Here is a 50,907-nt window from a genome sequence, read left to right on the forward strand (position 1 = left end):
GATGCTAAAGTTTGTTGAATTTGCTCTTCTCCTGCTTTTCCTTTTAACGTCAATGATCGTAAGCCTTCAAGGAAATAGCCATATTGTTCAAAAAGCGAAAGCAGTGCGTCATATAAAGACATCCCTTTTTTCTTATAAAAAGCAGCTGCTTCTGCGGCAAGAATTGCGGCCTGTACGGCATCTTTATCACGGGCAAAATCGCCAATTAGATAACCGTAGCTTTCTTCATAGCCAAATATATATGTATATTTCCCTGTTGCTTCATATTCCTTCATTTTTTCAGCAATAAACTTAAAACCAGTTAATACGTCCACCGTCTCAACATTATAGGAGGAAGCAATCTTTTTCCCTAACTCTGAAGTAACAATTGTTTTTAAGACAACGCCATTTTTCGGAAGTAAATTCTTTTCTTTTTTCTGCGACAAAATATAATGGAGGAGTAATGCGCCTGTCTGGTTCCCAGTTAAAAGAACATATTCCCCCACCTGATTTTTAACGGCGATACCTAACCGGTCCGCATCAGGATCTGTTGCTATTAACAGGTCTGCATTCGTCTCTTCCCCAACTTTAATGGCCATTTCAAAGGCAGACTTTTCCTCAGGATTTGGGCTTTTCACCGTCGAAAACTCTGGGTCAGGAAGCTCCTGCTCCTTAACCACCTGAACATGTTTATAATTTAATGCTTTTAAGGCATCCCTAACCGGCTTGTTTGCCGTCCCATGTAAAGGGGTAAAAACAATATTTAGATCAACCTCAGTACTTAAGGTCGGATTCTCTGAAATCGTAATCAGGTTTTCTAAATACTTCCTATCGATTTCTTCTCCGATCATTTTGATTAATCCTTGCGATTTTAGTGCCTCCTCATCGATTACATCAATCAAAAGCTCATTTTCGATCTCATTCACTTTTGCGATAACGATGTCGGCACTTTCCGGTGGAAGCTGTCCCCCATCCGAACCATAAACTTTATAGCCATTATACTCAGGCGGATTATGGCTTGCCGTGATTACAATCCCGGAAAAAGCGTTTAAATAACGCACAGCAAATGACAATTCCGGTGTTGGTCTTAATTCCTTGAATACATAAGTCTGAATCCCTCTTGTTGCCAGCGTTTTTGCTGCCTCCATGGCGAATTCCGGCGACATATGGCGGGAATCATAGGCAATAACAACTCCTCGTTTCTTTGCATCCAATTCATTTGCTTCTATGTATGCGGCTAGTCCAGCAGATGCTTTTCGTACGGTGTATATATTCATTCGATTTGTACCAGCACCTAATACGCCACGCATCCCACCAGTACCAAATTCTAAATCCTTGTAAAATGCATCTTCAAGGCTTTTCTCATCCTTTTGTAAACTTTGCAGCTCTTCTAACAATTCACTATTCAAATTTTCCTGCTGAATCCATCGCTCAGCTTTTGTTTTCCATACCATGTTTATCCCTCCCAACGAAGTCAAAGTCAACATTAAATGAATTCGGGATAAAAAGAAATACTCCTTTATGAAACGTACGTGTTATTATGACAAAAATCCCCTTTATTCTAAATACTCTAGTTCCTATGCATCTAGTGTAACATTTGAAATTTTGCATCTGATTACTTAAGATATGATTTGTGGAAGTTATGAATAGATGTCTAAATGATGACGAACATTGGAACAAACAATGATATTATGACAAAAATAATTTACAAAGCAGAGTAAGTAGTCCTATAATTTTCAACGTAATTACCCTTTGAAGGAGAATCATATGCAGAAAAAAAATAAGGATCCTCGGGAGACATTGCTTTTTGTTTCATGGGCCGCATCAGTCGTCGCAATGTTTGGCAGCCTGTATTTTTCAGAGATTCGCCAGTATGAGCCATGTCTGCTTTGTTGGTATCAACGAATATTAATGTACCCTTTTGTTATCATTTTAGGAATAGCCGTTGTCCGGAAGGATTATCGAATCGGAATTTATTCGATGGCTTTATCTGCGATCGGCGCTTGTATTTCTCTATACCATTACGCGATCCAAAAGGTGGCTTTTTTCGCTGACTATGCAGCATCTTGTGGGAGAGTCCCTTGTACGGGTCAATATATTAATTGGCTTGGTTTTATCACCATTCCATTTTTAGCGTTAATCGCTTTTCTTATCATTTTTATTTGCAGTTATTTTTTATGGAAAAAATCGAAGGAGGAAGCATAAAATGAAGAAAGTCGTTATATTTCTTGTCGTCATTATAGCACTATTTGCAGCTGTCGGATTTTTGACGAAAATGCAAAATGAAAAGAAGGTTTCTGAAGAAAATCCATACGGAAAAAATACACTTCATCCGGAAACAATTGCACAGCTTGATGATCCTAACTATCAGAATTTAATCCTGCCGGAGCAATTAGAAAAAAAACTGAATGATAAAGAAGATGTCACTGTCTATTTTTACAGCCCAACATGCTCTCACTGTCAGAGAACAACTCCTGTGGTAGCTCCACTTGCGATGGATATGAATATCGATCTCGTTAAATTTAACTTGCTTGAATTTGATAAAGGGTGGGATACATATCGAATTACGGAAACACCAACGATCGTACAATATAAGAATGGGAAAGAAGTTCAGCGTATAACCGGTTATCGCGACAAGGAAGTATTTAAACAATGGTTTAATGAAAATACAAAATAATTTAATCGTGATATGAAAATAAAATTCGCCTTGGCGATTTGCTTAACTTTATTCAGCCGAGGTTTGTTCCCCTACTAAATTGGATACCTGTTTGTATTCATCTCTCCACTTAAATCGTTTAGAGACTTCAGCTGAATAAAGTTAAATACCAAAACGCCTGCATTCCAGCAGGCGTTTTCTACTTAAATTAGCAATTCATTCGCAGCTTTTGTATAGATACTCAGAATTTCGCTTTTGAACATTTTCCCGCCATAAAAGTGGCTAAATTCAAATGGAAAAGATAATCCTAATTCTTGTAACATACGAACGTTTTTATCAAAAATAGCTTCATACCTTGCTACAATATTTCTCGATTCCAGAATCGCTATAATTGTTTGCAGACTAACGATCACTTGGTATGCTTCCTTTAAAGTGCCAAAATACTCAAAATGCCTCGTTGTCGTATGTAAAACTTTTAGTGATTCGAATTCCTTAATATCGTCATCAAGAAAATAAAGCGGAAACACATTCGAGTAGACATTTTGTATAAGTTCTTTGATTTTCTGTTCTTGATCAGGAGTTGATGCAAATACAACTTTCACCTATAACCCACCTCAATTATCCCTGTAACTAGTTCGTCATATTCGTCATATGAAATTAGAATATCATATTCACTGTATATTTTAGGGTGGTAATTAAATCCATGGTTTCAAGAGTTGATAGGTGAGTAAAAGATTAAAGAAAATCTGTGAATTAGCCGATTTCTAATGACAACTTGTACCTTAAGTAGAATATTTTTAGTAGAATTAGTTTTATAAAAACACGCTTTATAAAGGAGAAGAAATGATACATACTAGAAGGTTTGGCGAATGGTTTGAATTAACCCTTCCGCATGATTGGGAGGGATTTTCAGTTGATTATATCCTGCGCGATTTATGGAAAGCGCCTAAAAAGCAGATTCATTTCATGCGAATGGAAAAACATATTAAAATTAATGGGAATCCACTGATCGATTGGAATCATTCTCTGAAGGCTGGGGATCGATTGCAATTAAAACTATTTAGGGAAGAGGATTTTGGCGTGCAGCCTGCCTATCGTGAGGTTGAGGTCTTGTACGAGGATGATCATATGATTGTTTTTAATAAGCCGGCAAATATGGACACTCATCCAAACACACCAGATCAAACAAATACACTTGCCAATGCTGCCGCATTCCTTTTACAAGCACAAGGTGAACATCGGAAAATCAAACATGTGCACCGCCTAGACCGCGATACAACTGGTGCTGTGCTTTTCGCCAAACATCCTTTGGCAGGGGCAATCTTGGACTCAATGCTTGAAGAAAGATTAATTAAGAGGACCTATCTTGCTCTCGTTCATGGCAGGATGAAAGCAAAGAAAGGAACGATTCGCGAACCGATTGGCCGTGATCGGCATCACGCGACAAGAAGGCGGGTTTCTCCAAAGGGACAACCTGCTATCACCCATTTCGAATTAATTGAAACCTATCCTAAACAAAATTTATCCCTTATTAAATGCCAGCTTGATACGGGGAGAACCCATCAAATTCGCGTTCATTTAAGCCACCTCGGCCACCCGCTTGCAGGGGACCTATTATATGGCGGTAAACCTATTTTTGATCATCAAGCATTACACGCTGAAAAACTTGAAATTCCGCATCCCTTTACGAAAGAAAAAATAACATGCATCGCTAACAGTGCCAGGCACCACCCGTGGACACTTTATAGATAGTACCTTCCTTTCGTATCAGGCACGTGGCTGTGTTATTAGGCTTCGTTCATGAAAAAATAGTGGTTAGTGTCTTTCTTTGGTGTCAGGCACCGAAAAAGAGAAGAGCCTCCCGAATTGGAAGGCTCTTCCCCATATTTAATCGTTCGTTTTTCTAAAAGCTCTCATGACGAAGCTTAAGAGGAATACAAGTACAACTGCACCGATGATGGCCGGAATAATAGCAAAATTAGCAACGATAGGGCCCCAATTACCTAACACCATCGTACCTAACCAGGCTCCAACAAAGCCGGCAATAATATTACCAATAACGCCGCCCGGAACATCTCTTCCTGCAACCATACCTGCAATCCATCCGATAATACCGCCAATGATTAATACCCATAAAAAATGAAACATCATATCACTCCTTGCTGTTTTATGATAGTTTTTTCCGTTTTCATGCATTTCATACAAATTATTTCAAAGGATTTAAAAAGTATCTTCCCCATCATTATCTGCAGAGCAAAGTAAAATATACTTCCTATGAAGAAGCAATTTTATAAAAAAAACAAAAAAAACTGGCCCAATGAGCCAGCTCAAAAAATTTATTAATTTCTTCAGGCTGTTTTCTAAATGATTGTTGTTTTTAAATAGGTTTTATATGAAGTTGATTGGAACGGAAGGTGCGAGACTCCTACGGGAGCAGCGGGACAGGTGAGACCCCACAGGCGCAGAGCGCCGAGGAGGCTCACCGCCGGCCCCGCGGAAAGCGAGCATCCTGAAGCGGAAATCAACTACACCTCTATTTGAATAAATAGCAACAAAGTTTACTTAAAACTCAAACGAATCCGGATCTGGTCCAAAACGTTCATTAATATTCAATTCATTTATTTGCGTCATGTCATCAGGCATTAATTCAAAAGCAAAGATATCTGCATTTTCTTTTAATCTCTGCGGATTGACGGACTTCGGAATTATAATGACATCGTTTTGGAGATGCCATCTTAAAATAATTTGGGCTGGTGTTTTTCCATACTTTTCAGCAATTTGTTTGATTGTCGGCTCATCTAAAAGCCTTCCTCTCCCAATTGGAGACCATGCTTCAACTTTAATATTATTTTCTTTACAAAAGGCTCTTAGTTCAACCTGTGATAAACGAGGATGCAGCTCGATTTGGTTGACGACCGGTTTTTCAGAGGAATTCTCCATTAAATCCTTTAAATGATGAATTTGAAAATTACTGACCCCAATTGCTCTTACCTTTCCATCATGATAAAGCTTTTCAAGGGCCTTCCAAGTTTCCAAATACTTTTCCTTCACAGGCCAATGAATCAAATAAAGGTCGAGATAGTCTAAACCTAACTTTTGCATGCTTTTGTCAAAAGCCGCTAATGTTTCGTCATAACCTTGATCCGTGTTCCACACCTTTGTCGTAATAAAAATGTCTTCCCGCGGGATCCCGCTTTCTTTTATCGCCCTGCCTACGCCTTCTTCATTATCATAAAAGGCTGCTGTATCAATTAACCGATAACCAATTTCTAGCGCAAGTTTAACCGTTTCCCCTACCTGCTGCCCCTCCTCAACTTTATACACACCTAAGCCGAATTGCGGCATATTTACACCGTTATGTAAAGAAATCGTATCCTGATTGAGTTTCATCCTTTTCCCTCCAGCACATGATATTTCCATTATAACATCAGTTGGATTCATTTCACTATTCTAAAAATTCTATTATTTATCTCTTTTCAAACTTGATCAGCAATTGTAGTGAGTTTTAAAGGCTTCTATCTGCACAAACAAGATCAATTAGTAAAAGCATTCATAGAAAAAGAAAGAACGGCTACCAATTTAAGATAGCTGTTCTTTTGGACGCATTAATTTTTCCATTAAGGAATCGCTGAGTCAAGTTTCACCTACTGTTTATATTGAAAACATATTTCTCCAAAATTCTCACATACTAAGATGAAATCGCTTTCTTTTGTCTAACTAAAAATTTTTTAAACTTTTTTCGGCATAAAACTATCTAATTCGCGCATTTTCGTATAAAATATGATCGTTTGGATGATATTTTTTCCTATGGGGGTTAAAAAAAAATGGTTTTCAAGAAGAAGGACAAGTTCAATACTTTGTTAAGCAATATTGCACTAAATGTCAAAGAAGGCGCAAATTACTTCGCGGACTATAAACTGAAAAATGTTAGTGATTTAAAAATTTTCTCAGAAACGATGAAGGAATATGAGCATAAAGGCGATTCCTATGTTCACGAAGTTATAAAGGAATTAAATAATGCCTTTATCACGCCAATTGAGCGGGAAGATATTCTCCACCTGGCGATGAGCATGGATGATGTGATTGACGGAATCGAACATTGTGCAGCCCTTTTCGAAATGTATTCCATCACCCAAGCAGATGATTTTATGCTCAAGTTTGTAGATGCCATTAAAAATTGTGCTTACGAAATTGAAAAGTCAGTTGAACTTCTTTCAACAAAAAAATTGCTGAAAATCCGCGATCACGCGATAAAAATTAAAGATTATGAATCAAAATGTGACGGTGTGCTACGCCAATCCATTAAGCATCTCTTCACTGTAGAAAAAGATCCAATTAGAATCATTCAGTTTAAAGAAATTTACGAAAATATGGAAGATATTGCCGATAGCTGCCAAAGTGTAGCCAATACTTTGGAAACCATTATTATGAAAAATGCATAAGGAGCCGTAACGAATGGATGGATTACTTATTTTAACAATCTTTATTGTCATCTGTGCCCTATCATTTGACTTCATTAACGGTTTCCATGATACTGCCAATGCAATTGCGACCTCTGTTTCAACGAAAGCACTTAAGCCTAGACATGCAATCATTTTGGCATCTGTGATGAACTTCGTCGGTGCAATGACCTTCACAGGTGTTGCCAAGACGATTACAAAAGATATCGTTGACCCGTTTACATTGCAAAATGGTTCATTGGTTATCCTTGCAGCACTCATTGCTGCAATTTTTTGGAACTTGTTAACATGGTATTATGGAATTCCGAGCAGCTCTTCACATGCACTCATTGGTTCGATTGCCGGTGCTGCCATCGCTGCTTCAGGGTTTGCAGCCCTTAATTACCAGGGCTTTCTTAAAATATTAGAAGCGCTTATTTTTTCGCCTCTAATAGCTTTTGTAGTCGGTTTTATCGTTTACAGTATTTTTAAGTTCGTGTTTAGAAATAACAATTTAACTAAAACCAATCGAAATTTCCGCCTGTTTCAAATTTTTACAGCTGCATTACAATCCTATACACACGGTACAAATGATGCGCAAAAAGCGATGGGAATCATTACAATGGCCTTGATTGCCAATAATTATGTAACGACTACAGACATCCCTTTCTGGGTTCAGTTTTCCTGTGCTGCTGCAATGGGACTAGGAACTTCTGTCGGCGGTTGGAAGATCATTAAAACAGTCGGCGGAAAAATCATGAAGATTCGGCCCGTCAACGGTGTAGCTGCTGACCTAACTGGGGCAATGATTATATTCGGAGCAACATTTATTCATCTGCCAGTCAGTACAACACATGTTATCTCGTCTTCTATTTTAGGAGTTGGTTCTGCCCACCGTATTAAAGGAGTTAAATGGGGGACTGCTCAGCGGATGCTGATTACATGGGTGATTACTTTACCGATCTCAGCAACAATTGCTGGTCTTGTTTATCTGCTTTTAAATGCTATCTTTTAATCGAAAAGGAGCTAGTTCATATTGAACAAGCTTCTTTTTTCTATTTTAATTTGGCTGTGTTAAAGCTCAATGTTGTTAATTGCATTAATATAAAAATCAAACCCATCGAAAACCACACCGACCATGATGACCGAAAACACTTCGAAATGGGAAAGACGGTCACCTTCAGTTATTTAATAAATCTCCTTCTTCATAAAAGATCACTTTCCTGTAAAATAGAAGTAACGATTAAATGTCTGGAGGCAAATCACAATGCCAGATTGGTCTTATCATCCCCTCTTTAAACCTTGGCTGGCGCGGCTTCCCGGTACCGCAGGCAGAGAGTTTATTCACCGTGGAATGAATGTAATTGCAAACCTCCCTGGAGGAAAACAATTAATTGAATTTTTTGGCCATATGGAGCCATCAGCCAGATTAAACAAAAACCTATTCGATTGTAATATCCAATACCCAGTCGGATTAAGCGGAAAAATAGACCCTTTCTTATCCGGTACAAAAGCCTTCTCCCATCTTGGATTCGGATTTATTGAAGTAGGGCCGGTTACACTTATGCCGAATCAATCCGGAGATGCAGCTAAGTTCATCATGAATAAAGAATCCGTCTTATTCCCAGATCCACTAGAATCCATCGGTTTAGAAAAAACGCTGCAAAGACTAGAAAAGCATAAACTTAAAATCCCTTTATTCATTCGTTTAAGCGCAAATCATATCGCACCGGAAAACATTTCAGAAGAATTAATCAAACTAGCTAAACCCCTTCAGTCCTTTGCTAGTGCATTTATTATTGAGTACGACCAACTAAATTTCATTAAGGAACAAAGATTTATAGATGATTTCGTTCGTCCGATTATCATTTCTATCCCACACTCAAGGGTAGAAAAGGAGCTTCCACAAATAAGGCTTCTTCTACATACTCAAGCAATAAAAGGAATCATGATTGAGGAAATAAAAGATGGTGATCGAACCGCTGAGTTAGCCACATCTTTAAAATTATTGAACGAAAATGGACTTGCTAATATTCCAACCGTTATCTCAGGTGGTGTTTATGAACCGGAAGATGCCTTAACATTATATTCCCTTGGGGCTGATCTCATCTTACTTTCTGAAGGATATGTTGTTTCGGGACCCGGCTTGCCGAAAAGAATAAATGAGGCGCTTTCAGATGTGATGAATCAAGAAAATGCCGAAATTGAACTAGCTGGCTGGAAGTGGTATTGGCTGTTTGGCTGTATTATTTTATGTGGAGGGCTTCTTGCTTTATTTTTCAGCATGACAAGGGTGATCCTTCCATATGATGAAAACTTCCTACAAATTTCGAGAGCTGAATTGATCGCTTTAAATCCGAACCTGATCAAATTTATGGCTCACGATCGAATGACGCTGGCCGGAACGATGATCTCTGGGGCTATTCTATATATTCAACTTGCGAAGAATGGCGTTCGTTACGGATTGCATTGGACTAGAAAAGCGATCAATATCGCTGCCATTTCTGGTTTTTTAGGGATACTCCTTTTTATTGGATACGGATATTTTGACTGGCTTCATGGGTTATTCTGGCTAATCCTTCTTCCTTTTTTTATATGGGCAGTTTATTCAACAAGGGGGGCTATCCAGACGCCTATCTCTAAAAACCGAAAAAATACGTCTGCATGGAAAAAGGCACTTTTGGGACAGCTTTGCTTTGTCATCCTTGGTTTTTCATTTGTTATTGGCGGAGTAGTAATTTCTACAATTGGAGTAACAAATGTTTTCGTACCCACAGACTTAGGGTTTATTTGCATTCCTGCTGAACTGCTCAATAATATTAACAGCAGACTTATCCCTGTCATTGCTCACGACCGAGCCGGTTTTGGCAGTGCATTATTGAGTGTCGGCCTTCTTGTATTAATGATGGCGTTATGGGGTTTTCAGCAAGGAGCAGAATGGGTTTGGAATTCATTCCTGTATGGGGGCATTCCAGCATTCTCTGCAGGAATTCTGACTCATTTCGTGATCGGATACACAACATTCATACACCTTCTTCCTGCCTATTTTGCCTTCATTATGTATGTTTTCGGCTTAATTTTATCGAGAGACTTTTTAATAAACAAAACCTGAATCAAAGGTTATTAACAATGAAAAAGGCTAATCTCTTCTTCTGCGGCTGAGGGGTTAGCTTTTTTTTTCAATAAATCAGATCTTAAATCCCCCTTTGAAATGCCCTTTCATTGTTTCTGATAAAAAAATTCGGAAGTAAGCTCTTGTTTTTTCTCCTAATAACGAATAATATAGTAAATGAGTTTTAAAACGTTCGTATTCGGAGGACTTTTCATGTTTAAACTAAAAGAAAATCAAACAACTGCTAAGACAGAGGTTCTTGCAGGAATTACGACCTTTTTAACGATGGTCTATATAGTGATTGTGAACCCGATTATTTTATCGGATGCCGGTGTACCTTTTGAACAAGTATTTACCGCTACTATCATTGCAGCTGTTGCTGGGACACTTTGGATGGCACTATTCGCTAATTATCCAATTGCAATCGCACCAGGAATGGGAATGAACGCTTATTTCGCCTATTCTGTCGTTGGCACCCACGGCAATATTGATTATAAAACAGCTTTTGCTGCCGTATTTGTTGCAGGGCTTATTTTCGTTATCTTATCGCTTACCCCTTTTCGAAATAAATTAATTGAAGCCATCCCTGATAATTTAAAACACGGCATTACCGCGGGAATTGGGTTGTTTATTGCCTTTATCGGGCTACGCCTTACCGGTATCATTACTAGTCATCCCGCAAACCTAGTGGCTCTTGGAGATCTTCATTCACCTTCTGCACTCCTAGCATTAGCAGGGTTGGCAATCACATTAATTTTAATGACTTTACGCGTGAACGGTGCTTTGTTTTTCGGAATGATTATTACCGGGGGCATTGCATTCTTTACAGGCCAACTTTCTTTTGAACAAGGATTTGTATCAATGCCTTCCCTTCCGGATGGAGTGATTATTTTCAACCCATTTGAAGCGGTTGGAGATGTGATTCAGCATAGTTTATATGCAGTCGTCTTTTCCTTCCTGCTAGTAACGATTTTCGATACAACAGGGACGATGATCGGTGTTGCGCAGCAGGCTGGTTTAATGAAAGGTAAGACAATGCCAAGAGCAAGGGAAGCATTGCTTTCTGATTCAGTTGCCACAACAATCGGTGCGATGTTCGGAACGAGCCCGACTTCAGCTTATATTGAATCCTCAGCTGGTGTGGCTGCAGGCGGAAGAACAGGATTAACGACATTAACAGTTGCTGGATTATTTATTGTCTCTGCTTTCTTTGGTCCTTTAGTAAGTGCTGTTTCCGGAATTTCGGCCATCACTGCTCCGGCTCTAATTATTGTAGGTAGCTTGATGATGAGCAGTATCTCTCATATTAAATGGGGAGAAATCGATGAAGCATTCCCAGCATTCCTAATTGTTTTAAGCATGCCATTGACTTCCAGCATTGCCACTGGGATTGCACTTGGTTTCATTTCCTATCCGTTAATGAAAGTAGTTAAAGGAAAATGGCGTGAAGTTCATCCCCTCGTCTACTTATTTGCCGTATTATTCTTTTACCAATTAGCTTATTTGCCACACTAAAGAAAAACCGACAGGTGCCTGGCACCTGTCGGTTTTTCTTTACGCTTCCGCTTCGATTTTTTCATTCATATCATTGTATGTGTTACTGTCAATTTCACCTGTAATCCGGCTTGTTAAGATTCCTGAAGTCATAGAGCCACTGACGTTTACTGCTGTACGGCCCATGTCTATGAGCGGTTCAACAGAAATCAATAAACCTGCTAAAGCGACAGGAAGGTTTAAAGCTGAAAGAACTAATAATGCTGCAAATGTCGCTCCGCCTCCAACACCAGCAACACCAAAGGAACTTATCGCGACAATTGCTATCACTGTGACGATGAAAGATGGTGACAAAGGATTGATCCCCACAGTCGGTGCAATCATGACTGCAAGCATCGCAGGATAAATCCCCGCACAGCCATTTTGCCCAATCGAAAGACCAAATGAGCCTGAGAAGTTCGCAATTCCATCCGGAACACCGAGAGATTTCTGTGTCTTAATATTTAATGGCAATGCCCCTGCACTTGTACGTGATGTAAAGGCAAAAGTTAGCACCGGAAATGCCTTTTTCAAGTATGTCACTGGATTAAGCCCAGCAAAAGTAAGCAACAATAAATGAATCAAGAACATAATGATCAATGCGACATACGATGCGCCAACGAATTTACCGAGCTTCAAAATGGAATCGACATCACTCATCGCAACTGTTTTCGTCATAATCGCAAGAACACCATATGGCGTCATTCGAAGGATGAGTGTGACAACACGCATAATAATTGTGTAGAATGCATCAACAATCTTCGCAAATAGCTCAGCCTGTTCTGGGGATTTCCTTCTAACCCCTAAATAGGCAATTCCTAAAAATGCAGCAAAAATGACGACTGAAATCGTTGATGTCGGTCGTGCGCCAGTAAAATCAAGAAACGGATTGGCCGGCAGCAAATCGAGAATTTGCTGAGGCATCGTTCTTCCATCAATCTCTTGAAATTTCTGTTCAAGCAGTTCTCCCCGGGCAACTTCGGCGTCTCCTTGTGTAATTTGCACTGCTTCAAGATTAAATCCTACAGCGGTTGCAATTCCTACCGCTGCTGCCACAGCCGTAGTACCCACAAGCAAGCCAAGAATAAGAGTACTTATCTTTCCAATATTATTGCTTAATTTCAATTTCGTAAAAGCCGTTAAAATTGAAATAAATACTAGTGGCATAACAATCATTTGCAGAAATTTCACGTATCCTCCGCCAACTAGATTAATCCATCCTGCAGATTCAGATACAACCTCAGATGTCGGTCCATAAATAAACTGCAGGGCAAAACCAAATACAATCCCCAAACCTAAAGCAGTGAAAACACGTTTAGAAAAGGAGACATGTTTCTTTTGCATATAAAACAGGCCAACTATAAGCAGTAACATAATAGCAATATTCAAAATGACTAGTCCTATTGTCACCATAATCCCTCCAAAAATATAAAACTCCAATTATAAATTACTATAAATCATGTATTCCTATGAGTCAAGTAGGAATTAAACCGGAATGTTTTATCTCTATAATATTTCTGTTGGGATTTCCATTAATATCCTATTATATTTTTTTTGCAAACAGAAGTTTCAATAATCTTTATTTGATAATAATTTTGTTTTTTCCACACAACTCTCCATTGCTGTGAGGACAGCTGTACGAAAACCATTTTTCTCAAGTTCTGCAACAGCTTCAATCGTTGCTCCCCCAGGTGTACATACCTGGTCTTTTAACTCCCCAGGATGCTTTCCTGTTTCAAGAACCATTTTCGCAGCACCCAAGACTGCCTGAGCTGCTAATTTATAGGATTGTTCTCTTGTTAACCCGCCTTTTACTCCCCCATCGGCCAATGCCTCAATGAACATATAAACATAAGCCGGTGATGAGCCACTAATCGCAGGGATAGAATCCATTAAGGACTCTTCTATAACCTCCACCTTCCCAAAGCTTGAAAAGATCTGAAGGACCGCTTGCAAATCTGCTTCGTTCATTAATCTATTCGCACAAATAGCACTCATTCCTTCTCCTACCAAAGAAGGTGTATTTGGCATGGAGCGTACCGCTTTAATCTCCCTGCCGAACGATTCTTCAAGAAATCGCAAACTAATACCGGCAGCCATTGTGATAATAATGGCACCTGATTTTATTGATTGTCTTATATCTTCGATGATAGATGAATGAAGATCAGGCTTAACCGCTAAAAATAGTAGGTCTGCCTGTTCAGCCACTTGTTTATTGTCCATTGTCACTTGAATGGAAAATCGCTTCTTTACATTTTCTATTGTTGCTTTCGAACTAGCACTGCCAATTAATTGATCCTTATCCACAATATTAGAATTTAAGATTCCCCCAATAATGGCCTGTGCCATTTTTCCGCATCCGATAAATCCAATTTGTTTATTCATGTTGAACACATCCTGACTTTCTATTTGACTTTTGCTATTATACTTCAGCTTCATTCTGAAAACAAAAAAATCGACAGATGATGGCATCTGCCGAATGAACGCTCTTCTCTACTAGTTCTGATCTACTCTCAGCTACTTGTTCTGAAGTTTCACCAGGATAAACCCCATCCTAACTGTCACAAGCAGCATTGAAATCTTAGATATCATCTTCAGTCCGAATTATAATTTTGCAAAAGTTATAATAACGATTAGATACTATACAACAAACTTATTCTTCAGTGAGAATCCATTACTCTTTTTCATTCTCACTTCTCTATATTAAGTTGACCAATGTCCATATATTTCTTATGATAAGATAAGTTGATAAACTTAATTTAACTAGCCTTTCAGTCATAATCAAGCGTTTTTTTATTGCTCAGCTTTTATAAATAGGAGAGGCACTCCAGAATAGGAGTTGTTTTAGCATGACAGAAAAAGAAAAAATCATTATCGAATCTGCGATCAAATTATTTGCTTCAAAAGGATATTCCTCTACATCCATACAGGAAATCGCCAACGTTAGTGGAATATCCAAAGGAGCTTTTTACTTATCTTTTAAATCAAAAGAAAAACTGCTTGAATCAATCCTTGCATATTATTTTGAACAAATGCAAAAAAAGGTAAATTCTGCTGAAAATATGGATCTGCCTCCAAGAGAAAAATTCATTATTCAATTGAACACACTTTTTGAAACAGTTATTAATCAAAAAGATTTTATTATTATGCAATCAAGAGAGCAAGCTATTCCATTAAATAGAAACATTAAAGAACTCATTTATAAAATGCATATGGAGACCCAATCTTTTTATCAGAATCGTTTACTTTCAATATATGGAAATAGTATCCAAAGACATGTATGGGATTTGTCGTTTATGCTCGAGGGTCTATTTCAATCTTATATCCGGCTGATTTTCCTTGATAAGCACGCCATAAATTTAAATGTACTTTCAGAATATATTATGAGAAGAATGGATTCGATTGTTTCCGGGATTGGCAATGAGCATCCGATCATTACCGAAGAAAAAATTCAGCATCTTCTATCGAAAGCCAAAATTTGCTTCACAGGCAACCCAATCCAAAAAGCAATTGATGATATTAAAAAGATCATTGCTCATTTGAAAGACAGAGAAGCTTTAGAAATTTCCTTAGAAGTTTTAGAAGCAGAAATCATAAAAGACAAACCAAGGATCCCTGTCATTCAAGGGATGCTATCTAACTTTAAAGCCTATCCTGAACTTGATGAATGCAGAGAACTCATCGCTTCCGAATTCAATATTACTTTAACCGATTAAACTGCCCCATCCATTCGCAATTTAATCGGTTAGTCATAATTCCATTATTGAAAATAAAGACAGGTGCCAAGCACCTGTCTTTATTTTCAATTGCTTACAAGTATTTTTTTACACTCCAATTTCCCGAGAATTTGATAATAATATACGTCTGGAATATGGATAGCATTCACTGCCTCTTCTGGTGCCTGCACGATTAGAACATTGGAGTGAATCCGTTCGATCACTTGAATTGGAGCAGGCAGATCGGAAGCGTTTACGCCACCTCCGATTAGCCAGAATGGGTGGATTGAATCTTTATTGCTCTCATTTTCTTGTTCTAAATAGGATAATCGGTTACTCTTTTTTCCAAGATGGATTAAGTCTTCAATAATTGCACTGGCTGTCGGAAACATTCCTGCCCCTGGGCCTTGGAGACTAATATTCCCCACGATATCTGCGTCAATGGAAACAGAATTTTGAACGCCCTCAATTTGGTAAAATGGATGTGCCTCGTTTACTAACACTGGCTTTACTGTACATTGGATTCCTTTAGTTGTTTTTTCTATGGAAGCAACATGCTTAATTCTAAAACCTAATGAAGAGAAGACATCCATTTGCTCAGATGTGATAGCAGTGATTCCTTCTCTAATCGACTCTTCCCACTTTGGTGACTCCCCAAATACAAGTTCACTCAAGATCACTGCTTTATAGAATGCATCATAGCCCTCGATATCATTCGTTGGGTCTGCTTCAGCAAATCCATTTTCTTGTGCTAGTTTAAGTGCTAAATCAAAAGGCAGTCCGTCTTCTCTCATCTTTGTCAAAATAAAATTAGACGTTCCATTGAGAATGCCCTGTACTTTTTCAACTTTATTTACGTTCAATAATTGCTTTAGCGTTTGAATAACAGGAATCCCGCCAGCCACTGTTGCTTCGAAGCCGATTGTCACATCCTGTTCATTTGCTAATCGTTTTAACTCTGTTCCATGATGGGCAAACATTTCTTTGTTTGCCGTTATTACATGGCAGCCTTTATGAATTGCTTGCTGCAAATAAGAAAATCCTGGTTCTTTTCCGACGATTGCGTCAATGATCACATCTAGCTTCTCAAGCTTAATAATGTCTTCAAAATCGTCTGTAAGAATAACTTCTTCATCTGACAATTGATGTTTCCCAAGATTCTTGACAAGAACTGCAACGATTTTTACTTCTTTACCCAAAATGGATTTAAGCCTATTTTGATGTGTTTTTACCGTTTGAAAAACACCTTTCCCTACCGTACCATAACCTAAAAGTGCAATATGAATGGCTGACACTTTCCATCCTCCTATTCTACCTCTATGATGTTTAATTGCTGATAAATATCTCTGATTAGTAACCGATATATGTTAAAAAGGCGCCAAAATATCTAGGAGAGTGCATTCCTCGATATTTGCTAAAAGTTGACGATATTTCCCGGAAAATGCTCGATATATGCTAAAAGGTGCCGATATTCCTCGGAAATTGCTCGATATTTACTATATCGCCAATAATTCTAGGAATATGACAGTTACCTTCATTTCCACATAAAAGGAATATTTAGTGTCCGTTCACTTTCTGCAGTTCCTGTGCTTTCAGCTCTCTTCTCAAAATTTTCCCACTAATTTTCGTTTTCGGAAGTTCAGCAACGATTTCGATTTCCCGAGGGGCTGCATGGGCTGCAAGTTTGCTTTTTACAAAATGGCGGATTTCATTAAGTAAATAATCATTTTCCACGAAACCTTTACGGAGAACGATAAACGCCTTAACAATTTCGCCTCTTAGCGGATCGGGTTTGCCAATCACTCCTGCCTCAGCGACCGCAGGATGTTCAATTAATTTGCTTTCTACTTCAAATGGGCCAATCCGTTCACCAGATGAATTAATCATATCGTCGCTTCTGCCTTGGAAAAAAATATATCCGTCTTCATCCTGAATAGCTAGATCACCCGATAAGTACCAGCCTGGAAAAGGAAAATAAGTTCGATACTTTTCTTCATTTTTCCACACTTCCCGCATCATCGCTGGCCATGGAGCTTTAATCGCAAGATGGCCAATCTTACCAGTAGAAAGCTCTTCCCCCTCATCATCTAGAATGGCTAATTGAATTCCAGGTATTGGTCTCCCCATTGAACCTGGCTTTATCACTTCTGAGGGAAGATTAACAATGAGCTGTGCTCCCGTTTCTGTCATCCACCATGTGTCATGAATTCGCTTGCCGAGCGTTTCCTTCCCCCAATAGATTACTTCAGGATTAAGCGGTTCTCCGACACTTAATACATGGCGAAGAGAATGCAAGTTATATTGCTTTTGAACCGCTTCCCCTTCTGACATCAGCATTCGGAATGCAGTTGGTGCGCTATACCAAACCGTTACTTTCGCTTTTTCAATCGTTTTGTACCAAGACTGGGCATCAAACCGTCCCCCGTTAATAACAATGGTGGCTCTATTTAGCCATGGTGAAAAAATTCCATATACAGTGCCTGTAACCCATCCAGGGTGAGCAGTACACCAATAAATATCATTCTCATTCAGATCAAGCACCCATTTACCTGTTTGATATTGCTGAATCATTGCCCGATGTGCGTGAATAATTCCTTTTGGTTTTCCAGTCGATCCGCTTGTATAATGAATGTTCAAGCCATCATCCAAGTCAACCCATTCGATGATATTAGATTCAGAAGGAATGGTTTGAAGTTCAGATACAAGGGAAATTTCCCCTTCTTTTGTGTGCTCAGGACCTGAAGTAATAAAGATTTTCTCCAATGAAGGTAGGTCATCCTTTGGAATGCGCTCTCCAAGAATATGATCAGTAATCAAATATTTCCCTTCACAGTCTGCAATTCGATCCCTGATGGCTTCTTCCATAAACGCTTCAAATAAAGGACCGGCTATTGCTCCAATTTTTATCGCGGCAATCATGGCCAAATAACAATCAGGATGTTTAGGCAAAAAAATGAAAACAAAATCTCCTTTACTAACCCCGTGCGTTTTTAACACAGTTGCCAAATGATCTGTTTTTTCCTTCACGTCCAGGAAACTAAGCTTTATTTCCTCATCCCCATCTATATAGTGAATAGCGGTCTTTTCCCCGAATCCATCATCAACATGTTTATCGATACATTCATATGCCATGTTGACAAGCCCTGATTTGTTCCATCTGAAATGTTTGACAGGTTCTTCCCATGAAAAACTTTTATACGTATCTTGATAGTTTCTAAGATTATAATTTCCCTGTAAGGGTTCCAACTGTTGCCGATCAAATACTTTCATTTAAAAAACTCCTTTACTAGCTAGTTGATAGGTCAAGCAAATGAATAATTTTTTCTTTCAATTGCCCCAAATAAGCATCCCCTCTAGCACGTGGCTTAGGCTGATCAATAGCTATTTCCGAATAAACCTCTCCTGGCTGGCCGCGAAGAATGATGATGCGGTCACATAAATATAACGCCTCATCGATATCGTGAGTTACGAGTAATATAGTAGATTGGTATTGCTGCCAAATAGAGAGTAATAAATCCTGAAGCTGCATCTTTGTAAAAGCATCCAGGGCACTAAATGGCTCATCTAATAATAAAATTTCTGGTGCGGTAACAAGTACCCTTGCTATCGCAACCCTCTGGGCCATTCCCCCTGATAAATCTTTCGGGTAATGATTCTCGAATCCTTTCAGCCCTACAGAATCAAGATACTTGCTTGCTTTTTCATTTTTTTGGAGACTGTTGTTTAATCCGAAGGCGACATTTTCTATTACTTTCAACCAAGGAAGAAGCCGATGTTCCTGAAAAATCATTCCAATTTTTTCATGAACTGAGCGGACTGCTTCTCCGCCAATCCGAACAGTCCCTCTGTATTCTTCATCCAGTCCAGATAAAACGCGGAGAAGGGTGCTTTTTCCGCATCCACTTGTACCGAGAATCCCAATAATTTCTCCCTTATTAACAGATAGATTTATATTTTTAAAACCGGTTTCTCCGTTTGTAAAAGTTCTCGAAACATTTTCAATTGCGAGCATATTAACCATCCTTTTATCGCAGATTAACGGGACGACCATCCCGCTAATGGAAGTTTCTTTAGACTTTTTTCTCCACAGTATCTTGCCAATGCAGCGCTTTTGACTCTAAATTTTTCAAGAGTGAATCGGTTATTTTTCCTAAAATAGCAAATAGCACAATACTTGATATGATTAAATCAGGTGAAGAAAGATTTTGGCCGTAAACAAGCAAATAGCCGATTCCCTTGCTTGCTCCCATCAGTTCAGCAGCTACGACGAACATCCATCCGAGCCCAAGACCACTTCGAAGACCAACTAAAAAAGAAGGAAGGGAAGCAGGCAGAATAATTTTTCGAATGAGCTGTAAGGAATTTAATTTATAAATTTTTCCAACTTCGATTAATTTGCGATCCACTCCTTGAATGCCGGAAACAATGTTTAGATAAACTGGAAAGAAAACACCAACAGCAATCAAAACAACCTTCGATGGCTCTCCTATTCCCATCCATAAGATAAATAACGGCACCCAAGCAAGTGAAGGAATCGATCTGAATGCTTGAATGAGCGGATCAAATAAACTTTCAGCTTTTTTCAAATACCCAACTGCCGCGCCCGCGATTACTGCTGCTGCCACACCGATAACAAATCCGAAAAATAACCTGTAAAGTGTAATCCCAAGATGTCCCCATAATGTTCCTTCAACCGCCATATTGACAATCTTATTAAAAACGGAGGTCGGGGCAGGCAGCAGGTGCTGAGGAAATACACCTGCCTTACTTAAATATTCCCAGATGACAATTAGAACAATTGGGACAATCCAACCTAAAGCCGCTGTTTTCACTTTTCCGTTTAATTGAATGCTCTTTCTTGATTTAGCTGGAATTTGTGATGAGACTGCATTCGTTTTCACACTCATTCCCATTCTTCCTTTCGAAAGTGGCTGCTTAGGGCAGCCACTCGTTATTTAATAACTGCTTTTGCAAATTCCGGATTGATCAAATCATTAACTAACGATTCAACTTCTACATCATTTTGAATAATGTCACCTTTTTGCAATACGCTTCCCGCCGAATTTAATGCTTGTTTCTGAACATCACCTGGAATTGGACTTGAGAAATCGTTTCTTTCTAATTCTTTTTTAGCCACTTCAAGGCTGATCTGGGCTTCCTTTGCAAGAATTTTAGCGGCTTCTTCTGGATTATCAAGTACCCACGTTCTCGCCTTTTCATAAACCTCGATGACTTTTTTTACTTGATCAGGGTATTTTTTAGCAAATTCAGTTCGTACATTTAACGTGCCATACGTATTGAATTCTGGATTTCGGTAAAATATTTTTGTATCAGCTTCCAGTTCTAACCTTGCCATATGCGGATCCAAGCCGGCCCAGGCATCCACTTGACCCGTTGTCAATGCACTTCCTCCATCAGCATGCTGAAGGTTCACTACCTCAACATCTGCAGCAGATAGTCCTGCCTCATCCAATGCTCTTAGTAAAAAAATATAAGGATCCGTTCCGATCGTTGCGGCAACCTTTTTTCCTTTTAAATCCTTAACCGATTGGATGGAAGAATCTTCATTCGTGACAAGCGCTGTCCATTCCGGCTTAGAGAAAATGTATACCGATTCAATTGGAGAACCTTTTGATTTAGCAATTAACGCCGCCGCTCCAGCAGTAGAACCAAAATCAACACTGCTGCTATTTAGAAATTCAAGGGCCTTGTTGCTACCCTGGCTAAGGACAAATTCAACTTTTATTCCCTCTTTTTCAAAGGCTTCCTCTGCCCAGCCAAATTTCTTTAAAACAAGGCTGGTCGGAGAATAAAATGCATAGTCAAGGACAATTTTTTCTGGCTTCCCTTCCTCCGCACCTGTACTGCTGGAACATCCAACGACACCGATGAGTAATAATACTGCAGTTAAAAACCCAAGCCACTTTTTCATTGGAATCATCCCTCCTTATCAAATTCGCCTTGGCGTATTTGCGCCCAGATTTTTATCTTAGCCTGCTCGATAAATTCCTTTAAAGGCTCGCTGAAGGCTTAACTTTACTCAGCCGGGGTTTGCCCCCCCACTGAATTGGATACCCTTTTGCATTCATCTCACCACTTATAGAAATGAGAGACTTCTACTGAATAAATTTAAATTTTATATTTCACAAGCAAACGTAACAATTGTACCCCGTAACCGCTGTGCTTCCTTATATGTGCATCTGTTCTGCACGACCTCAATGCCTGCTTCCTTTGCCACTTTAACAGCATTTGGAGAAATGACGCCTTCCTGCAGCCAGAACACTTTTGGCTGAATAACTGCTGCTTCCTCTGCCACTCCAACAGCTGCTTCAGGACTGCGGAATACTTGCACAATGTCTATTTTAAATGGAATTGACGTTAAATCTGGGTAAGCCTCTTCCCCCAAAACCTCTGTTTCCCTTGGATTGACAGGAACTATCTTATATCCGAGGCGTTGCATTTTCCTTGCCAGTCTGTAGCTTGGGCGGGCAGGGTTTCCGCTTAAGCCTACAACTGCAATCGCCTTGGCTCTTTGAACTTCTTTTCCTCCTACCGTTTCCCGTTCAAATGGAGAGTGAAGAGCCCAGCGAATGACGCCTTCATCATTTACCGCAGTATCTCCTTTTTTCTCACCATTAGAGGAAATTCCTAAAGCTTCAAAAAAAGCTTGATCTAAATCATTGGTTAAATCACGAACAGATTCAATCCCTACTGAAAGGCGGATTAATTCTTCACTTACTCCTGCCTTCTTTAAGTTTTCTGCACTTAATTGCTGATGGGTCGTTGAAGCAGGATGAATAATCAGTGACTTCGCGTCTCCGACATTTGCTACATGTGACCAGAGTGCGATTTTATCGATGACTTTTTTGCCGGTATCCCTGCCTCCTTTAATGCCAAAATTGACAATGGATCCGAAGCCTTGTTCGAAATATTTTTTTGCCAAATCATGGGCCGGATGGTCTTCCAAGCCAGGATATGACACCCACTCAACCGCAGGGTGATTATTTAAGAACTCAGCCACTTTGAAGGCATTTTCATTATGCTTCTCAATGCGCAAATGCAATGTTTCTAGACCTTGCAGCAATAGAAAGGCATTGTGAGGGCTTAAGCATGAACCAAAATCTCTTAACAGCTGCACTCTTAGTTTTGTACTAAAAGCAAGTGTTCCAAAGTCATTGGCATAGCGAATTCCGTTATAGCTCGGATCAGGCTCTGTAAATCCAGGAAACTTTTCGCTATTCCAATTAAAGCGCCCGCCATCAATGACAAGCCCGCCAATTGTCGTTCCATGTCCACCAATCCACTTTGTTGCAGAGTGAACAACGATATCAGCTCCCCACTGAATTGGTTTGCAAATGTATGGGGATGCAAACGTATTATCAATAATGAGCGGAATCCCATTTTCATGGGCAATGGCTGCCACCGCTTCAATATCTAAAACATGAAGACTTGGATTGCCAATGATTTCGCCGAATATTGCCTTTGTTTTTGGCGTAATCGCTTTTCTAAAGTTCTCTGGATCTTTCGAGTCAGCAAATTTCACATTTATTCCATATTTAGGAAGAGTAACTGCAAGGAGATTGTAAGTGCCCCCGTATAAATTATCAGCGGCAACAATTTCATCCCCAGCCTCAGCGATATTCATGATAGTAAGTGCAATGGCCGCCATTCCTGAAGATGTAGCAACTGCTGCCACTCCGTCTTCCAGTAAGGCGATCCGTTTTTCAAGTACATCTACAGTCGGATTGCCAATTCGCGAATAAATATTTCCCGGCTCATCAAGGGAAAATAAACTCTGTGCATGATCAGTATTATGAAATACGTATGAACTCGTTTGGTAAATCGGTACAGCTCTTGAGCCAGTAGTTGGGTCTGGCGACTGACCGCCATGTAAAAGAATTGTTTCATCATCATAAGTTTCAAATTGATTTGTCATTTTAAAGCCCTCCAAATTTAATTATTTCTATAAGATTACTAGGTTTAATGATTTGTTCGTGACCGTTTTTACCTTTTCAGGGAGCTTTCGGCACGAATAATCAATAAAATTATGTAGTAATAGAAAGACCCCCTCATCATAAGAAGAGGGGGTCCTCATCTTATCTTTCAGGTAATTAATTTACCTGCAGGATTTAGCACCTTTTCAAGCTTTCACTTGAAGGTTGCCGGACTTCATCGGGCCTGTTCCCTCCGTCACTCTGGATAAGAAATATTTTATTTGATTAATGTGTTAATGCGTTAATTCAGTTACTTCATAAAGGATTATAGAATAATTAATTTTTAAAGTCAATAAAAATTCAAAAAATAATTATATTTCTGAGCCCTTTTTCTAAAGAAGCATTTTTTTATTTTGTAGGAATAACAGGGTAATGGCTCCAATATTGTTAACAATTTATACAGTTATCGCCTCTTTTATTAACGCTTTTTCCTTTTCTTTAACAAGAGGAATAACTTCTTCGCCAAATCGTTTTAGGTCCTCTTCATAATGGAAGTGGCCTGTTAGCACAAGGTCTACCCCGATTTTTTTCAGTTCAATAATGCGATCAGCAACTTGTTCAGCAGTACCGATTAGCCCTGTCTTAAATCCATCATTATACTGAACGAGATCTGCAAATGTTGAATTTGCCCACATTCCCTCATTATTTTGTGTGGATTTACCTGCTTGTTTAACTGCGTCATTAAAGCCTTTTACAGCTTCTATATCCGCATGACTTACAATTTCTCTGAGCAGCTGAACCGCTTCTTCTTCTGTATCCCTGACAATGGCAAAGCCGTTAACCGCAAATTTCAATGTGCGCCCCTCAAGATCTGCGAGTTGTTTTACTTCATCAATTTGTTTTTTGAATCCTTCAAGTGTATTTCCATTCATGAAATAATAATCAGATACCCTTGCAGCCATTTGCTTTGCAGCTGTCGAGTTTCCACCTTGAAAAATTGGCAAATTGGGACCTTGAACCGGCTTTGGCTTTAAAGGAGCCTCATTAATTCTGTAAAAATCACCTTTATACGTTGTCGTTTCTTTTGTCCATAATGACCGAAGAACTTCGATGAACTCTTCTGAGCGTCGATATCTTTCATCATGCTCCAGCCAGTGCTCCCCATAGCCGATAAATTCCTGCTTAAACCAGCCGCTGACAATATTGACAGCCGCTCTCCCATCGCTAATATGATCAAGTGTTGCCAGCATTTTCGCATAAACACCTGGGTGCCATAAACCGGGATGAACAGCAGAAATTAGTTTTAATTTTTTCGTTACTGAGGCAAGGGCAGAGGCAAGAGTGATCGCCTCTAATTGATTTTCAGCTCCATAGCTTGCAAAGAAACGAGTTTGTAATAAAGCATAATCGTACCCATTTTCTTCTGCGATTTGAGCATATCTTTTATTAGCTTCAAAGCCCCAATCTGTTCTCTGCGGCAGCTTTGAAACGACAAGTCCTCCACTTACATTTGGTACCCAATAAGCAAATTGAAGATTTCCCATATTAGTCAACGTCCCCTTTTCATCTAGTAGACGAACGACCCTGACAATGGTAAAATTTAATTGATGACAGGGTGCGTTCATTCTTTTCGCAAGATAGCATCTGTTTCATCAGGAAGAGGTGTTGCAGCACCTCTTTTTTTATATACTTTTTGGAAAAATAAAAACCCCCTCTGCTTTAAAGACAGAAGGGGTGCGTGAATAAACCAATTCAACAGCGATCCACCTTCTCATCTTCGGAATAGTACTACTCCTCTGAAATTGGCACCGGGCATCGTTATGCTGGTTGCCGAGGCTTCGCAGGGTCAGTCCCTCCACCTCTCTTGATAAGAAGAAATGCAATATATAACTCTTTAGAGATGATCATAAACGTTCGATAACCATCCCGTCAATACTTATTTTAAAATTTTTGAATATTTAATTAAAGTACTCTTCAAAAATCCTGCATTTTTAGAACATTTTTCGATAGATACCAAGTTTTTTTCACTTAGCTTTCTAAAGAAAGATCACTAGTGATTTCGATAAAATGTTGAAGGATTTTGGCCGTTAAACCCCAAATCACTTTATCCTCATAGTAAAAAAAGTACTCTTCCATCTTTCTTGCCTGCCAGTTATAATTTTCACCACCAGGGATATGCTTAAAAGGAAAATCTCTCTCAGGTTCTACCTTAAAATTAACTTGAAATACCTTTGGTTTTATGTCTTTAAAGAAGGAGAGCGGTACGGTGAAAACCTCTGCCACTTCTGCGGGGTTTGGCCTTATTTCATCCGTCGTTTCGATAAAGCCGACATATGGAAAGATCATCGTTCCAAAAGGAGAAATCATGTAGTCTAATGGGGAAATATTCGTAATACTGTTCTCACTTATTCCTAGCTCTTCCGACGTCTCACGCACCGCTGTATGTTGTGCATCTTTGTCACTTTTATCAATTCTCCCCCCTGGGAAACAAATCTCTCCCGGCTGCCTTCTAAGCTGAAATGATCGAACTTCGAACAAAACGTGAATTTCACCTTTTATATGCACAAGAGGCAGTAAAACCGCATACTTCGAAAATTTTTCACTGTCTAATATGCTAGGTGATCGGTTGGTAAGCTTTTTGGCTAAATCGTTAATATTCACTCTTTCACCTCCCATAGGTCAAAAAAACAAACAGTTTTTTAACTATTAATATAACTCTATTATTTTATTATAATACGAGAGCTGCTTAAAGTTAATAAATAAGGGATTCGGAAAATAATGTTATATCCCGTCGCACATTACATTTTAACCATTTCGAATGTGATTCTTAGTGCTTTCAATAATCACATCTTAGTTCTTTGTTTGATAAAATATAGGGATTTAGATTTATATGGTGGGTAGTTTAACAAGTAATTCAAATTATATACAGAGAATTAGATGTATTAAGGAGGAATTTCGGTGAAGAAAACGTGGTTTCATTAGTGGGTGGTTTAATAATTGGAATGCTCTCACTTACTGGGTAGAGCAAAATAACGAGGACAAAAATAAAATGATAAATTTAGGAGGGGCACCTTAAGCATAACAGAGCAGATCTTCACTAGGTATTTCGGTTAATAAATATTTATAATACCAGATAATTGGATGGAGAAAATCTTTTGTTTTTCGTCTTTCAAAGAAAGTATTTGTTCTTTTAAATTAAGGCTATACACGCGACCTTTACACGTTTGCAGCGATCCACTTTTATAATAGTCAATAGTAAGTAGTCGATTTTCTGTCAGTTTTTTCAAATACATAAATATCCTCCTCTATATATTTTATGTGATTAAAAAAATCCATTTACAGATTATTGATCATTTTTTTAACCAATTTAATTGTATAATTAGTAGTTTAAGATAATATGAAGATGACGTTAAAGATTTGTATAAATAAAAGTAAAGTCTTTATTATCCAACAAATTTTCATGCCTTTCAAAAAAAAGACAAGTTAAACTTTAAAGTTCAATAAAGTGAGTTTTAGAGGCAGCTTCTTCTTTAGCGAAGTAAAAATTGTCAAAGCAGTAAACGGGCTATAGAGAAATATAATTTAACAAAATAAATAAAAAACCGCTAAGTTGGTTAAATCCTAGCGGTTCCAATATCATCTTGTATTATTTCTCCAAAATATAAAAGTATTGAAGAGTGAGTTTAAAGTATGCTGACATCTTCTTTACATTTTTACTTTTTCACCGACTCCTAGCTGGACTGCTTTTTGATAGACACTTTGTGCAACCATTGTGTCTAAATAGCCAATCCCAACCGACTTATAAAAAGTGATTTCGTCATTATTTGTCCGTCCTTCTTTCTCACCGCTCAAAATATCCCCAATTTCACCATAGATAGACTCTTCATTCCATAACCCTTTTTCAAGAGGAACAAGAAAATCTCCCGCTTCATGAAGAGCTCCCTCTCTTGTGTCAACAACGATTTTATCGCTTTTATATAGGGTCTGAACGTCAACTTCTTGCATATGCGGCTGATAAGAGCCAATTGCATTAATATGGGTCCCTAGTTTTATGACATTTCCGTCAAAAAGAGGCGTTGATGATTTAGAACTGCATATGACAATATCGGCGGCCCTAACAGCATCATCCGGATTCTGTTCAACGATTATTTCACCTTCCCAATCCGTGAATAAATCGGCAATTTCCTCCTTAAACCTTTCAGCCTTTTCAAAGGTTCGATTATAAAGGATGATCTGGTCAAGGTCTCTTACGGCCATGATCGCTTGAATTTGACCAATCGCCTGAGCTCCACATCCTAAAACAGCGCAAACGCGTGAGTCTTTCCGTGCCAAATATTTTGTCGCCACCCCGCTTGATGCACCTGTTCTTAAAACGGTCAGATAGCTCGCATCCATCATCGCCACATGCCTGCCCGTCTTCGCTTCTGTTAAAAGAGTAATGCTCTGAAGCACTTTTATCCCCTGCTCAGCGTTCTTTGGAAAAATACTGACTACTTTAACCGCCGTAAAATCCACCGGCTCAATATAAGATGGCATATATAATGTTTCTGCATCCATTTTTTCATGGGGAACCGACATTCGAATCGGTGCGATCACTTTTCCTTCTACCCCAAACATGAAAGCTTTCTCTACATCGTCTATACAATCATCCATTCTATAAATCTCTCGAATCGTTTGTTCATTTAAAATTAACATACTTGCCTGGTCCTCCTCCTGAAATAATCTATAACCCCCATTGAACCTACCGTTAAATCTAGTTTGATAATTTCATAAATATCTTGCTCTAACGAAACATTTTTTTCAGTCAAGTAGCTGCTAACTTCTTCAAACAATGCTTGAAATAAAGCATCATTTTTCTCATCCTCTGTAGAATTCAAATTTTGAAGCCATACTTTTTCACCTGTAGCCATGAATTTGGGAAGCCAAAATCTAATTTGTTCAGAAACACGATGAGGATTTGTTGACATTCCATAGTGCCCGAAATAAATTCGATCAATTTTTAGTGCCTCAATCCTTTCAAGTGACTGCAGCATTGCTTCGGGGTCAAATTGATTAGGTGAAGTGGATGGCAAGTATAATTCAACGCCCTGCGGCAATAGCTGTGGATAGAAAACACCGATTGTATCTCCAGTAAATACCCCGTTGCTAAATGAATCATGAATGGAAAAATGATGTTTTGCATGGCCGGGAGTATCCATAAAAGTAAGCGTGCGGTTTTCTCCAATTTGTAGCGTATCACCATCTTCTTTTACAACTAATCGATCCTCAGGTACCGGTAAAATCGGATCAAATAGCACATCAAATTGCGAACCATAGACTGCCTTTGCACCTTGGATTAGCCTGGATGGATCAGCTAGATGCCGTTCTCCACGGGGATGAACAATCACATGTGCATTCGGACAGCTTTCAAGAAGTAATCCCACACCTCCTGCATGATCAAGATGAATATGGGTCACAATAATATTTTTGATATCTTTCGGATCAATCCCCAGTAATTCCAACCCTTTCAGTAAATAAGGAATTGATGGACTTGCACTCGTTTCGATAATCGTTAATTCCTCTTCATGAAGGACATATGTACCTGTTCTCTTTTCTTTTCCAAGATCAAACAAATCTATTAGTGATACACCTAAGCCAAGATCCTTTGTTTTTTGCAAGTTACTTACGCCACCTTTCTTTTATTAGGTCAAACATTTACTAATTGCTTCTTTTATTTCTACCCGTCTCCTTTATCAAGATGGAATTTTGTTCTGAAGCCAATTATACCATTATTCACCATTATTTTTCGAATGTTCTGAATGAAACGAACAATCATTTTGTATCCTATTTTTTGATCAAACTATCTCGCACGGTATGCATGCGTTCAGCTACGTTTTAAAAGGTTCTATTTTACTCCATACATTATTGACATTAACTTTTCTAAAAAAGTACCGCCCTTACTGTCATTTCTGTTATCTTTTAATTAAACTAGCGTGCTTATTAAATCTTTTCCAGGTTAAATTAAATCTTTTAATCTAGGAAATTTCCAATTTAATATTTTCCATTATAATCCATTTTTTACCTTATATTTTCTAAACGGATAATATTTACATTGACTACTTTTTATATAGTTTGTATTCTAATGTATGTAATTTAATAATTATTCCTCATCAGCACAGGTGAGGTAGAGGTTGCGATTGTTATGAGTAAATCGGATGAGAGTCAGGGAACTCGACGATGACGATTTGAAAGGGACTGTCGCCGAAGCGCCATTATTCTCTGGTTATGGCAGCTGGGTCTGTATCCGAATAGGTGCAGAACTGTCATAGTTTTTACTATGAAGAACTATCCAAATGGTCTGATGCGGTTATGAATATCGCACCGTCATCCGGTGTTTTTTTTATGCCTTTGATAGACGACAACATGGAAGCAATCGAATCAGCTCGGCTCCTAGACAACGATGAAAAACAACAAGAAAGGAGAATATAATATGGAAAATAAAAATAAACTCGGTTTATGGATCCTTACCGCCCTTGTCGTCGGCAATATGGTCGGTTCAGGAATTTTCATGCTGCCTCGTTCGTTATCAGAAATAGCAAGTCCGGCAGGTGTTATTGCTGCTTGGACTATAACAGGATTCGGCGTTCTTTTGACAGCTTTAGTATTTGGGAATTTAGCTTTAAGAAAGCCGAACTTATCTGGCGGTCCTCAATTATATGCAAAAGAATTATTTAAATCAGGCTCGCAGGCATCGCTCTTATCTGGCTTTATGGCTTCATGGGGATACTGGATTGGGAATATGGCGGGAAATATTGCCATTATTACTACTTTTGCAGGGTATTTATCTACTTTCTTCCCTATCCTAACGAATCAGACCGAATTGTTCACAATCGGTTCCTTTACATTAAGAATCGGGAACGCTTTAACATTTTTAGTTTGTACGATTCTATTATGGAGTACCCATTTAATTATATTAAAAGGATTAGAAAATGCCGGTAAATTAAACCTTGTTGCTACAGCAGCTAAAGTGCTCGGCTTCTTCCTGTTTATACTGGTTGGCCTTTTTGCTTTCCAAAAAGCGAATATCGTTCCGTTCACAGCACCAAGATTAGATGGAAACGGAGAAACAATCGGCTTGTTAGGCCAAATTAGTAAAGCGGCAGTCACAACTCTTTGGGCATTTATCGGAGTAGAATCAGCAGTCGTATTTTCATCAAGAGCAAAAAAACAAAGCTACGTTAAGCGGGCGACAATCTTAGGTTTATTTATAGCCTTGGCCATTTACATCGCAATCAACACACTTGTAATGGGAATGTTAAGTCAAGATGCCATTATTCATTCCGAAAAACCGTTAATTGATGCCATCCAGACAGTATTAGGTCCAATTGGCGGAAAAATGCTAGCCGCAATCGGTTTAATTAGCCTTTTTGGCTCGACAATCGGATGGATTATGTTAAGCTCAGAAATCCCATATCAAGCAGCAAAACAAGGATTATTTATTCCTGCGTTCTTAAAAGAAAATAAAAACGGCCTACCTATCTTTTCGCTTATCGTAACAAATTGTCTTGGTCAGTTATTTATTTTTTCAACTATCTCGAATTCCATTTCAGCAGCTTTTGAATTTATTACTTATATTGCAACACTTTCGTATTTAATTCCATATTTTATTTCTTCCGTCTTCCAGTTAAAGCTGGTCATTACCGGAGAGACTTACGACTGCACTAGAAGCAAAGTGATAGATGGCACGATCGCAATTCTTTCCACCCTGTATTCAACATGGGTGATTATTGCTGGAACTTCAGATATGAAGACTTTTACTTTTGGTATGCTATTACTGGCAAGTGGAATACTATTTTACAAACAGCTAAAAAAGCAGCCTGAAAAATCCAAAAGCATTTCTAAAAGGATGGTTTCCTAATAAATGTTGAGGTCTTTTTTTCCGTAGGATCCATTTATTCATATTTACGAGCAATCAATTGAATATAAATAACAAAAAAAGGGACTCGCTCAAGGTGTTAAAGCCTTGAGTAAGTCCCTTTTTTGATTTAAATTAGGACTTGCATATCAAAGATCCTAATTTTTTTGCTTCTACTTAGCGGAGAAAAAGCTTCCAGTAATTATTGATACTCAGAACCAATATCTAGTGCCTTTTTTATCCGTTTAAAGTGGAAAAGAGAGGTCTCCCTCTCTTTTTATGCATACATCTTATTCTCTTCATTCTTAAAAAAGCTCTTCATCGCATGGAATACGTCGACTTTTTGCTTGAGGATATAGTAGCGGAAGTCTTCATTTTTGATGTTTTTATAAGCGGACATGAGGGTACTGTGGCGGTTATACTGGTTTACCTCACCATAGCCAAACATATTCGATACTTTCATCAGCTCCTCAACGAGCTTTACGCAGCGGGCATTGTCAGATGTTAAGTTGTCACCGTCTGAAAAATGGAATGGGTAAATATTATATTTGCGTGGGTTGTATTTAGCCTCGATCAGCTCTAGGGCTTTCCGGTAGGCAGATGAACAAATGGTTCCTCCGCTTTCTCCCTTGGAAAAGAAATCTTCCTCCGAAACGACTCTTGCTTCCGTATGGTGAGCGATGAATTCAATTTCAACCGTTTCATATTTCGTTCGTAAAAACCTCGTCATCCAGAAGAAGAAGCTTCTCGCCATATACTTCTCCCATATTCCCATCGAACCGCTCGTATCCATCATAGCTAAAACAACTGCTTTTGAATCCGGCTTAATTACTTCATTCCATGTCTTAAACTTTAAGTCCTCCTGAAATATCGGATGGAAACTCGGCTTTCCGGTCATTGCATTTCTCTTAAACGCTGTCATCATCGTCCGCTTTTTATCAATATTCCCCATTAAACCTGTTTTTCGAATATCATTAAATTCAATGTTTTCAACACGATGTTCATCCTGTTCCTTTTTCTTCAAATTAGGAAGCTCCAGTTGCTTAAAAAGTGCCTCCTCGATTTCCATAAGTGATACTTCGGCTTCAAAGTAATCCTCACCAGGCTGGTCACCTGCACCTTGCCCTTTTCCTGGTCCCTTTTGGCCCCCTGATCCATCACGTGCTACTACATCGCCTATTTGGCTCTCACCATCACCCTGGCCCACATGTTTGTTTTTATCATAGTTATAACGAATTTTATATTCGTCTAGTGAACGAATTGGAATTTTTACTACTTCTCGCCCATTCGACATCACAATACTTTCTTCTGTTATTAGATCAGGTAAATTATTGCGTATGGCATCCTGTACTTTTTCTTGATGGCGCTGCTGGTCATCATGGCCTTTGCGATGGAGGGACCAATCTTCTTGGGAAATCACAAACTGATGGTTATTAACATCGGTCATTTAAAGCCCTCCTTTTAATAAAAAATGATTTATGTGCACCAATTCTAACCGATCAACATACGATATCGAGGAGTGTCAAACTTAGATAGTTATTTTCTTTAGGCTATTTTCGTAATGTTTGTTGTTTTAAAAATGTGATTTTTATAAAAAAATCTGAGTTGATTGGAGCGGAAAGCAAGTGAGCCGCTGCGGGAATCAACGGGCAGAATTTCAAGGATAATAACAACAATATATGCGAAAAGAGCCTTTCCTTAAGACAACTCATCTAAAAATCTTGTAATTCTTCAAATCGTTCGTTTTACAACAAGATTTTCCAAATTCATCAAACTTCTTGGACAACTTAACACCAAGAAGAGTTTATTACTTTATCCTATGCAAGAACTCTAAATAATTTACAAATAAATTGTTCAATAAGGCATTGGCAAATAAAAATGGACATCCATGTGGAATCTACGATAGACATTGAAAATCACTAAAAGGACTGACATGGGATGTCAGTCCTTCTTTAGTTATCTTGTCGGCTTTTTTTAGGTTTTCTATGCTGTTCTTCTATCGATTCAATAAGCTTCCAACATACCGCAATAATTCATTAGCGGAGGTCGAGTTGTATCCATGTTCATCAATTAAACGGGCAACGACTTCATTCACTTTCTTAAGCTGCTGTTCATCAGGTGTTTTCGAGGATGTCGTAATTTTAACAACATCTTTTAAATCAGCAAATAATTTCTTTTGGATCGCTTCACGAAGCCGATCATGTGAATTATAATCAAAGCGTTTTCCTTTCCGTGCATAGGCAGAAATTCGAATCAGGATTTCTTCACGGAATGCTTTTTTCGCATTTTCCGAGATTCCTATTTGCTCTTCAATGGAACGCATAAGTTTTTCATCTGGATTAATTTCCTCACCAGTCAGAAGATCACGGAGTTTAGCCTTATTACAATATGCTTCTACATTATCGAGGTAATTTTCCATCAATGTTTTTGCAGACTCTTCATATGAGTATACAAATGCTTTTTGGACTTCTTTTTTAGCAATTTCATCATATTCCTTACGGGCAAGCGAAATATAGTTCAAATAACGCTCCTTGAGCTCCGCCGTAATCGAAGGATGCTGATCCAATCCTTCCTTCAAGGATCGCAAAACATCAAGCGCATTGATGGATGTGATCTCTTTTCGAATAATCGTTGAAGAAATTCGATTAATGACATAACGCGGATCAATTCCGCTCATACCTTCATCTGCATACTCCTTCTTCAATTCTTCCACATCTGCCCTATTATAGCCTTCAACACTTTCCCCATCGTATAGACGCATTTTTTTCACTAAATCGATATCGCCCTTTTTCGGATCCTTTAGACGGGTTAAAATCGTAAACATAGCTGCCACCTTCAATGTATGAGGGGCAATATGAACATCGTAAACATCGCTTTCGCGAATCATTTTGTCATAAATCTTTTCTTCTTGAGTGACCTTTAAATTATACGGAATGGGCATGACAATAATCCGGGAATGCAGTGCTTCATTTTTCTTATTGGAGATAAAAGAACGGTATTCAGTTTCATTCGTATGGGCGACAATTAATTCATCAGCGGAAATTAATGCAAACCGGCCTGCCTTGAAATTCCCTTCTTGAGTCAAGGATAAAAGATGCCACAGAAACTTTTCATCACATTTAAGCATTTCTTGAAACTCCATCATGCCCCGGTTCGCCTTGTTCAGTTCACCATCAAAGCGATATGCGCGCGGATCGGATTCAGATCCGTATTCCGCTATTGTTGAAAAATCGATACTGCCTGTTAAATCAGCAATATCTTGAGATTTCGGATCTGAAGGACTAAATGTTCCTATCCCTATTCTGCGATCTTCAGAAAAAAGAATTCTCTCTACCAATACATCCTCAATTCGGCCTTCATATTCCTGCTCGAGACGCATCATATTCAATGGCGATAAATTTCCTTCAATCCTAATTCCATATTCGTCAAGAAAGTCCTTTCGAAGGTGATGGGGGATTAAATGAAGAGGGTCCTCATGCATCGGACAGCCCTTGATCGCATAAACCGCTCCTCCATCACTATGCGAATAAGCTTCCAAACCTCTTTTCAACATCGTTACTAGCGTTGATTTCCCACCGCTGACTGGCCCCATTAATAAAAGGATTCTTTTGCGAACATCCAGCCTTTTTGCAGCGGGATGAAAATATTCTTCCACAAGCTTTTCAAGCGGCTCCTCAAGACCAAACAATTGATTGCTAAAAAACTGATATCGTTTTTGCCCTTTTACCTCTTCTACACCTGCATCTTTTATCATATTGTATACCCGGGAATGGGCTGATTGGGCAACCCATGGCTTTTCTTTTATAATTTCTAAATACTCTCCAAAAGTCCCTTCCCATTTAAGCTTTTCCTCTTCATGTCGATACATCTCAATTTTTTTTAGAATATCCATAAGAACCTCCCCCTGTCGCGTGATCTGACACGATTAATATACTCTATGCGCGCAAGCAATTGAACATGCAAATCAGAGGTCAGTTTTATTGGGTATAATATAACGGACAAGTTCATTACGGATTGTATTGCTCGTTCTTAAATAAGTTTTACCGAATACGAGTAATAATTCTATATCCAATTGAGAGCTAATCGTTCAAGTCTAATTCGCTTTCAAAAAATAGCTAGGCCGTAAGTGTATAAAAATCGCCATACTTTTCATTCACAGTTTCAGATTAATGGGCTATAATAACCTTATATACTTGTGTTAATTTTAGACTTACTTTATGAAGGAGGATTACATACATGGGTACAGTAATTGTTATCGGAGTTATGATCGCATTCTTAGCAGCTATTTTCACATCTGGTTACGAAGATAAGCCGGGAGTAACTAAATAATTAATGGATGTTTTCGTAAAGTTTGGTGCTTATTAAATGTGATTCTTATTTAATAATCTGAGTTGATTGGAGCGGAGGGCACTTGACTCCTCGAAAATGCTATTGCATTTTCTTCGTGCGTGGGCAAATTCAAGGATGAAAATCAGTATCCTGCGGGCAAACTTTGTAGGCTAAAAGCAACAATATATTCGAAAAAATCCTAATTAATAAAAGCGTAAGGCGCCCGCCTTACGCTTTTATTAATTCAAATGTAAATAATCTTGCTGGCGCAATGCTTCATAAATAAGAATCGCTGCAGTATTAGAAAGATTTAAGGAGCGGACATTTTCAGTCATTGGAATCCGCAATGCACGCTCCTTGTTAGTTTCAATCACGTCCTTTGGCAGACCGGTCGTTTCTTTCCCAAATATGAAGTAGTAATCCTTTTCCTTTTCACGATAGTCAAAGGAAGAATGCGGTTTAACACCAAACTTTGTTAAATAAAAAAATTCCCCTCCGGCATTTTTCTCATAAAATTCATCCAAGGAATCGTAATAAACAACATTAACAAATTCCCAATAGTCTAATCCTGCACGTTTTAACATCTTATCATCCGTTGAAAAGCCGAGCGGACGAATTAGATGCAGGGTTGTATCAGTTGCCGCACATGTACGGGCGATATTTCCCGTATTTGATGGAATCTCTGGTTGATATAAAACAACATGTATTGCCACGTTTCTTCACCTCAAAAATCAAATTCGCCTTGGCGTATTTGCGCCCAGATTTTTACCTTAGCTTGATCGATAAATTCCTTTAAAAAATCTGAGGCATCTGCCGGAGGCTTAACTTTATTCAGCCGGAATTTGAACCCCCATTTAATTGGATATCTTTTTGCATTCATCTCGCCACTTATATCGTTAAGAGACTTCTGCTGAATAAAGTTAAACGATATGTGTTATTATACCACTGAGACGAAGGCTGACAAGATAGACATCAATCATGCACAATCGTTAAAAATTGATATTTAATATTCGGCGTGTAAGCTGTGGAATCTTCATATGCCCAGTATCGCATCCTGCTGTTCGTTGTATGAGCATTAACAAGCGGCATCCCATCGGCGTCCTTTGCTGTCACAATCGTCGTATGGTCAAAGCGGCCATCGCCCTGAAAATCATAGCAGATCACATCACCTACCTGTAATTGATTGGGACTGGAGACTTTTTTTGCTCTGAGGCCAATATTGGAAACTGGCAAATGACTTCTTAACGAGTTTGCAACCGACCAGCTATAGCTCCAATTATTACTTCTCATCCACCATCCTTGCCCACGGTTTGGATAGCCTCTCATTGGGCCTCCACCTGCGTGAAGACATTGGGAAATATAATTCGTGCAATCCACTTCAAATTTTTTATAATTAGGGTTATAACTATTCCACCATCTCTCTGCATATTGAACAGCCTTTAGGCGGTCGTACTGATAGGCAATTCTTTCTCTTGATTCTTCTTCCCTGACTATCTGCCCTGCATCCTGAGTACTTGTTTCATACGGATTCTTTTCCTGGTCATCAACTAATACCCCTTTATAAAACTCCGCCTCCCTTTCCTCAATTTCCTCTTCTATAAAGAGAACGCCTTTTTGTTTAATTAAGTATTTGAAGTGCACATTATATTCCACTGAGCTAATTTCTTCTTTTTCAGCTCTTTGTGTAGTGATTTTTCCAACTGCTACTGCTTTTACGATCTCCCCGGAACGCTTAGCCAAACTTTCTTTTTTCTTCTCAATTTTTGGGCAAGTGTGAACTGTGCTCCTAGTATGCGAAACACATTGCTGGACTCTCTTTTCTAAAAGCGCTTGAAGCTGGTCTCTCACAAATTAACACTCCTTTCCAATATATACATATGAAAGGTGTTTGATTTTAAAATCAAAAAATGAGGGGAAATTTCCCCTCATTTTAATTTATATAGCTTAAACCTCTATTTATTTCAGTTAGTACTTCCTCGTCTTCTTCTTTTTGCTGCGCTTTTTCCAAAGCTTGTTGAGAAGCTTCGCCCCCAATTTTCCCAAGTGCCCATGCAGCTGTTCCGCGGATAACTGGCCGTGGATCAACCGTCATGACCTTTATTAAATCATCTACTGCCGTTTCATCTTTATAATGTGCTAAGGCAATGATGGCGTTTCGTTGGATTGGCTTTTTCCCTCTCCAAGACCCTGAGATGCGCCCAAACTTTTCTCTAAATTCCCGGTTACTCATGTGAAGAAGTGGTTTTAAAAGAGGCTTTGCAATTTCGGGGTCTGCTTCTAATTCTTCATGGAAATGATAATCCTTCCCTTTATTTTCTGGACAAACTGTTTGACATGTATCACAGCCATAAATTCGATTGCCTAGCTTTTCACGAAATGGCTCAGCAAGAAATCCCTTCGTTTGTGTGAGGAAGGCAATACAACGCTGGGCGTTCAGTTGCCCCCCTTGAACGAGGGCTCCGGTCGGACAGGCATCCACACATTTATTGCATGTACCACAACGCTCTTCCATTGGTTGATCAGGTTCAAAAGGGATATTGGTGATCATCTCCCCCAAATATACGTAGGAACCAAACTCAGGAGTGATAATCGCACAGTTTTTCCCGCTCCAGCCAATTCCCGCTCGTTCTGCTACTGCTCTATCAACCAATTCGCCAGTATCTACCATTGATTTACATTTGGCTTCGGGGACCTTTGATTGAATATATTTTTCTAGTTTTTGAAGCCTGTCCCTCAAAACGAGATGATAATCTGTTCCCCATGATGCACGGCAGAAGATCCCTCTACGCTCGCCTCTTTTGCTTACAACTCTTATCTTCATTTTTGAAGGATAGGCTACCGCAATTGAAAGGATAGAGCGTGGTTCGTTCAATAGTAAGGCTGGGTTCACCCTTTTTTCAATATCTGGTTCTTCAAACCCCGATTGATACGCTAGCTCCTGCTGTCTAATGAGTCTATTTTTCAATTCATCAAATGTATTTGCTGTTGTAAATCCGATTTTATCAATCCCAATCGTTTTACAGTAATCAATGATGTCTTGTTTTAATTGGGCAGTATTCATCATATCCCTCCTCTCTAGGTTTAAATATATATAATGAAAGGCGATAACATTTATTGAAACATCGCTTTATATGATAAACTATTTTCAAGTAAATTTGGAGGTGGAAAGGTTGGTAATTCAAATTTCTTCAGAATTATGTGCTCTCTTCCCTAATTTTAAAATCGGAATCGTCCATTATCAGAATACCGAAGTTGGCGAGTCTCCACAAATGGTAAAAGGCCGTTTGCAGTTGTTCCAGGAATCCATCTACTTTGATTTAGAGAACAAAAACGTTACGGATTTAGATGGCATCAAGGAATGGAGGCAGATTTTTAAAGCTGGAGGAAAAGATCCGAATCGTTACCGCCATTCAGCTGAAGCTCTTTACAGAAGAGTAAAAAAGCAAAACTATCTGCAGCCGGTTAACAGTTCGATCGATCTCAATAATTTCTTCTCTTTAGAATATCAAATCCCTATAGGAATCTACGATACGGAAAAGTTAAATGGGGACCTTATTATGAGGTTAGGGAATGAGGGAGAAGAATATATGGGGCTTAACGGAAGGCCTAACTCACTACATAATTTGATCATCACCTCAGATGACGAAGGACCTTTTGGTAGTCCGTTTGTTGATTCTGAAAGAACATGTGTAACTGAAAAAACGAACAATGCTGTTCAAGTTATTTATTTACGCCCATCAATGAAGAAAGACGATGCCGAACAAATGGTAGAATCCCTCATGAATATGTTTACTCAAGTACACGGTGGCGATGGAGAGTTTGAGATTATAGGGTGCTAATAGCCCCTATTTGTCGGATGACAATAAAGTTTTTCAAAAACGCCTGTTATGATATTCCATTAAAAGGCCATTTTCTTGAACAAAAGCTTTAGTGAAAGCAGATATTAGTTATTCTAGATAACATAAATAAGAGCAGTGGTGAAAAATGACCCACTGCTCTTATCACTATTTCGATAAAATTTTTGTGCTCTGTTTTGATAATCTAATAAATTTAGTTTCACTAACAAATGTAGAGCCCAAAAGGAGTGCTCCACCGAGCATTTGAATAATAGTCATTTGTTCTTGTAAGATTACCCCAGAAATCATTATAGCTACAAATGGATCTACATAGCTTAACATAGCAATACTCTGTCCCTTTAACTTTTGCATACCCGAGAAAAATAACCAAAATCCAATACCAGTGTTAACAATTCCTAACAGGATTATAAAGGGGATGGATGATCTTGATACTTCCAAGATACCGAATCCCTCCGTAAAAAGCACATATGGCAAGAGAAGTAAAGCAGTTGTTCCAAGTTGGATGATTGTAATCTCTAACTTGGCCATGTTTTGAATAAATTTATTCAATAACATTAATGCAGCGTAAAATACAGCTGCAACTAATCCAAAAAAGATCCCAAGTAGATCCCCTTTTCCAGATGTACTTATGCCATTTCCAACAATCAATAACATACCTAATATCGCTACACCAATACAAACAATCTTTTTGATAGGTAATTGTTCCTTAAGAATAATTGGTGAGAGAATCATGACAAGCACAGGTGCAAAGTAATACGCTAATGTTGCGTTAGTGAGTGTTGTATGATCGTAGGATTGATACAAAAAAATCCAATTCCCTCCTAATGCAATACCGGAAAGAAATAAAACGGAAGCATTAGCTTTCACTAATTTCCATGGAATGGATTTTTTCATCACAAAAAATACGAACATTAAAAATAGACATCCGATTGAACTACTTAGTAAAGCTGTTTCACTCGAAGATAAATCAATGTATCTTACAACTAAACCAATTGTACCGAAAATAATCATTGATAATATAAACTGAATGTTAGATTTCATCGCCTACTCCTTCGAATCTGCGAAACAGCTTATATTTCGCAGATTCTTAATCTGTTGTAAATATAAGCGTGTTTAAAGGAGTAACCGGTGGTGGTGATGTTGAAACGGGCTTTCTAACGTATGGATTTAAATATGATAATGGCATAATAAACCTCCTATTTGTGTTAATGTTTTATTCAAATGTAGTATTTAGAGAACGATTAATATCAATTATACAGTACAATATTATTTTTTGAATTGGATATTTTTATAAATACTGTTTTTATTAAACTTCTGGGAAATGGAGCTGACAGGTCATTATTAGCTTAATTTAGCTCACTTCCTTAGGGAACAATTTCAAAAACAGTACCTTGGTTAAAATCAGTCACTTTCATAGAGCCATAAACCCCTAAATATAGTCTGGTTTGATCCAGATTCGTTCCTAGACTAACATAATAAGCTGACCCGGACCCAAAATTATAATCGGTTTTAATAACACTAAAATCATTTAGTTTACAATCTGCTCTTACCCTGGTATATGCTAAAACCCCTCTAACCGGAGTTTGAGATTCTTCTTTCCGGGCAAGATCGGTAAACACTACGGTTCCTGTTAAATCGGGGATTCCATTCCCCATAAAGGCTTGCACTCCTGTAAGTGCAGTTCCTCCAAACTTATCGGGTCGAGGATCTTTATGAAAATAACTTGTTAAAGGCTGAAGTCGACTCACTGAAGTTTTTACTGCTTCATTGAAATAAGCAATTGTTTTCTCATCCAAAGCCGGATTATTAGTGCAGCCCCTTATAAACGAAGTTGGAAAAGCACCTTCCCACCCTCGCCAGCCAAAGTTAATAAATCCTTCTTGGTCAGGTTTAGATTTCATTAAAGAGGCTTGAATAAGCTGGGTAACCGGTATGGGTTTATAATAAACGAATGAAAAAATCGATTCTACCAAATCCTGTCCGACATTTCCCACATATTTGATATACTGATTATTAAACTTTAGAAATGAAATGCCAGGTATATTTCGGACCCCTTTGGCAATTACCGTCAGCGTTTCCTGAATAGGTACGGGTAATTCATTAAAACGTGTGACTACGGGTGGATTATAGATATTTGTATTTTTATCCACATCAATTTCGATTATTTTACCAGTTATCTCCATATCATTTTGACTTAAATTAAATGGATCATAGCCTGCTCCACCATCTCCGGTTGTTAAAACAAGTTTTCCGGTTTCAGGTGAAAAGTTTAGGCTATTGACACCATTATGATTGAAAAATGGTCTTCTTAAGTTAAGTAAAGTCCGTCTTTTTTGAGGTTGACCATTCGATTGTAAAATCCATTCTTCAATTGTATCAATATGATCATATAGAGTTTCTCTATTTATCCACCTTAGGTTTAAAGTTCTGGGATCACACGGGTTAGGTTTAAAATGTTCAGAAAGAGCACCTGGACCTTGTGTTCCAGCTACTGAATAATGAAGATAAAACAGACCGTTATAATAAAATTTAGGATGAAACGCTAGCCCTAGCAATCCCCGTTCATCATATCCACGACCAGAAACACCTGGTTCAGAAGAACCTAGCCTTATGATTCGTGGGCGAATATCTAAAAAAGTCCTAATATCTCCGTTTCCTATGTAAAAGATCTCTCCTACCTGGGTTGCAATAAATAATCTTTCAATTGAGTCACCTGGAAGTATAGTTGATTTCAAAACAGTAGGTAAATTTAACTTACTTACAATGGGCCGTAAACTAACCTTAACGTTTATCAACTAACATTACACTCCTTCATATTTTTTTATAAGAATATGATTAGAGCTGTTCTATTAGTACCAAATTAGGGCAGGGGGAATCTGATCAGGAGCATCGCCCTTTTTATGGGCTGATTGGTGAAAAAGCGGTATAATATGGTATTAATTAAACAATATGAAGATCATTTCAGGAGATGTATAAGGTGATCCAAATCCACGGAAATTCTGATAAATTAATCGTTGTAGTACACGAAATTTATGGGATTAACCAACACATGAAAGATTTATGTAAATTATTATTAGAACAAAATTTTGATGTCATTTGTCCAAATTTATTAGAACAAGAAATACCTTTTGACTATTCTCAAGAGGAAGAAGCTTACCGTAATTTTATGAATAATTTAGGGTTCACTAACGCATTAAATAAAGTGAAAAATATAATATTAGATATTCAAGATAAGTACTCAAAAATATTTATCATTGGATTTAGTGTAGGGGCAACTGTTGCATGGTTATGTAGTGAGGAAGAATATATCGATGGTATTGTCGGATATTATGGTTCACGAATTAGAGATTATGTAAAAATATCTCCAAAATGCCCAGCATTGCTATTTTTTCCGAAAGTAGAAAAATCATTTAATATTAATGAATTAATTGCAACTTTAGATAAACAGATTATAGATGTACATATATGTAAGGGTGAGCACGGATTTAGTGATCCATATTCACCTAAATACAATAGGGAATTAGCACAAAATACATTTAAAGAAACATTGAACTTCTTAAAAAACAGATGAGTTTTTATTAGGAAATATTCCGAAGGGCCATTTAGTCGAACAAGGGTAATGAGTTTATTAAGTTGTAAAATTTATCCTCTCATGTTAAAGTGGAAAATAGTGGAGATATTGAAAGGGGATAAAGATCCGATATGTGGAAGAACTTGTAATGATTAGAAATTGGATAGGTTAGTTTTTACTCTCATTTAGGAGGGTTTATTTGACCATCTATAATCATTCAAGGACTGCATTATTTGGCTTCAAAGACCCTTGTTAGAGGATGGATGCCTTTTTGTGTTTCTGTCTTTTTTTTGTGGGAACAATTATATCTCCTATTGACCTTATTTATGCGTCCTTCATTTGGAGGGAAATTATAATGAACCAATTAAAAGAAAAAATTGCAATTATTACGGGTGTAAGCCGTCTTAAAGGTATTGGAGCAGCTATTTGTAAAGAGCTAGCTGAAGCTGGATTTCATATATTTTTTACGTATTGGACTGAATATGATAAAAAAATGCCTTGGAGCATGGATTTAGATGAGCCAATAAAATTAAAAGAAGAATTAATACAAAAAGGTGTTAAAGTATCATGTATGGAGTTAGATTTAACCCATTTTGAAGCACCCGAACAGCTTTTAAGTAGAGTTATTGAGCAACTCGGTTATCCCGATATCTTAATTAATAACGCAACATATTCAACTAATACCGATTTTTCTAATTTAACTGAGGAAGAATTAGATAAACATTATATGGTAAATATTCGTGCAACAACACTTTTAAGTTGCAAATTTGCTCAAAAGTTTGATAAGGAATTGGGAGGAAGAATTGTCAACATTACTTCCGGTCAATTTCAAGGACCTATGCCTGGCGAATTAGCATATGCAACAACTAAGGGAGCAGTTGATGCTTTGACTATTACCTTATCAGCAGAACTTGCCCCATTGGGAATAACGGTCAATGCAATAAATCCAGGACCAACTGATACAGGGTGGATGACAGAGATCATCAAAGATGAATTAAAACCAATGTTTCCTTTCGGTAGAGTAGGCGAACCGAAAGATGTTGCAAAAGCCATAAAATTTCTAGTGAGTGATGAAGCAGAGTGGATTACAGGTCAAATTATTCATTCAGAGGGTGGATTTAGAAGATAAAACAAAAAGGCTCTAGTTTTAGAGCCTTTTTTTGTTTTGAACATTATAATTAAAGAGATTGGTAGCGATTGTTCAATAAGCGTAAGCCGGAAATTGAACTTTACTGATGGATTCCATACTCTATACCCACCACATTTCCGAGACTTCTTCTTCAATTAAAACCGACTTTAAATTTTTAACAGCCCGGGCAAATCCTTCTTCAATCGACATAATCGGATCTTCATGTTCGATGCTCACAACATAGTCATAGCCAAATGTCCGTAACGCACTCATCATGTCTGACCACTCTTGAAGACTATGCCCACATCCAACGGAGCGGAACGTCCATGCCCGTGTCTGTACATTTCCATATGGCTGCATATCTGTTAGCCCATACATATTAACGTTATCTTGGTCAATATAAGTATCCTTCGCATGGAAATGATGAATGGCATTTTCTTTCCCTAATATTTTTATCGCTGCAACAGGATTAATTCCTTGCCACCATAGGTGACTTGGATCAAGATTTGCGCCAATCGCGTCACATGTTTCTTCTCTTAGCTTAAGAAGCGTATATGGAGTATGAACTAAAAAACCGCCATGAAGCTCTAGTCCAATTTTCACAGTGTGATCTTTTGCATATTGACCTACTTCTTTCCAATAAGGAATTAATTTTTCCTCCCATTGCCATTTTAGGATATCCCCATATTCATTTGGCCATGGAGCAACAGGCCAATTAGGATATTTTGCACCTTCATGATCACCCGCTGTCCCTGAGAAACAGTTCACAACACGTACACCCATCAAATTAGCTAGTTTAATTGTCTTAACTAATGCTTGATGGGATTCTTCTGCAAAAGCTTGATCAGGCGAGATCGGATTCCCGTGACAGCTAAAGGCACTAATTTCTAAACCTCTTGATGTGATTTTCTCTAAATATTTGTTTCGCTCATCTTCACTTTCTAAAAGCAAATCAAGGTCACAGTGGGCATTCCCAGGATAGCCTCCTGTACCAATTTCTACAGCATTCAATCCGGCAACTTTCACATAATCAAGCATTTCTTCAAGGTTTTTCTGTGAAAATAATACCGTAAATACACCTAGTTTCATATTAGCTTCCTCCTATTTTAACCGGATGCTTTGACCTAGTTCACTACTTTTATAAATGGCATCAATAATCTTAGAAACTTTTAAAGCTTGCTCTGGTTTAACAATTAATTCTTCTATACCTAAGCAGCTATTAATAAAATTCTGTGCCTGGGGAAGGCTCGGATCCTCTTCTCCAGGCAGCCAGTCTGCCTCACTATTTAGTAACATGCCGTGCTTTGCTTGATTTAATTGAAATGGAAATAAATCAACTCCACCTGTTTGTCCAGAAATACTTACACTTTCTTCATCATTCTTAATATTAGCTGACCAAGAAGTCTCAAAAAGTAAAGATGCCCCATTATCAAACTTTACATATGCAGTCACATGGTCATCCACCTCGAAGGTTTCATAATCAAAACTTCCCCACAAATTCACTTGGTTAGGCGTCTTACTCAGTTCGCTGTAGGTAGTCCCCATCACTTCAACAGGCTCGGGATTTCCTAATAACCAGATCGACAAGTCTAAAAAGTGACAGCCATAATCAATTAAACTACCTCCACCTTGAAGCTCCTTATTCGTAAAAACGCCCCAGCCAGGAACTTTCCGTCTTCGAAGCGCTTTTGCTCTTGCAACGAACGGTTGACCAATTTCATTTTCCATTACAACTCGTTTTGCCGCCTGTGATTCTTTCATAAAACGATAATGATAAGCGATCGCTAATACTTTTCCTGACTTATTTGCCGCATCAATCATCAACTGGCACTCTTCTGGTGTCATCGCCATCGGTTTTTCACATAATACATGAAGACCTGCTTCAAGCGCTGCAATCGTCATTTCAGCATGAAACTTATTTGGCGTACAGATTGTAATCGCATCTACTTCGCCAAACATATCCTGATATTTAGTAAACACCTTTGGTATACTGAATTTTTCAGCAACTGACTTTGCTGTTGATTCATTCAGATCACATATCGCTTCAATTGTTACTTGATCGGATAACTTTAAGAAGGTCGGGATATGACGGTTTTGTGCAATCCCACCCGCTCCAATCATTCCTATCCGTAGTTTTTTCATGTTATTTCCCCTAATTACAGTTTGACGATTCGCTTTGATTCATTTGATTCTAATGCTGCAAGAATAACTTGAAGCGATTTCATTCCCTCTTCTCCTGTTACCAGCGGTTCCACATCATTCAATATTGAATTCACAAAATGCTTAATGACCTGCGACTCCGTTTGCTTTCCCTCTTCATTCGTCTGAATGCCGCCAAGCTCATATTTAACGACTTCTCCATTTTTATATTGAGCGATTAAAGAATGGACTGGATCATCTTCTAAACGTAAAATCCCTTTTTCCCCATAAATGATCGTTGAATTATCTTCTTTAGAAACATAGGACCAGCTCGCAGCTAGCGTACCGATAATCCCGCTTTCCGTTTTTAAAATGCATACAGCGGTATCATCTACATCTGCGTTTTCTTTCGCACTCGTTTCGACAAATGCACCGACTTCCACAATTTCTTCCCCGAGGATATAGCGGAGTAAATCGGTTTTATGAACACCTAGATCACCCATGGCACCAATAAACGCTTCCTTTTTTCTAAAGAACCAGGTTTCTTTTCCATCTGCACTCCAGCCTTCTGGTCCACCGTGGCCGAAAGCTGTTCGGAAGCTGTATATTTTCCCTACTTCCCCGTTTTCGATTAACTGCTTTGCTTTCTGGTGTGAAGGAACAAATCGTTGATTATGGGCAATCATTAGCTTCTTGTTGTTTTTCCCGGCAGCAGCAATCATCTTCTCAGCTTCTTCTCGTGACGTAGCCATTGGTTTTTCGCAAAGAACATGCTTACCAGCATTGAGAGCTGCAATTGAGATTGGCGCATGTAAATAATTCGGTGTGCAAACACTCACAGCAGTGATGTCGGGATTTGCAAGTAATTCTTCAAAATTCGAATAGCTTTTTGCATTGTATTGTCTTGCCATTTCAATTGCACGTTCTTCCACAATGTCGCAAACTGCGATAATTTCTACTTGCTCGTTTCCAGCATACTCTGGTAGATGACGATGTTTAGCAATACTCCCACAACCGATGATACCAACTTTTATCTTATCCATGATGCTCCTCCTATCCTATTATCCTTTAATTTCTTCAAGTGGCTTTGCATTGCCGTATACTGGCTTTGGAAGTTTCGTAGGCTTTGCCCACTTCACTGCATTTACAATGACACGCTGAATTTCCTCGTTGTAATACGTTGGATAAGTCTCATGACCAGGCCGGAAATAAAAGATTTTTCCTTTACCGCGCTGGTATGTACAACCACTTCTAAACACTTCTCCACCTTCAAACCAACTAACCATTACTAGCTGATCAGGTGCAGGAATATCGAAGTGTTCCCCGTACATTTCTTCATTCTCAAGCTCAATATACTCCCCTAATCCTTCTGCAATTGGATGACTCGGGTCTACAATCCAAATCCGTTCTTTTTCATCCGCTTCCCGCCACTTTAAATCACAAGAAGTCCCCATCAATGTTTTAAAGATTTTAGAGAAATGGCCGGAATGAAGAACAATTAGTCCCATCCCCTCTAGCACCCTTTGTTTCACTTTATCGACAATTTCATCCTTTACTTCATCGTGCGCAAGATGCCCCCACCAAATGAGAACTTCTGTCTCATCTAGCACTCCATCGGATAATCCATGATCTGCCTCATCTAATGTCGCTGTTTTTACGTTAAACTGCTCTTCTTTTAAGAAAGCAGCAATTGTTCCATGTATTCCTTCTGGATATACTTCCCTAACTTTTGGATCTTTCTGTTCATGGCGATTTTCGTTCCAAACTGTAACCCTTAACATATGAAACCTCCCACTTATTTAGATGATATGGAACTTCGATATTCATTTGGCGTCAAACCTATTAGCTTTTTAAAAACTTTACTGAAGTATTTTTCATTTTGGTAGCCTACATGATAAGCAATCTCATATATTTTCAAATATGGAGTTTCCAATAACTGCTTTGCCTTTTCGATCCTAATTTTTGTTAAATAGTCCGTAAGTGTTTCTTGAAATTCTAGCTTGAATTTCCTTGAAATATACTCTCTGCTTAAGAAGAAACGATCAGCAATTTCTTGCAGCGAGATTTCCTGCTGATAATTTTTCTGTAAATATTCTTCGATTTCTTGCATATTGTTTTTTTCAATTTGAAAAATGGCTTGGTTATCTTCTAGCTCGTTCCATTCCTTTACGGCCTTTTCTAATGTTTCATTTAGTATTTCGGGGTCAATTGGCTTTAATATATAGTCAAAACTTCTATAATAAATGGCATTTCTCATATACTCAAAATCATCATAGCCGCTAACTACGATTGTTTTACTTGGGATGTTTGAAGAGTTAAGCCATTTTAATAGACTAATCCCATCTCTTTTTGGCATTCTCATATCCGTGAAAATAATTGCTGGGCGATGCTTAGAAATGAGTTCGATCGCCGTTTCTCCATCTTCAGCCTCTAATACGGTCTTAATTCCAACCTTATCCCATTCCGCCAAAAGCTGCAGTCCCTCACGAACGTGTTTCTCATCATCAACTATGATCGCTTTCATTTTCTCCACCTTCCACACTTATTGGAAGCCTTATTGTCACCAAAAGGCCAGCTCCTTCGTGATTCTTAAGTTGTAAAGTGGCTAATCCATCATAATAAAGCATTAACCTGACATACACATTCCTTAATCCAATATTTGTTTCTTCTCCATTTCTTATGCTCGTTCCTTCTTCAAAATTCTGATAAATTTCTTCAAGGCGACTTTCTGTAACCCCGGCTCCATTATCAAGAACACTTATGAGTAAATCTGCCCCTTCTTTTTTGCATTCCACCCTAATTTCCCCAACTCCATCACGAATATCAAAACCATGTTTGAAGTAGTTTTCAATAATCGGCTGCAAAATCATTTTCGGAACATGTATATTCATAAATTCTTCATCAATATCAATTGAATATTCTAATTGCTCACCAAACCGCTCTTTTTGTAACAAAAGATAAGCTTTTGTGTAGTTTATTTCTTTAATTAACGGCACGATATCTTCATCCGTATTCATTCCGTATCTCATAATTTTTGAGAGGTGGGTGACGAGTGGATAAATTTGCGGCACATTATTTTTTAAGGCAACAGTGCCAATCGATTGTAATGCGTTATATAAGAAATGAGGATTTATTTGCGATTGAAGCACCTTTAATTGGTTTGTTTTGTTTTCCAATTCCAGTTTATACTCCCGATTAATAAGGTCATTTATTTTTTGGATCATTTGTTTAAATCGAAAGCCCAATATACCGATTTCATCTTTTCCAAATGATTCAAATTGGACATTCATGTTCCCTGCTTCAACCTCTTGAATATTTTGCAAAAGAACACGAATAGGTGAGGTAATTTTTAATGACACAAATAAAGTAGCCATGATGACGAGAAGTAACCCAACCACTCCGAACATAATGTTAATCTTTGCCACATTAAATGCACTTTCGTATAGAATGGCATAAGGAACCCTTTTAACTAAAAACCAGCCACCAGCTGATTCAGCCATTTGATCATAAATCATTACTCCATTAAATGAGTCTTCTTTCCATTCAATTGTCCCTTTTTCTTCTTTAGAAAGTAAAATTCTTTCAATCCATTTCTGTTTTTCTAGATTAGCTGATACGTCTGTATTTGAACTATATATTAGGTCACCTTCGGAAGATAAAATATAGAATTCCTCTGTCTTACTGTTATATAGATTTTCGCTTAATTCAAAAATTTTATCAGGCTTTATCTCTAAAGAAATAAATGCAAGCACTTCATTGGAGGGAATATTTGTGAATGAACGGTGAATAGTAATCACATTCTTACTTCCCTTATTTGAATTCCCATTTTGTTTTTGCATAGGTTCAATATACATGCCAAAAGAACTTTCTTTCGCTTTAACAAAATGATCATTCTTCATTGCATTTTCTTTAGTAGAAAAGACAACATTTGAACGTTTTGATGCCGAAATGACCCGATCATCTTTAACAACAGAAATATGAACACGGTCAATATGATCTTCAGCGTATAAAATCGTTTGCATGACATTTTTTATGATCCCTATTGTTAAATAATTATTGCTGTTATTAGCGGATCTCATGAAATTCATAAAGTCAGCATTATTGTACAAAGATAACGTTAACCGATTCAGCTCATTTATGTAGTTTTCTAAATTGACCTTCCCTTGATAAAGAAGATTGCTATTCTCTTGTACGACCTGATTCTTTAAAGATTCTTTCGTATGAATATAGGTAATAATGATTGATGTACCAAAAGGCAAAATCGTTGTAATCATTAATAGAATAATAAGTTTATTTCGTATGCTTGTCTTAAACATGACTCAGCCCCCCAAACTTCCACCTATACATAAGTATAGAGTTACTTTCCATTTGTGGGAATTTTTATATTATGTTAGTTCAACCTTTTGCTAATTTACGAATTTTCTACCCGAATTACCTGCTAAGTAGAAAAAAAATAGAAAGCATGCGCTAAAGTGTCATGCTTTCTATTAAATTTTCCCGTTTTAATTATTGGCCTATTTCGCATATATAGTTGTTTTTAGCCTTTAAAGTTTGCCGGTTGATTTCCGCTGCGGGCACTTGCTTTCCGCGGGGAGGGACGGGAGCCTCCTCGGCGTTAC

The 50,907-nt window shown here is 38.2% G+C and carries 44 protein-coding genes and 3 riboswitches (1 of these 47 only partly in view); of the genes, 12 read left to right on the forward strand and 32 right to left on the reverse strand.

The genetic code is table 11. The features are described 5' to 3' along the window. Positions 1-1,433: the 5' portion of a phospho-sugar mutase gene (locus BGM26_RS14125; protein ID WP_217040418.1), read on the reverse strand. Its footprint begins 313 nt before the window's first position; the window shows 1,433 of its 1,746 coding nt (coding positions 1-1,433); the start codon lies at positions 1,431-1,433; the stop codon falls past the left edge of the window. 313 nt (positions 1,434-1,746) lie between these two features. Here BGM26_RS14125 and BGM26_RS14130 point away from each other — a divergent pair, with 313 nt between their 5' ends. Both BGM26_RS14130 and BGM26_RS14135 read left to right on the forward strand, forming a co-directional pair. Then, entirely contained in the window at positions 1,747-2,184 is a 438-nt protein-coding gene (locus tag BGM26_RS14130) for a disulfide oxidoreductase (protein WP_217040419.1), read from the forward strand. A 1-nt stretch (position 2,185) separates the two neighbouring features. Continuing rightward, a complete protein-coding gene (locus tag BGM26_RS14135; protein ID WP_217040420.1) occupies positions 2,186-2,656 on the forward strand; it encodes a thioredoxin family protein in 471 nt (156 codons plus the stop codon). 182 nt (positions 2,657-2,838) lie between these two features. Here the strand turns inward: BGM26_RS14135 and BGM26_RS14140 are convergent, their stop codons facing one another. Further along, a complete protein-coding gene (locus tag BGM26_RS14140) occupies positions 2,839-3,237 on the reverse strand; it encodes a YhcU family protein (protein ID WP_217040421.1) in 399 nt (132 codons plus the stop codon). A gap of 241 nt (positions 3,238-3,478) precedes the next feature. Here BGM26_RS14140 and BGM26_RS14145 point away from each other — a divergent pair, with 241 nt between their 5' ends. Continuing rightward, entirely contained in the window at positions 3,479-4,387 is a 909-nt protein-coding gene (locus BGM26_RS14145; RefSeq protein WP_217040422.1) for an RluA family pseudouridine synthase, read from the forward strand. A 135-nt stretch (positions 4,388-4,522) separates the two neighbouring features. On the opposite strand, the gene BGM26_RS14150 is transcribed toward BGM26_RS14145, so the two are convergent. Next, on the reverse strand, positions 4,523-4,783 hold the full coding sequence (locus BGM26_RS14150) for a GlsB/YeaQ/YmgE family stress response membrane protein (RefSeq protein ID WP_217040423.1): 261 nt from the start codon (positions 4,781-4,783) through the stop codon (positions 4,523-4,525). Between the two features lie 414 nt (positions 4,784-5,197). Beyond that, complete coding sequence (locus BGM26_RS14155) at positions 5,198-6,025, reverse strand: aldo/keto reductase (protein ID WP_217040424.1); 828 nt, start codon at positions 6,023-6,025, stop codon at positions 5,198-5,200. A gap of 434 nt (positions 6,026-6,459) precedes the next feature. On the opposite strand from BGM26_RS14155, the gene BGM26_RS14160 reads away from it, so the two are divergent. The 4 genes from BGM26_RS14160 to BGM26_RS14175 all read left to right on the forward strand — a co-directional run bounded on the left by BGM26_RS14160 (position 6,460) and on the right by BGM26_RS14175 (position 11,701). Beyond that, positions 6,460-7,077, forward strand: coding sequence for a DUF47 domain-containing protein (locus BGM26_RS14160; RefSeq protein WP_217040425.1), 618 nt, complete (start codon positions 6,460-6,462; stop codon positions 7,075-7,077). A gap of 13 nt (positions 7,078-7,090) precedes the next feature. Then, positions 7,091-8,089, forward strand: a complete 999-nt coding sequence (locus tag BGM26_RS14165; protein ID WP_217040426.1) for an inorganic phosphate transporter — start codon at positions 7,091-7,093, stop codon at positions 8,087-8,089. A 252-nt stretch (positions 8,090-8,341) separates the two neighbouring features. Next, positions 8,342-10,186: a beta/alpha barrel domain-containing protein gene (locus BGM26_RS14170; RefSeq protein ID WP_217040427.1), complete on the forward strand. Its 1,845-nt coding sequence runs from the start codon at positions 8,342-8,344 to the stop codon at positions 10,184-10,186. Positions 10,187-10,399: 213 nt separating this feature from the next. After that, positions 10,400-11,701, forward strand: coding sequence for an NCS2 family permease (locus BGM26_RS14175; RefSeq protein ID WP_217040428.1), 1,302 nt, complete (start codon positions 10,400-10,402; stop codon positions 11,699-11,701). Between the two features lie 39 nt (positions 11,702-11,740). On the opposite strand, the gene BGM26_RS14180 is transcribed toward BGM26_RS14175, so the two are convergent. Together BGM26_RS14180 and proC are read right to left on the reverse strand one after the other, a co-directional pair. Next, on the reverse strand, positions 11,741-13,093 hold the full coding sequence (locus BGM26_RS14180) for an L-cystine transporter (RefSeq protein ID WP_483297806.1): 1,353 nt from the start codon (positions 13,091-13,093) through the stop codon (positions 11,741-11,743). 195 nt (positions 13,094-13,288) lie between these two features. Continuing rightward, positions 13,289-14,104 carry a pyrroline-5-carboxylate reductase gene (gene proC, locus BGM26_RS14185; RefSeq protein ID WP_217040430.1) on the reverse strand — a complete coding sequence of 272 codons (816 nt, stop codon included), beginning with the start codon at positions 14,102-14,104 and terminating at the stop codon, positions 13,289-13,291. Positions 14,105-14,568: 464 nt separating this feature from the next. Here proC and BGM26_RS14190 point away from each other — a divergent pair, with 464 nt between their 5' ends. After that, positions 14,569-15,435, forward strand: coding sequence for a TetR/AcrR family transcriptional regulator (locus BGM26_RS14190; protein WP_217040431.1), 867 nt, complete (start codon positions 14,569-14,571; stop codon positions 15,433-15,435). Positions 15,436-15,521: 86 nt separating this feature from the next. Here BGM26_RS14190 and BGM26_RS14195 read toward each other — a convergent pair whose 3' ends face one another. From BGM26_RS14195 to BGM26_RS14245, 12 genes are all read right to left on the reverse strand, one after another. After that, the gene (locus BGM26_RS14195) at positions 15,522-16,730 is read right to left on the reverse strand and encodes a homoserine dehydrogenase (protein ID WP_217040432.1); all 1,209 of its coding nucleotides are present in this window, start codon (positions 16,728-16,730) and stop codon (positions 15,522-15,524) included. 262 nt (positions 16,731-16,992) lie between these two features. Beyond that, a complete protein-coding gene (gene acsA / locus BGM26_RS14200) occupies positions 16,993-18,705 on the reverse strand; it encodes an acetate--CoA ligase (protein WP_217040433.1) in 1,713 nt (570 codons plus the stop codon). A 16-nt stretch (positions 18,706-18,721) separates the two neighbouring features. Then, on the reverse strand, positions 18,722-19,447 hold the full coding sequence (locus BGM26_RS14205) for an ABC transporter ATP-binding protein (RefSeq protein ID WP_217040434.1): 726 nt from the start codon (positions 19,445-19,447) through the stop codon (positions 18,722-18,724). A gap of 58 nt (positions 19,448-19,505) precedes the next feature. Continuing rightward, a complete protein-coding gene (locus BGM26_RS14210) occupies positions 19,506-20,342 on the reverse strand; it encodes an ABC transporter permease (RefSeq protein ID WP_217040435.1) in 837 nt (278 codons plus the stop codon). A 44-nt stretch (positions 20,343-20,386) separates the two neighbouring features. Continuing rightward, complete coding sequence (locus BGM26_RS14215; RefSeq protein ID WP_217040436.1) at positions 20,387-21,367, reverse strand: aliphatic sulfonate ABC transporter substrate-binding protein; 981 nt, start codon at positions 21,365-21,367, stop codon at positions 20,387-20,389. A 204-nt stretch (positions 21,368-21,571) separates the two neighbouring features. Beyond that, positions 21,572-23,371 (reverse strand): PLP-dependent aspartate aminotransferase family protein, encoded by a 1,800-nt coding sequence (locus BGM26_RS14220; RefSeq protein WP_217040437.1) that lies wholly within the window; start codon positions 23,369-23,371, stop codon positions 21,572-21,574. A 157-nt stretch (positions 23,372-23,528) separates the two neighbouring features. After that, a riboswitch (SAM riboswitch) is annotated at positions 23,529-23,641 on the reverse strand. A gap of 183 nt (positions 23,642-23,824) precedes the next feature. After that, the gene (gene sfnG, locus BGM26_RS14225) at positions 23,825-24,913 is read right to left on the reverse strand and encodes a dimethylsulfone monooxygenase SfnG (RefSeq protein ID WP_217040438.1); all 1,089 of its coding nucleotides are present in this window, start codon (positions 24,911-24,913) and stop codon (positions 23,825-23,827) included. Between the two features lie 77 nt (positions 24,914-24,990). Then, complete coding sequence (locus BGM26_RS21720; RefSeq protein ID WP_302053235.1) at positions 24,991-25,125, reverse strand: hypothetical protein; 135 nt, start codon at positions 25,123-25,125, stop codon at positions 24,991-24,993. A gap of 12 nt (positions 25,126-25,137) precedes the next feature. Next, a riboswitch (SAM riboswitch) is annotated at positions 25,138-25,243 on the reverse strand. 154 nt (positions 25,244-25,397) lie between these two features. After that, the gene (locus tag BGM26_RS14230; protein WP_217040439.1) at positions 25,398-26,030 is read right to left on the reverse strand and encodes an NUDIX hydrolase; all 633 of its coding nucleotides are present in this window, start codon (positions 26,028-26,030) and stop codon (positions 25,398-25,400) included. Positions 26,031-26,479: 449 nt separating this feature from the next. Continuing rightward, complete coding sequence (locus BGM26_RS14235) at positions 26,480-26,662, reverse strand: YolD-like family protein (RefSeq protein WP_217040440.1); 183 nt, start codon at positions 26,660-26,662, stop codon at positions 26,480-26,482. Between the two features lie 412 nt (positions 26,663-27,074). Continuing rightward, positions 27,075-28,064 carry an ornithine cyclodeaminase family protein gene (locus BGM26_RS14240; protein ID WP_217040441.1) on the reverse strand — a complete coding sequence of 330 codons (990 nt, stop codon included), beginning with the start codon at positions 28,062-28,064 and terminating at the stop codon, positions 27,075-27,077. Further along, entirely contained in the window at positions 28,058-29,026 is a 969-nt protein-coding gene (locus tag BGM26_RS14245) for an MBL fold metallo-hydrolase (RefSeq protein ID WP_217040442.1), read from the reverse strand. The genes BGM26_RS14240 and BGM26_RS14245 overlap by 7 nt, the downstream gene beginning before the upstream one ends. Positions 29,027-29,525: 499 nt before the next feature. Beyond that, positions 29,526-29,704: riboswitch (Lysine riboswitch) on the forward strand. Between the two features lie 134 nt (positions 29,705-29,838). On the opposite strand from BGM26_RS14245, the gene BGM26_RS14250 reads away from it, so the two are divergent. Next, positions 29,839-31,266, forward strand: coding sequence for an amino acid permease (locus tag BGM26_RS14250; RefSeq protein ID WP_217040443.1), 1,428 nt, complete (start codon positions 29,839-29,841; stop codon positions 31,264-31,266). A gap of 274 nt (positions 31,267-31,540) precedes the next feature. Here BGM26_RS14250 and yhbH read toward each other — a convergent pair whose 3' ends face one another. The 6 genes from yhbH to queG all read right to left on the reverse strand — a co-directional run bounded on the left by yhbH (position 31,541) and on the right by queG (position 38,653). Then, positions 31,541-32,710 carry a sporulation protein YhbH gene (gene yhbH / locus BGM26_RS14255; RefSeq protein WP_217040444.1) on the reverse strand — a complete coding sequence of 390 codons (1,170 nt, stop codon included), beginning with the start codon at positions 32,708-32,710 and terminating at the stop codon, positions 31,541-31,543. Between the two features lie 549 nt (positions 32,711-33,259). Then, positions 33,260-35,155, reverse strand: coding sequence for a PrkA family serine protein kinase (locus BGM26_RS14260; protein WP_217040445.1), 1,896 nt, complete (start codon positions 35,153-35,155; stop codon positions 33,260-33,262). Between the two features lie 676 nt (positions 35,156-35,831). After that, positions 35,832-36,305, reverse strand: a complete 474-nt coding sequence (gene trmL / locus BGM26_RS14265) for a tRNA (uridine(34)/cytosine(34)/5-carboxymethylaminomethyluridine(34)-2'-O)-methyltransferase TrmL (RefSeq protein WP_217040446.1) — start codon at positions 36,303-36,305, stop codon at positions 35,832-35,834. A gap of 11 nt (positions 36,306-36,316) precedes the next feature. Then, positions 36,317-36,472, reverse strand: a complete 156-nt coding sequence (locus BGM26_RS14270) for a hypothetical protein (RefSeq protein ID WP_217040447.1) — start codon at positions 36,470-36,472, stop codon at positions 36,317-36,319. 92 nt (positions 36,473-36,564) lie between these two features. After that, a complete protein-coding gene (locus BGM26_RS14275) occupies positions 36,565-37,440 on the reverse strand; it encodes an amidase domain-containing protein (protein WP_217040448.1) in 876 nt (291 codons plus the stop codon). Between the two features lie 82 nt (positions 37,441-37,522). Next, complete coding sequence (gene queG, locus BGM26_RS14280) at positions 37,523-38,653, reverse strand: tRNA epoxyqueuosine(34) reductase QueG (RefSeq protein ID WP_217040449.1); 1,131 nt, start codon at positions 38,651-38,653, stop codon at positions 37,523-37,525. A gap of 109 nt (positions 38,654-38,762) precedes the next feature. Between queG and BGM26_RS14285 the strand changes: the two genes are divergently transcribed. Further along, complete coding sequence (locus BGM26_RS14285; RefSeq protein WP_217040450.1) at positions 38,763-39,431, forward strand: B3/B4 domain-containing protein; 669 nt, start codon at positions 38,763-38,765, stop codon at positions 39,429-39,431. Positions 39,432-39,596: 165 nt separating this feature from the next. Here BGM26_RS14285 and BGM26_RS14290 read toward each other — a convergent pair whose 3' ends face one another. Next, a complete protein-coding gene (locus BGM26_RS14290) occupies positions 39,597-40,490 on the reverse strand; it encodes a DMT family transporter (RefSeq protein ID WP_217040451.1) in 894 nt (297 codons plus the stop codon). Positions 40,491-40,813: 323 nt separating this feature from the next. Next, positions 40,814-42,244, reverse strand: a complete 1,431-nt coding sequence (locus tag BGM26_RS14295; RefSeq protein ID WP_217040452.1) for a PQQ-dependent sugar dehydrogenase — start codon at positions 42,242-42,244, stop codon at positions 40,814-40,816. A gap of 182 nt (positions 42,245-42,426) precedes the next feature. On the opposite strand from BGM26_RS14295, the gene BGM26_RS14300 reads away from it, so the two are divergent. Next, a complete protein-coding gene (locus BGM26_RS14300; RefSeq protein ID WP_367949310.1) occupies positions 42,427-43,020 on the forward strand; it encodes a dienelactone hydrolase family protein in 594 nt (197 codons plus the stop codon). 355 nt (positions 43,021-43,375) lie between these two features. After that, positions 43,376-44,149 carry an SDR family oxidoreductase gene (locus BGM26_RS14305; RefSeq protein ID WP_217040454.1) on the forward strand — a complete coding sequence of 258 codons (774 nt, stop codon included), beginning with the start codon at positions 43,376-43,378 and terminating at the stop codon, positions 44,147-44,149. Positions 44,150-44,269: 120 nt separating this feature from the next. On the opposite strand, the gene BGM26_RS14310 is transcribed toward BGM26_RS14305, so the two are convergent. The 6 genes from BGM26_RS14310 to BGM26_RS14335 are packed head-to-tail and all read right to left on the reverse strand — an operon-like array spanning position 44,270 to position 50,604. Further along, a complete protein-coding gene (locus tag BGM26_RS14310; RefSeq protein WP_217040455.1) occupies positions 44,270-45,238 on the reverse strand; it encodes a sugar phosphate isomerase/epimerase family protein in 969 nt (322 codons plus the stop codon). Positions 45,239-45,250: 12 nt separating this feature from the next. After that, positions 45,251-46,291, reverse strand: a complete 1,041-nt coding sequence (locus BGM26_RS14315) for a Gfo/Idh/MocA family protein (protein WP_217040456.1) — start codon at positions 46,289-46,291, stop codon at positions 45,251-45,253. Between the two features lie 14 nt (positions 46,292-46,305). Continuing rightward, positions 46,306-47,331, reverse strand: a complete 1,026-nt coding sequence (locus tag BGM26_RS14320; RefSeq protein ID WP_217040457.1) for a Gfo/Idh/MocA family protein — start codon at positions 47,329-47,331, stop codon at positions 46,306-46,308. A gap of 18 nt (positions 47,332-47,349) precedes the next feature. Beyond that, positions 47,350-48,069, reverse strand: coding sequence for a ThuA domain-containing protein (locus BGM26_RS14325; RefSeq protein WP_217040458.1), 720 nt, complete (start codon positions 48,067-48,069; stop codon positions 47,350-47,352). Positions 48,070-48,083: 14 nt separating this feature from the next. Next, the gene (locus tag BGM26_RS14330; protein WP_217040459.1) at positions 48,084-48,812 is read right to left on the reverse strand and encodes a response regulator transcription factor; all 729 of its coding nucleotides are present in this window, start codon (positions 48,810-48,812) and stop codon (positions 48,084-48,086) included. Next, positions 48,793-50,604 (reverse strand): sensor histidine kinase, encoded by a 1,812-nt coding sequence (locus BGM26_RS14335; RefSeq protein ID WP_217040460.1) that lies wholly within the window; start codon positions 50,602-50,604, stop codon positions 48,793-48,795. The genes BGM26_RS14330 and BGM26_RS14335 overlap by 20 nt, the downstream gene beginning before the upstream one ends. Between the last annotated feature and the right edge of the window lie 303 nt (positions 50,605-50,907).

Origin of the sequence: Bacillus sp. FJAT-29790 (assembly GCF_019039215.1) — a bacterium.
Lineage (GTDB): Bacteria > Bacillota > Bacilli > Bacillales > Cytobacillaceae > Cytobacillus.

Coding starts and splice junctions, on each gene's coding strand:
- BGM26_RS14130 (WP_217040419.1), top strand. CDS start 1,747: ATGCAGAAAAAAAATAAGGATCCTCGGGAGACATTGCTTTTTGTTTCA.
- BGM26_RS14135 (WP_217040420.1), top strand. CDS start 2,186: ATGAAGAAAGTCGTTATATTTCTTGTCGTCATTATAGCACTATTTGCA.
- BGM26_RS14145 (WP_217040422.1), top strand. CDS start 3,479: ATGATACATACTAGAAGGTTTGGCGAATGGTTTGAATTAACCCTTCCG.
- BGM26_RS14150 (WP_217040423.1), bottom strand. CDS start 4,783: ATGTTTCATTTTTTATGGGTATTAATCATTGGCGGTATTATCGGATGG.
- BGM26_RS14155 (WP_217040424.1), bottom strand. CDS start 6,025: ATGAAACTCAATCAGGATACGATTTCTTTACATAACGGTGTAAATATG.
- BGM26_RS14160 (WP_217040425.1), top strand. CDS start 6,460: ATGGTTTTCAAGAAGAAGGACAAGTTCAATACTTTGTTAAGCAATATT.
- BGM26_RS14165 (WP_217040426.1), top strand. CDS start 7,091: ATGGATGGATTACTTATTTTAACAATCTTTATTGTCATCTGTGCCCTA.
- BGM26_RS14170 (WP_217040427.1), top strand. CDS start 8,342: ATGCCAGATTGGTCTTATCATCCCCTCTTTAAACCTTGGCTGGCGCGG.
- BGM26_RS14175 (WP_217040428.1), top strand. CDS start 10,400: ATGTTTAAACTAAAAGAAAATCAAACAACTGCTAAGACAGAGGTTCTT.
- BGM26_RS14180 (WP_483297806.1), bottom strand. CDS start 13,093: ATGTTACTGCTTATAGTTGGCCTGTTTTATATGCAAAAGAAACATGTC.
- proC (WP_217040430.1), bottom strand. CDS start 14,104: ATGAATAAACAAATTGGATTTATCGGATGCGGAAAAATGGCACAGGCC.
- BGM26_RS14190 (WP_217040431.1), top strand. CDS start 14,569: ATGACAGAAAAAGAAAAAATCATTATCGAATCTGCGATCAAATTATTT.
- acsA (WP_217040433.1), bottom strand. CDS start 18,705: ATGAAAGTATTTGATCGGCAACAGTTGGAACCCTTACAGGGAAATTAT.
- BGM26_RS14205 (WP_217040434.1), bottom strand. CDS start 19,447: ATGCTCGCAATTGAAAATGTTTCGAGAACTTTTACAAACGGAGAAACC.
- BGM26_RS14210 (WP_217040435.1), bottom strand. CDS start 20,342: ATGAGTGTGAAAACGAATGCAGTCTCATCACAAATTCCAGCTAAATCA.
- BGM26_RS14215 (WP_217040436.1), bottom strand. CDS start 21,367: ATGAAAAAGTGGCTTGGGTTTTTAACTGCAGTATTATTACTCATCGGT.
- BGM26_RS14220 (WP_217040437.1), bottom strand. CDS start 23,371: ATGACAAATCAATTTGAAACTTATGATGATGAAACAATTCTTTTACAT.
- sfnG (WP_217040438.1), bottom strand. CDS start 24,913: ATGGGAAATCTTCAATTTGCTTATTGGGTACCAAATGTAAGTGGAGGA.
- BGM26_RS14235 (WP_217040440.1), bottom strand. CDS start 26,662: ATGTATTTGAAAAAACTGACAGAAAATCGACTACTTACTATTGACTAT.
- BGM26_RS14240 (WP_217040441.1), bottom strand. CDS start 28,064: ATGTTAATTTTAAATGAACAAACGATTCGAGAGATTTATAGAATGGAT.
- BGM26_RS14250 (WP_217040443.1), top strand. CDS start 29,839: ATGGAAAATAAAAATAAACTCGGTTTATGGATCCTTACCGCCCTTGTC.
- yhbH (WP_217040444.1), bottom strand. CDS start 32,710: ATGACCGATGTTAATAACCATCAGTTTGTGATTTCCCAAGAAGATTGG.
- BGM26_RS14260 (WP_217040445.1), bottom strand. CDS start 35,155: ATGGATATTCTAAAAAAAATTGAGATGTATCGACATGAAGAGGAAAAG.
- BGM26_RS14270 (WP_217040447.1), bottom strand. CDS start 36,472: ATGAATGCAAAAAGATATCCAATTAAATGGGGGTTCAAATTCCGGCTG.
- queG (WP_217040449.1), bottom strand. CDS start 38,653: ATGAATACTGCCCAATTAAAACAAGACATCATTGATTACTGTAAAACG.
- BGM26_RS14290 (WP_217040451.1), bottom strand. CDS start 40,490: ATGAAATCTAACATTCAGTTTATATTATCAATGATTATTTTCGGTACA.
- BGM26_RS14305 (WP_217040454.1), top strand. CDS start 43,376: ATGAACCAATTAAAAGAAAAAATTGCAATTATTACGGGTGTAAGCCGT.
- BGM26_RS14310 (WP_217040455.1), bottom strand. CDS start 45,238: ATGAAACTAGGTGTATTTACGGTATTATTTTCACAGAAAAACCTTGAA.
- BGM26_RS14315 (WP_217040456.1), bottom strand. CDS start 46,291: ATGAAAAAACTACGGATAGGAATGATTGGAGCGGGTGGGATTGCACAA.
- BGM26_RS14320 (WP_217040457.1), bottom strand. CDS start 47,331: ATGGATAAGATAAAAGTTGGTATCATCGGTTGTGGGAGTATTGCTAAA.
- BGM26_RS14325 (WP_217040458.1), bottom strand. CDS start 48,069: ATGTTAAGGGTTACAGTTTGGAACGAAAATCGCCATGAACAGAAAGAT.
- BGM26_RS14330 (WP_217040459.1), bottom strand. CDS start 48,812: ATGAAAGCGATCATAGTTGATGATGAGAAACACGTTCGTGAGGGACTG.
- BGM26_RS14335 (WP_217040460.1), bottom strand. CDS start 50,604: ATGTTTAAGACAAGCATACGAAATAAACTTATTATTCTATTAATGATT.